This window comes from Accumulibacter sp., from assembly GCF_023806625.1.
Taxonomy (GTDB): domain Bacteria; phylum Pseudomonadota; class Gammaproteobacteria; order Burkholderiales; family Rhodocyclaceae; genus Accumulibacter.
In genome coordinates, this window is sequence record NZ_JAMTDX010000027.1 from 112,049 (window position 1) to 159,646 (window position 47,598).

Genomic DNA, 47,598 nt, shown 5'->3' on the forward strand with positions numbered 1-47,598 from the left:
GGGCTTGCCGTAGTGCGCCACAAACTCCGCCAGCCACGGGTTCGGGCAGGCGGTGTAGTACGGTGGATCGGACATGGCGAGGATGGCCTCAATCGTGCCTTGCGGAAAACCTTCCTGCTGGCGGAAGGCCGGGTCTTGTAGCTTCTCGGCCAGCAGCGCGAGGAAATGCGCACGCCGTGCGTCGTCGCTGGCGAAGGTCTGGCCGAGGCATTCGACGGGGCCGGTGGTGGACGAGGCTGCGCTCGCGGAAAACATGTCAGACATCGAGAGCTTCCTCTTCTGTTTCTTCATCATCCGCTCGGGGTTCGGCGGGCTTCTTCGGTTTGATGGCAATGGCGACTGCCTTGCCCGTTTCCAAGGTTGCCCGGATGACATCCTGAAGCACCTGCGACTGGTTGGGCGTCGTACCAACCCAAGCCTTGGACACCACGGTGGTAAATGAGGTGTTGTCGAAATGACGCTTTGCGTTTTCGTAGGTGATCCGCAGGCCACCTCTCGGCCCTTTGATGCCGGGGTCGTTCTCCAGCAACTTCCAGTAATCCAGCGGCAGGTACATACCGGGCACCAGACTCACGTCGTCCGGGTTGAACACGAGCCGGGGGCAGAGCTTGAGGAAGAACGGGTTTTCAGTCAGCCGGTAGCCACCAATGTCGGTGTTGGGCGCGCATGCCTTCAACACGCCAAGCACGGCATCCATGCGGTCGATTTCTTTCTTCAACTGCGCATCGGGCAACCGATAGACGGCTTCGGCTGGCTCATCACGTCTGTCTTCACGCTCCATTGCCTTGTACTGAACCATGACAAAGCTCTGGTAGGTTTCGTTGAAGTAGATGAGATCGGTGCCGGTTTGCTCTTCGAGCGGAAGGCGGTTGGCAAGGATGACGGTGAGGCGTTCCGACGTTTCCTCGGACTCGAATACCGCCGCGCCATAGGGGTAGGTCTTGATGACATCAAAGCCCGGCAGGTTTTGCAGGTCGTTGACCACCATCGGGTCTTCACGCAGACGAACGCTGGGCAAGCCATCCAGAAAGGACACCGGCGTTTCGTTCGATGGTGCCCATTGCTGAACAGGGTCGCGACTGAGTCCGGCAATCGACAGTGCTGTCAGCACCGCTTCTTTCTGCTGTGCCAGGTTCTCCCTTGCCTTGTCGGGCCATCGCCGGATGCGGTCGGTTCTGGTTTCACTGAACCGATCCAGCAGGGAGCTGGCTTGGGGCGCAAGCTGGCGGATGGTTTCGACGACGGCGAAAAAACCTTTCTCGGTCAACAAACCGCCCGACCGGAACCGCTTGCGGATGGATGCTGCGCTACGCTTCGGCAAGCGGTTGAGCAGCTTCCTCACTGATATTGGCTCCGACAGTTCTTCCGCTTTGTCGATGTTCAGCCGGCTCAGGCCCGTGCCAGCACGCACGCCGCGACGCCCCAGCCCAATGTGCGTCAACTTTCCCGCGCCGATGACAAAACAGACCAAAGGTGCTGTTCGGCTGTGTTGAAAGTCGGCGACAGGTTCGGCAAATGCACGCTCCTCAGCGACACACCCCAGGAATGCGTCCATCCGATCTTTCGTGAGGAGTACGACGAAGCCGCTTGCTCTTGCCATCGAATCAGCTCACTCCACCACGAACCGCAGCTTGCTGGCGTCCTTGCCCTTGCAGCGCTCGTTCAAGAAGGCTTCGAAGCGCTTGCGGATGTCATCCGGCGTCGCGGGTGAGCCGCCTTGCAGCAGCGCCTTCTTGATGTCTTCGCTCGTGACGCCGATCTTCTCCAGGCCAGAGAGTGCTTCCTGCACGGCGCTGACGAAGTCGGGCGGCACGGGGTCCGGCAGCTTCTTCGACGCGACGAACTTCTTGATCAGTTCGTGCGCCGAGGCTTTGAGCAGGTCGAAGTTGGCCTGGATGATCGGGTCGTCCAGGTTGTCCAGCAGCGTCTGCTGCCATCCTTCGAGAAGACGATCCAGCTCATCATCGAGCTGCTTGAGCACGTTCGCCGCCGGCAGGAAGTCGCCCTGTTCGTTGGCCGGACGGAAGTTGCAGTGCGGGCAGTACGGGCTGGCGGCCAGCTCGGACTCCACCAGCGACGCGCAGCTCTTGAGCTTGTCGAGCTTGTCGTCGAAGGCGGTGAGCTGGCTGGTGGGCATCAGTGAGATGCCCGCGAGCGCTCGCATCGCGACCAACCTGGGGTCCTTGCGCAGTGCCGACTTGGTCTTGTCTTCGGCAACGCCCAGGCGCGCTTTGCTGTGCTGGGCGATGTAGGCCGTCAGGTAATCCCTCTTCAACTTCGCCAAAGTCTGCCGGTAGTCGGCGGCATGCTTCGCGCTGCGGTCTGTCGCCAGCTTGTCGAGAATGTCCTTCCGCGCCGCCTGCGCTTGCTTGACCCACGGGTGGTCGCTGGCCAGCACCAGCTCGGCCTGCGACAGGTAGCCCGCCGTGGCCCCGAGCTCACCGACGAGTTCCAGCAGCTTCTCGACCGATGCCAGGACTTCGAGGTTCTTCTTCTGCGCATCGATGTCGTCCGAGCCGACGCGCAGATTCTTCAGCTTGCCGACCGTGTTGTACGGCGTCAGGCCTTCCGTGAAGGTCTTCAGCGCTTCCAGCCGAAGCCGCCAGTCACGAATCTCGTCGTCGGTCAGCAGCGGCTTGCCCCAGAAGCTGAGCTTGCCGTGAAGATCCGTACCAGCGATGAGCACACGGCCGACGAGTTTGGAGACGGCTTCGAGCAGTTGCTTGACCGGTTCTTCCGACCCCTGCGTGGCGAGCTGGGCCAGCCCGGGTGACAGGCCCAGCAGCTCGAACAGGGAGCGCAGCACCGCGACGTTGATCTCCTTCGGGGCTTCGACGTGCTTGAACTGCTTGAGCTCGTCGAGACTGCGCTCGGCCAGCTGGGTGATCTTCCCGGAGTCGATCTTGTCGCCCGTGATGGCCAGGACGATGTCGCCGGCGTAGACGAGCCCGCCCAGTACCGTCACCAGCAGATCGGGTTCCAACCGGAACTTCACCGGGTGGAAGTACTCGACGTCGCTCGGCCCACTTAGCAGCTCGCCACGGTTCAGCACCTGGCCATGGCCCTTGGCCTTGAGACGGCTCAGGACCTCCTGCGCGTAGCGCGAGCGGCCTGGGTCGATGCGGTCGCCGTCGAGCATCTCCAGCGCATCCAGGATGGCATTGGCGTCCTTGGTACGCGTGCCACCCGCCAGCGCCTTGAGCGCGCTGCCGACCAGCTGCTTGCGGTTGGTCTCAGTGACCAGCATCGAGAAGACTGGGTAATCGGGCGCGATGTCGGCGAAGTGCTGCTTGAGTGCCAGCCCGGAGATCACGTTGACAATGTCGCGGAAGTTGGCGCGCTCATCGGCGCCCAGGCGCAGCTTGTCGCGGATCGAGACGCCCTTGGTCCACTCCTGCAGGGTCTTGGTCTTGCCCTGGTAGGTGACCTCGTAGGCGGTCATCTGCTTCTCCTGCAGCCACTTGCTCATGTCGCGCAGGGCGTCCTTCGCCTTGTCCAGGTAGATGGCCTTGGCGCCGCCGCTGGCAGTGGACGCGAGGTCGTGCGCCGCGGCGTAGAAGGACAGGTGCCGCTTGATGGCGTCGTCCAGACCCTTCAGGCGGAAGAACACTTCGTCGGCCTTGCTCTCGTCGCGGAACCGGGGTGGCTCGAAGGGCTGGATGAAGTAAACGTAGAAATCGCGCTCGGGTTGCGCGGTGGGGCGGTCGTTCGGGGCGCCGAAGAACAGGTAGCCATTGCGGTCGACGCGGTGCTCCTGCCACTCGATCTGGTATTGCCAGATCTGGTGGCCCGTGACGTAGGTGCTCTCGTCGGTCCGCTCCATTAATTGCTTGATGGCGCCGTAGTAGGCACGGTCCAGCGCGTCGTCCGACAACGCTTCGGCGCGCTTTTCGATCTGCGCGTCGTAGTCGACGTCCTTCTTCAGGTCGAGGTAGTACTGCTCGGTGTCGGCCGCCTTGGAAATGAACTGTCCGTTGACCGTCTTGACGATCTCGCGCAGCGTGGTCTGCACGGCGGTAAGCAGGTCGTCGGCGGGATCGCCGCCCATGTCCTCGATGCCTGGCTGGTACAGGCACAGGGTGTCGCGCAATTCCGCCGCCGTGGGCCCGACCGGCACGTAGATGTCGCCCCCCGTCGTGAGTCGGTGCACCGAGAGCCCGCTGATGACACGCAGCGCCATCGCCTTGTAGGTCGGCCGGGAGAAGGCCTTCTGCACTCGCTCGGTCAGCACCTCGGACACCTTCAGCACAGGCCCGATGCTCGGGTCGGACCGCAACACCGAGTTGGAGGTCACCGTCTCCCAGAACTTGTCGTAGCCGATCAACCCCGGGCGATCGTCCGGTACGTCGTTGTTGAGGATGGCCTGGATCTGGTCGCGCAACGTGACCAGCGCGCCGCGCTTCTCGGTGAACACCAGACGCTCGAAGGTGCCGATGTACTCCGGATGAACGGGGAACAGGCGCACGTACTCGTCCATGCGCTCGTTCATGGTGCTGTAGAACTTGGCGAACTTGGTCAGGTAGGTGCGAATCCTGTTCTGCTGGTCTGCGGTCTTCTTCAGCAGACGTTCGGCCACGACGAAGCTGACGTCCTGGCGGGCGAGCAGCACCTGCGTGAAGCGGTCCTTCACGCGGCGCAGGCTGTCCGCCACGTGCTGGAACCGGGTGCTGTCGAAGATGGCTTCCTGCACGCCGGCTACGAAGCGGAACCGCAGGTGCTTGGTGACCTCGCCGATCTCCCGCAGGAACGACAAGTCCAGCACCAGGTCGTGGTCCTTGCGGGAGCGCAGGAACTCCAGGAACTCATCGACGACCAGCAGCACGCCGTGGTTGGGGTGAACCTCGGCGAAGGCGGCCATCATTTCCTCGAAGGCTGCCTTGTTGTTGACCACCTTGTCGGCGGGTGGGAACGAGTAGCTGACGCCGTTCTTCTCCAGGAACAACTCGAGCTGCTGCGTGACGATGTCCCGCAGCGACATCTGGCTGGAGATCTCGATGCGGTGCACCTTGAACTTGCCCGCGATGGCCGCCGCTGCCTCCGCGACTCTGGGGTGGCGGATCATCGACTGGTAAGCCGCGTCCTCCGCCACGAGCGAGATGACCGACATCAGGTGCGACTTGCCCGTGCCGTAGTTGCCAACGACCAGCACACCCTTGTGGTCGACCGATTCGTCGAACGAGAGCTGCGGGATCATGTGCTTGGCGATCCGCTCCGCCATGTCGTCCGAGATGACGTAGGTCGCGACGAGTTTCTTCGCCTCGTTCGGACGATTGGCATCGAGCAGCTGGATGACCGATTCGATCGGTTCGAACTGGATGAGATCGCTGTAGCGCATGTGTTCCCCTATTCCCCCTACTGAATCGCGAACGGGACCAGAGCTTCAATGCCATAGTCCTGGTGTTCCGGATGACCCATCTCGGTGTAGATCAGCCGCCCATCCCGCAACTCGCCCGGCCAGACAGCGACAACCCGTCGTGCATGAGCGTGCCGCTTCAGCAAGTCGAGCGGATCAAGCTGGAGCGTGCGGTCGAACAGAAGCTCGATGTTGTCGAGCAGCAGCAAGTCACCCACGGCGTGCTGATCGGCCAATTCACGCAGGATGGTGTTGGTCTGCAGGTGACGCTGCCGCTGGGGGATCGCCGCCAGCCGGCGACCCAGCTCCGCGCCGACGTTGATCGGTTCCGCCGCGACACGCTTGCCAAACGCGATCAGAAGCGCGGTCTTGCCAGCACCCGGAGCGCCCACCAGAAGGATCAGCTTGCAGTGGAGGGCCCCGACGTCGGTGGCCAACCGGTCAAGTTGCTCGAGCACTGCTGGCCTTTTTCTCCGGCCGCGCCGGTGGATTGCGTATCGTTATTCGGCTGCCGTGTCGCCATCAGGACCTCGATGGGACGGCGGTCGAATCTTATGCTTCCAAGGCTCCCTCGACAAGCGAGGCGAAACTCTCGTACCAACTCGCCGCGACTGGTTCGGCGGCCAGCGCCAGCGGCCACCCAGCCAGTACTCCGGCATGGCCAACGAATGGAGCTTTCGGGTGTGCCGAGAAGCGCAGCGCTTTGGCTGAAGCCCTGGGCAAACTGGCAGCTGTGCGGAAGAACGGATTCTTTGCGTCGCGGCCGTCGAACCCTGCCGACGAGACATTCCTGCGGCGTGCGACGCACGGCGATACGGACGACCTCGTCTCGGAGGCTTCCCTGCTGGCAACCGCTCCAGCTGCGCCAAGACGGTCATCGGCAACAGCAAGCGGTTGTGCAGGCAATTGGTGGCGTTGAGCGGGAGCGCAAGACCCCGCTATGGGCTGCGATCGGTTGCGATCGGCACGGGCATTGCGAGAAGCCCCCCGACGACTGGCGTCGGGGTACGGCATGAGCAGGGAACGGATGGTTTCGAGGTCGTCGGACGCGACCCTGCGAACGGCTTTTCTGACACGGCCAGAAGCCCTGACTGACGGTCATAGGCCAGGAGTTTGACGCGACCGTGCGCTGGCGGTCGCGAAAGACGAACAGGGCGCCGTCGAACGGATCCTTGGCCAGTTTCTGAAGCGCTCTCCCCGGCGAGACCGTCAATGCCGCAGCGAAAGTCTCCCGGTTCGGCAGCAACGCAGACTCGTGATCAACACGATTACGCCTGCATCTGCCAGAGGCTGCGGGCAATCCCGGCGATGTTGCTGCTGGCCGCTTGCGGAAGTTCGATCCGCAGCGCGTGCCCGTGTCGGTCAGAAAAGGATGGAGACGCAAGCCGGTGGGGCGAGCGGCAGACCGAAGTCTAGTTCGACGAAATCCGCTGGCTGGGAAGTGCTCCACGCGCTCTCGGCCGGACTGCTGGTCGTGGCGTTCAGCCGGCGCATCAGGCGGGTGTAGTCGAGCTTCAACGCGACCGCCACCCTGCCGATTCCGTATCGCCCGGCGAGGACGCTTGCTTGCACCCACGGGTCGTCCGGAATGCGGACGCTGCTCGGGCGCTTGCTCCGCCACGCGGGAAGAGCGGCGGCCGTTTTGGCCAGCTGCCGGTCGACAAGGGGAAGGGATGAGGGCATCGACGGGGATCCGGACCACGATGACCGAGCCCGACAATCTACCAGACGCCACCTGGAATTCCACGCAGGGTTGCCGAAAGCATACCAGTGGGCGAATCAACGGGACTCGACCGAGCATGATGAACGAGGGGTTGGCGTAAAATGGACGTCGTCCGGCTTGAAGTCTGGCGGCACACCGGTTGACGAGCGAGCTGGCAACGCTCTCGCCCCAGCTGCCTGCTACGCTCGCACGAATCGTGTGAAAGTCGGACCTGAATTGCTTCGGCGAACTTGGGAGCGTGCCTGGTTGAGCATTGGTGCGCCCGGCAGTTTCCCTGAGGACAGCGGGTCAGCAAACCGCGGGAGGATCCTATTTCATGCATCTGGAAGGTGATGCAAGGGCCATGCATTCACCGGTGGACTAGCCGCACAACATGCGTCGTCGAGTTCTGATCTCCTGGATAGCCGTAAACAACGATCCCTACGAGCGTGATCGGGCAGGTGGCGACTTTCGCCTGGTTGATGGTTGCCGGGTTCCTGGTCCATCTCTGACCCTGTTGTTCGACCCTGAGTCCGTTTATGCGGGCAGCATTTCTGACTTCGTTCTGTTTCATGGACGAGCGCGAGACGGGAAGGAAACACGCGAATCTCGATCGGTCAGCCAGACATTGGAGGAACTGAGAGCCAGGGATCCGGATCTGCGCATTCATCAGGAGCCCTGGGACGGCGACGATCCAACGGATCACGGGCAGATATACGAGTTCCTCAGGGAGAGGCTCCCGGCAGTACGGAAGAGGTTTGCCGACCGAGAACTGGTGATCCACGTCAGTCCGGGCACGCCTTCCATGCAAACGGTCCTGATACTGATGGGCGAAACAGGGTTCATCGACTCGCCATTCTCCCTCGTCAAGTCCTATCGCAAGGAGGAGCGGAACGGCCGCCCTGCCGTGGTGCCCGTTCGGCTCGGCATCGACAGCTACTACAAGGCATACCGTGCGGCGCGGCCTACGGAAATTTCCTCGGAAGATGCGGCGATCGTCTGGGATCCTGCGCGGTTTCAGTCGGAGCGCATGCGGCAGATTTTCGACGAGGCCCGCAGATTTGCGCAGTTGAATGTACCCGTTCTCTTGCTCGGTGAGCGAGGCACGGGCAAGACAACTCTGGCTGGCTGGATTCGATCCCACAGTCCGTACCGTGTAGAGGCACGGGATGCTCATTGGCCGGCGGTCGCCTGCGGCCAGTACAACCCCGAAACGATGCGTGCTGAGTTGTTCGGCTATAAGCGCGGTTCCTTCACCGGCGCTCTCAGGGATCATGAGGGCCTGCTCGCAGTGGCCCATAAGGACACGTTGTTTCTCGACGAAGTGGGGGATGTAGGCCGAGACCTCCAGCGCCTCCTGATCAAGGCCGTCGAGGAGAAGAGCTACATGCGCTTGGGGGACGATCGACAACTGACGAGCGACTTCAGACTGATATCGGCGACAAATCTTTCGGACGAAGAGCTGCGCGAGCGACTGGACCCGGACTTTTTCGATCGCATCAGCATGCTCACTCTGCGCCTGCCGCCGTTGCGCGAGGTTCCAGAAGAGATTCCCTGGCTCTGGGAAATGGTCTTCGCTCAGGCCTCGCGTCGAGCCGGCACTGCTCGGATACGGCTCCCGGACAGCGCCCACCGGGCCATCGTGAACGAGCTGTCGCGTCATCCACTTCCCGGGAATCTGAGGGACTTGTTTCGGGTGGCGTACCGCACGATCGCTGCCCGGGCGGATCGGCACTCGCCCCTGTCGGCCGCCGAGGCGTCCCAGTACGGTCTGGCGGGCGTGGACGGATCCCGGACTGACGCCGGAGCGGACTCGCTACCGCAGTCCGTGGCGCGGGCGTTTGCCGAGTCATCGAGCCTGGATGCCCTGATCCCACCCGGCAAGACCATCGAAACGAAAGTCGTCGAGCGAGCGCTCAAGGGGTACCTGGCGGCTGAACTTCGCAGGGTCGCGAAGAAGCGGGGCGTTTCGCCTGACACCCTCTGCGATGTGACGGACCGCGCCTTGAGAGAATGGTCGGCAGCCAGGGAGCGGAAATATTGATCCGGTCTCTGGAAAGTTGCTTCCGAATAGCCACGATTTCCGGTCTCCGCGCGAGTCTGGCGATAACCGCTCAAATGCTATGCAACAGGTTGATATATAGGACGTTGCGTTCCTCTTGGCGCGTCGCTTTGGAGCCGTTGGCACGCTTTTCGCTGGTATGTCTGGTGTGGGGCCCGGGATCGGTCCGGGCCCGTCCAACCCGGGAGAGCCAGCCAGATGAACAAGCAGAGCATCGCACCCAGCAACGCTCCGGCCATCACTCAACACGCGTGGACTCGCATGAGCGGCCGTGGATTGAACTGCCAGACCATCGATACCGTGCTGAGCTTCGGGCGTGTGATTCACGTGCGCGGGGCGGCGATTCACGTCATCGGCCGGAAGGAAGTAGAGAAGCTGGCTCGTTTCGGCGTGGATGTGGGCCACTGCGAAGGGGTCCAGGTCGTCTGCACCCCCGACGGATCCGCAATCCTGACGGTGTACAGGAACAGCGACTTCCGAGGACTGAAGACGGGTGGCGGACGGCGTTGGCACTGATGGCTTGCAGCTCGCTCGGCCAGAACTAAACGGGGCAGACCATGGGATGGGGCAAGTACCACGAAGATAACGTCAGCCGTTATTGGCGGGACGCCAATACAAAGGTGAGGATGGGACACGAACCTCAGGATTGTCCGCCAGGCAAGGCCGGCGGCGGCGATGAACTCGGAGAGCTCAGGCTGCTTCGGCGCCGACTGGCGGAGAACCCGGGCGACCGGCACGCGCAGCTGGCGTTTCACGCGGAGAAGGCGCGTCTCGAAAAGCTTGGTGTTGGCGCTCGCGAAATCTTGGACGTCATTCACGGTAGCGACGAGCGCAAACATGGACCACTGGACATCGCTGATCGTAGTGACGGAACGTCGGCCGTTTACAGGCGACTGCCGAACGAAGTCGAGAGTAGAGCTCGATCGAACGGCAGCAAGGCGCCAGCGGAGGTCCCGTCGAATATGAGAGGAGAAAAACGCATGTCCAAGCTCAAAGATTTCACCGTCTCTACGGCGCGCCCCCTGCCCGTCATCGTCCTCGCCGACGTCAGCGGCAGCATGAGCGCGAACGGCAAGATCGATGCGCTCAACGATGCGGTTCAGTCGATGATCGAGAGCTTCGCGGCCGAGGACCACAGCCGAGCCGAGATCCACGTCGCTGTCGTCGCCTTTGGCAAGGGCGGCGCCAGGCTCCACCAGCCTCTGTTGCCAGCGACGCAAATCAAGTGGGAGCGAGTCGGCGCAGCGGGGAATACGCCCATGGGCGCGGCGTTCGATCTGGTCGTGAAGATGGTCGAGGACCACGCACAGATCCCGAGCCGGGCATACAGACCGACCGTTGTGCTCGTCTCCGACGGCCAGCCCACCGACGAGTGGCGCGAACCCCTGCAGCGCATGCTCGCTTCGGACCGCGCGTCGAAGGCATCACGGTTCGTGCTCGGGATCGGTGATGACGCAGATCCCGCAATGCTGGCCGAGTTCCTGGCCGATCCGGCCGCACGAGTGTACTCGGCGCACGAAGCCCGACAGATCAAGAATTTCTTTCGGTGGGTGACGATGAGTGTGACGCAGCGCACACGCAGCCTGAACCCCAACAGCGTCGTCGTGGTCGACCCGATGGCTTTGGACGACTATGACTTCTAAGGGTTACATGGTACGCAGGAGCCGTGTGGATTGCTTCGGTGCGAGTGTTGCCGGCCCTGCTCACCGGGCGCTACGAAGGCCCAACGAGGACCAATGGCTCGGTGCCTCTGGCGCCTTCGGCAGCCTGGTCGTGGTGAGCGACGGTTTGGGTTCGAAGGACCGTGCCAGGCATGGCGCAACGAAGGCCTGCATCGCAACCTTGCGTGCGGCCAGGGGGTGGCACAAGGACGGGACGGGATCTCTCGACGATCTCGTCGGCCGAATCGAGCCGCTCTGGCTCGAGGAAATCGCCCCGTTCGACCGCTCGGATTGCGCCGCCACGTGCCTGCTGGCGCTCGCGTACCAAGATGGTCGAACCTACGTGGCTGCGCTGGGCGACGGGATGGCAGCCGTGCGCAGGCGCGGTGCCGTCGAGCGGGTCGAGCATCCGCGGGCATCGGACTTTTCTAACGAGACCCAGTCGCTCGGGAGCGGTGGTGTCTGGGCGAAGCGTTGCTTCGACTGCGCGGAGATCGACATCGCCGTGCTGGCATCGGATGGCGTTTCGGACGACCTTCGTCCCGATCGCCTCGCCGACTTCGTCACTTGGCTGAAGGACGAAATCGGGACGTTGCAGCCGGTGCCTCGGTGGCGTTCGCTGCGGCGTGAGCTGAACGAATGGCCCACTCCAAGGCATATCGACGACAAGACCATTGCAGTTCTGGCGTGGCCGAACAGGGGGACGGAATGACATCCGTTATCCGGCAAGTCACCGACCTCAACGGGGCTCGTCATGTGCTGACGCGTCAACTCGGCCGAGGGGGCCAGGGGGCCGTCTTCGAAGTCAAGGGTGGGCGACTGGCCGCGAAGATCATCTTCGACTCATCGCCGTCCCGACGTGAGCAACTCCGGAACCAGCTGACGGCGGTCAAGCGACTGCCGCTGGCGGACCTCGAGATCGCTCGCCCATTGGAAATGCTGCGCGAGCCCGTGCTGGGTTACCTGATGGAACTGCTGACCGGGATGCAGCCGCTGAGTGCGCTCTGCAAGCCGCCGAAGGCGACGACCTCGGTTGCGTCCTGGTACTTTCAGACGGGTGGTCTTCGGAGACGCCTGGCACTGCTGGCACGCACGGCCGATGTCCTGTCCGCTCTTCACGGCAAAGGGCTCGTGTACTCCGATCCATCTCCGCACAACATCTTTGTCTCCGAAGCCAGCGATGCCACAGAAGTCCGCTTCATCGACAGCGACAACATCCGCTACGTGTCCAGCGCGGGGCTGCCCACGGTGTTCACTCCTGGCTATGGTGCACCTGAACTCATCCGCGGCGCTTCCGGAGTGAACTCGCTCACCGATGCGCATGCATTTGCAGTCCTCTGCTTCCAGACCCTATCCCTTGTCCATCCGCTCATCGGAGATGCCGTCTCGAGCGGACCGCCGGAGCGCGAAGAAGAGGCCTTTGGGGGATCGATGCCCTGGGTCGATGATCCGGGCGACAGTTCGAACCGTTGCTCGATCGGGATACCACGGAGCGTCACGCTCTCCGCGAGATTGGCTGAGATCTCGCAACGAGCTTTCCGCGCAGGTCTCAAGCACCCACTTCAGCGGCCCGGCGTCTCGGAGTGGGCGGAGAGACTGCACGCCGCTGCCGACGCGACAGTCCTGTGCCAGGAGTGCCACGGAACGTACTACATGAACGCCGAGCAATGCCCTTGGTGTGACGCGCCGCGCTTGGGTTTCGTCGTCGCGGAATTCCAGCTCTGGGACCCCGCGCTGGGTGAGGGCTCGGAGCTCGTGTCGCGACCCTCCGGCGATCGTCGAAGGCCTGTCATCGTCGCCGCCTTGGCACTGACCGATGGAGAGTCGAGAGTCATCACGCGTCGTCTTGCCACCGGGCAGGCTGGTCGGGACGGGCAGCGTCCGGTGATCGACCTGAAGTTCGAGGGCACGCGCGTCACGCTCCAGTCACTCGACGGGGCAAGCTACCGGCTCACATCGCCCACCGGAGCCAGATCTGCCTCGGTCGGACCGAAACCCTCGTCGATCCTACTGAAGCACGACGAGGCCTCGTGGCGCTTACACCTCGGATCTCCCGACGCACTCCATAGGGTCGTGTCCTTCACCGCGCGTAAGGGGGGCACGAAATGAAGGCGCACGAAGCTGCATTCGGAACGTGCTCGCTGATTGAGCTCGTGCCTGCCGATGCCACGACGTTCGACATGACGGTGGTCGTGAGAAGCGAAGCCGCCCTGCTGTTCTCGGAAGCCACCGGCCAATCGCTGCTTCGTGTCGGCACCGTGGCGGTTAGCGTGCGCGGGCGCGACAAGCAGGGGGAAACCGTTCTCGCGCGATTGCGCGACCGCAATCTGCCTCGACTGGGATGGGTCGTTGCGGTGACGCCAAAGAGCGGCGCCACGGAATGGCTACAGGTCCAGATGCACGAGTTTCCAGTGCAGTACTCCTGGCCGGGCAACATCGACATCGGGGTCGACGAGAAGATCGTCGACGTCATCCGTCAGAAGCTCGGGAAGAGCATCTCTGCAACGGAAGTCATTCAGTGGCTCACGGAGCGCTTCGTCCTGGTCGACCAGGAGTCGGGTTCCAAGGTCTTCATCTCTGGCAGCCCCGCGCCGGAGAGCGATCACCGTCGTCCGTTTCGCATGCACGGCAAGGGGTATGCAATCGATGTCCAGAAGACGCCCGACGACCGGCTTCTCGTGACGCGCCTCGTCGAAGCGCGTCGTGGATCGTCTGCGGAAGAGAGGCGCCCGATCGTTCCTGTTCAAGGCACCGTGCGCTTCTGCGATTCGACCATTGCAGGCGCATTTCGAGGTACGGCCCGCTCCCAGTTGGATCAGCTGGTGGAACAGGCCGGGAGCTACCTGAACGTCTGGCGCGAGTACAACAAGCTGGAGCGGGACAGTGTCTTTCGCCGAGCGCGGACGCTGGGGTGGCTGAGCTACTCGGACGCGAAACGGCAGGCAGACGGACGATGGCGCTTTCGGATCCAGGATGCGAAGCAGATCGACACAGCCCTGAATCTGCTTCGAGGTGCGGAGGATGTCGAACTGGAGGCCGCGTCGCACCCTCCACGCGAATTGCAGGAGTCCTCGGATACTTCGGCAAACGGCTCGTCGACCGAAGGGGACCTCGCCAGGAGTCCGAAGGCATTCGTCGGGTCGTTCGTTGGCGGTACGGCTGCCGGGCGGTACCTGGATGTCCTGCCGACAGGCGATCTGGACGACCGCGAGCCTCCTGTTCCCGGCGTCCTCTTCATGAGCATGAGCGGCGACAGAAAGCGGCTCGAGCGCAGGGAGCGGGCGCAAGCCAGCATCGCTCTGGCCGAATGTCCCATGCCTCAACTGGGGCTGCTGCTCGAAGGAAGCGTGGTACCGGAGAGAAGGCGGAAGGCGGAGGCGCCGCTTTCGGCGGCCGTGAAGGAGATCTTCGGCGACGATCCCACGCCCAGACAGATCGAAGCCATTCGAGTCGCCTTGAACACGCCGGACATCGCCCTGATTCAAGGGCCGCCCGGCACCGGCAAGACAAAGACGATCGCGGCCCTTCAGGCGCGATTGGCCGAGCTGGGCGAAGACGGCGACCTCGCCGGTCAGACGCTGCTCACGAGCTACCAGCACGATGCCGTGGAGAACGCGGCGGCCAAGACGCTGGTCTTCGGTCTGCCGGCCATCAAGGTCGGCAGGAAACACGGACGAAGCGATGACGGGGACGGATTCGACCGATGGCGGCGCGAGCGTGTCGACGCCATCCGAGCCGACCTCGCGAGCTTGCCGGAGAGGGCGGTTAGCGAAGTCCTGAGGAAAGTGCGGGCCATGTCTGCGGCCTACCAAGCTTCGCGGCTCGGCCCCGCGGAGTCCGCGAAGATGGTCCGCGAGATCGAAGACATCGCGCGACCGTATCTGTCGCCGTCGGTACTGGACCGCCTCCTTGCGATTCGACAGGAGCTGTCGGCGCAACACGGATTCATGCCGGACTTCGAGTCAGACGATCGGGAGTTGTTGCTAAAGGCCGTCCGGGCGCTCCGCATCGATCCGGTCAGCTTTGGCGACGACGGTGCTCGAAATGCCGCGCGGGTCATGCAGCGGCTCGAACGTCTCGGGTCCCTGGACGACAACAGTCGGCGGCTGCTCTCCGCTGCGGCCGACTGGGATGCGGATGAGCCCCCCGGATTCCTGGGCGAACTCAAGGCGCTTCAGGAAGTCCTCATCGACCGCTTTGCGGAGCCCGCTGCGGTCGGCGGACCGCGCGGACATGCCGACCTGGAGGAACTGCTCCCTGAGATCGTCAACGAGCTTTTTTCGCGGGCGAGGGAGTCGTCCGGCGGCGAGGACGCGGTCCTGTACGAATACCTGTTCGACCTCGAGAACGACCTCGATGGCGTGAGGTCTGCCGTGCGCGACTACACCGTCGTGCTGGCAGCCACTTGTCAGCAGGCGGTCGGCTTTCAGATGAGCCTCCAGAAGGGGGAGCAGAGCGTCTTCGCGAACGTCATCGTCGACGAGGCGGCGCGGGCCAATCCCCTCGATCTGTTCATTCCGATGGCACTGGCGGAGCGCCGGATCATTCTCGTCGGGGATCACCGCCAGCTCCCACACATCCTGGAGCCGAACGTCGAGGGGCAACTGGAACTCTCGGTCTCCGACGAGACGCGAAAGGCGCTGCGGCGGAGTCTTTTTCAACGCCTCTTCGAATCGATGCGTGAGCGCGAGGCTGCCGACGGCATCAAGAGAACCGTCACGCTCGACGTGCAGTACCGAATGCATCCCGTTCTGGGTACCTTCGTCAGCGATACGTTCTATGCGCCCTACGGGGAAGCCTTTCGATCCGAGAAGCCTGCCGAACAGTTCGAGCATGGCCTGCCTGGCTACCAACCTCACGTCGCCGCTTGGGTCGACGTTCCGCTATCGGCCGGAAAGGAGCAGGGCGGACAGAGCAAGCGCAGACCCGCCGAGGCACGCTGGATCGCGAAGGAGCTCAAGAATCTGGCCACGGCCCGGCCGGATCTGAGCTTCGGGGTGATTTCGTTCTACGCGGGCCAGGTCGACGGAATCCTCGCCGAGTTGGAGGCGCTCGGCATTGCGGAACAACTCCAGGACGGGTCGTTCCGCGTCGCCGACGCATGGCGAGAGACGCGGGGGCTGGACGGACACCTCAAGGAGCGGATCCGGGTCGGCACGGTCGACGCCTTCCAGGGCAAGGAGTTCGATGTCGTCTTCCTGTCGATGACTCGATCGAACGATCTTCCGATTTCCGACGAGCGCTCCCTGAGACGGAAGTTCGGGCACCTGATGCTCGAGAACCGGTTGTGCGTCGCGATGAGCCGCCAGCAGAGGCTACTGATCGTCGTTGGCGATTCGGGAATGCTTCGCGGCGAAGTCGCCGAACGAAGCCTTGCCGGCCTGGTGGCATTCCGAAAACTGTGCGAGGGGCGGCATGGCTGTGTTATTTCAGCTTGATTCGCCTGTTCTGCACTTCGGTCCCCGCCTTCCTGCGGGAGTCCGGTACAGCCAGCGCAAGTTCCTGTTGTGGCCGGCGCTGATGTATCGGGTCGTCGCACCGGAAGTGCGGCCTCGACAGGTCAACATACTGCAGAAGGCAGTGCTCGGAATGTGTCGCGCGGGCATCACGTTCCCCCCGCGAATCGGCGAGAAGCTGAGAATCCATGCGGACCTGGCCACGCTCATCCTGTCCGAGCTTCTGCAGAGGGGGCTCATCAAGCAGGACGGACTGCCAACGCCTGCAGGCAACGAGGTGTTCGAGGCCGAAGCGCTCGACATGAGACCTGCGGTAACCGGGCACGTGTTCCAGGACCCGTGGTCCGGCGATCTCTGGCCACGCTTCGTCCAGCGCCTCGACTACGCGGAACTGGACCGTCGCGAGAACGGCTTTCCGGATCTGATTCTGGGCACCAAAGGTAAGCCGCGACGAGAGCGGGCCTTCATGTGCCGACCGCTCGACCCCTCGGTTCCGCCGGCGCCAGATGTGCGGCAAATACTGCGGGCGACCCGGCGGCACAAGTCGGCCCTGCGCAATTCCGAGTCCTTCGAGTCGGCCGATGAGGACGAGCATCTCGACCTGGACGCAGGTCCGGTGCTCGAGCGAATCTCGCTGGTAGACGACTCACCGACTCCGGTCTTCCTGTCCACCTTCATCTATCTGGTCGAGAACGATCACACCGGAGACTGGCACGCGTGCGATCCCTTCGGGCTGGGCGAGAGCCCGGCCCTCAGACGCGCCGTCGAGCGCGAACTCGCTCACTTTCCAAGGCTTCGCGAAACGGTCGAGGCCCTCTTTGGTTCGTCGTTGAACGAGCAGGCGGAAAAGCAGCGAGGCTGGATTGCCGAAGTGAGGGCGCTGGCCACTTCGAACCTTGAGGGAACGCTCACGGTCGACGTGCGCGACCTGCCAGAGTTCGAACAGCTCGTTGAACTCGAAATGGCGCACGTCGAGGCGGGGCTGCTCGGCGATGCTTGTCCTGAGCAACGTCTGAGGGATCTCCTGGGTGCAGCGAGACGAGTACTCGAATCGTCATTCCGTTCGATAGGCGCGCGCTTTCCGCCGGGCGACGTGTGGCGCAAGGTCTACTTCAAGGACAAGAACGGCATGGATCGCCCGGTCCAGGACCAGGTCTACGTCTCGGCCGTCTATCGGGCACACGCCGCCGAGCTTGGCTTCAAGACTCCGTTGCCTGACGCTATGGCCGGAACTAGGCCAAACCACTTGAAAGCAGCATGCTTTGAATCCGGTTGGCGGCTTCGCGGTGCAATCGTCGCCGCGATGATGACGGCAACCAATCAGCCCCGTCACCCGCTTGTGCGCGCAGCGGAGCGTCGGCCAGAACTCATCGAGGATCTGGACCGGGTCGCAACGATGGCGGGTGATGCCATACACGCTGGTGACAGCATTCTGGAGCTTGCAGCGATGTCTCCAATCATTGAATCGGTGTACAGATCCGTGGCGATCCTCGGCGGAATCGACGTTGGCGCGACACAACTGGTAGGGGGCTAAACGATGTCGAGGAACAGGAACAAGCCTAGGTCATTTCCACAGCAGAACCCGAAGCTGGTGCCGTCAACCGAAGGCGCCGCCGGTAAGTCACCCACCAGCAGGCCGGTGAGCGCTGCGGATATCACGACCCCGGGAACGGCGATCGAGGCGATCAGCAAGGTTCATTCGCAAGCGCTGGAGACGGCCACAGAAGGAGACATCGAGGCCGCGACGAAGACTGCTCCGCCTGGCACCGACGACCTGGATATCGTGAAGGCCGCGCGCGAGCTCTGGGAAGCAAATGAACTCTGCGGGGCGCGATCGGCGCGGATGTTGCGTCTCGAAGAAGGCGAACGGGCTCTCGAGGAAACGCAAGACCTGTTGGCCCAGGAGCAGGCGCAGCTTGCCGCTGACCGGAAAGCGCTCGAAGAGAGGGAATCGTCGCTCAAGATCAACGAGGAGGAGGTTCGGGATAGGGAGGACAAGCTTCGGGTCCGCGAGCTGAACGCTGAGGCCGGGTTTGCAGCGGAGCGCCGCGTCTCCCTTCAACTCCTCGATCAGGAAGCGGCCGTCGTCCGGGAAGAACTGTCTCGGGCGCGCGGTTTGATCTCGGCGGAGCGTGCTGATTGGGACTCGCGCTGGCGGCAGGACGACCAGAGGGTCCGGACGGAACTTGAGCAACTGAGGCGCGAGCAGGCTGAGCAACATGCGGCGTCGGTACGTGGATTGGATGAGCAGAGGCGGCAGTTCGAAACTGAAGCCTCGCAGGCGCGTGCAACCCTGAAGAAGCAACAGGCTCAGCTCGATGTTCGCGAAGACGTGCTGCGGGAGGATCGTGAGGCATTCGATCTTCGAGTAAAGCAGCGTGCAGGTGCCGCGCTCGAAGAGGCCGAGGCGAAGTACCGGGACTTGGAAGCTCGTCTCGCGGCAGCGCGAAAGGAGCGCGACGGTTTGTACGAGAGGTTGCGAGAGCGCGAAGAGGCGGAACGCGCCCTTGGCAACCGACCGCTCGACCAGGTCAAACGGGAGCTCGACGCCCTGATCAAGGAGAACAAGTCCCTGTCCGATCGTCTCGCCAAGCGCCCAAGCGAGGACATGGTGGCAAACCACGAAAAGCTGGAGCGCGAGAAGGAAGAGTGGGAAGCGGACCGTGCGCGACTCTCCCAGGAACTGATGGCCAGCCGCGCCTCGGTCGCCCGATCGGCGATTGCCGTCACCGAGATCGAGTCGCTCAGGGATCAAAAGGCTGCACTGGAGACCGGGAGGGACTTGCTGCAGGCCGCCCTGGAGGAACTCCGGAAGGACGTCGACGAACGCATTCGGCGGTCTGACGGGGTCAGCCCGTTCCCGTCTTGCAGTCAGATGGATGGCGACGACGTCCTTCAGGGCCGCGTGCCGATGTTCGACGAGATTCCGGATCTGGCTGCGTTCTGCAGCGACCTGCAGAACCGAGTCGCCTTCGATCCGACGTCGGGTAAGGAGCTGTACTACTCCCTGTCCGACATTCGCTGCTTTCTCGCCGGCATGGCGATGAGCAGGCTCCATCTGCTTCAGGGCATCAGCGGGACCGGGAAGACGAGCCTGCCTCTGGCCTTTGCTCGCGCACTGGGTGCCGGAGCCGCCCTCATCGAGGTGCAGGCCGGGTGGAGGGATCGCCAGGATCTCATTGGTCACTTCAACGCGTTCGAGCGGCGTTTCTACGAGTCCGAGTTTCTGCAGGCGCTCTACAAAGCGCAGTGCCCGCGCTACGCGGATGGAGTGTTCATCGTCGTTCTGGACGAGATGAATCTCTCGCACCCGGAGCAGTACTTCGCCGACTTGCTGTCCGCGCTGGAGCAAGACCCGCAGTATCAGAAGCTGGATCTCATGACTGCCGCTGTGGAGCCGGCACCAGCCCTGCTTCAGAACGGTCGGACCCTTCCGCTGCCGCAAAACGTCTGGTTCGTTGGCACGGCGAACCACGACGAGACGACCAAAGACTTCGCGGACAAGACCTACGATCGCGCTCACGTGATGGAGCTGCCGCGCCATCGGGAATCCTTCAAGCCCAAGCGAACGAGGGCGCGTGCTCCGGTATCGCTCACGACTTTGCAGGGTGCGTTCGCAGCAGTGCAGGCCACACACCAGAAGCAAGCGGCGGATGCGTATCGATTCGTGGACGCCCAGTTCGCCGAGATCTTGGGGCGCCGATTCCGGGTTGGCTGGGGCAATCGCCTGGAACGACAGATGCTCAACTTCGTTCCCGTCGTGTTGGCCGCTGGCGGCACCATGACCGAGGCCGTTGACCACATCCTGGCCACGAAACTCCTACGCAAGATTCGCGATCGGCACGATACGCGACCGGACGACCTCGAGGCTCTGCGCCTGGCGGTCGAAGAGGCATGGCCCCGTCTCGGCTCGCAGGGCGAGCCGGTGAAGTCGACCAGCATCGTTCGGGCGGAGCTGCGGCGTTTGGGCGCCGATGAAGCTGAATGACGTATAGGTTCATCGACAGGTTGCTCGGACATGCCAGTGATGTCCATGCGGGGGATCTCGTCCTCGGCAGATTTATGGTCGAGCCGCTGGGCGATGACTCCACCTTCTTGAACTCCGTTGCCATAGCCGAGCCCAGCTTCTGCGTCCCCGATCTCCGAGGGCACTGGCAGTTGATGGAACCGGGTCGCGAGCGAGTCGAAGGAGCGATGTCGCGAGCGCAGGTTCTGGACCGGCTGGATGTAACGAGCATTCTGGATGTCGGAAGCAGCGTCAGAGAGGTTCTCTCGTCGGGCGGAACTTGGCTGGATGCGCTCGACGTGTCTCCCCTGGTTCCGGGAATGTCTGAGCGAGCGGAGCTGCAGGAGTTCGAGAAGTTGCTCGCGGACCGTCTCGGCCATCTCGTCGAAGTCTGTCAGCGACCCCGGACCCACCTCAGGGTGGAGGTCGAGAGAACAGCGGTGGCTTGGGCCCGGCGGCTTGCAACGCAGGCCCCCAGCTATCTCGCAGCGCATACCGAGGATTGGGACCGCCCGACTTTGCGTGCCGTCATACCCAAGCGCATCCTCTCGTTGGTCCGCGAGGACCAGTTCGATATCTATGAGAACAGGGTCGCTGTTCGTCTCGTCGATCATCTGGACGCGTACCTGTCGCGCCGCGTGACCGAGGTCTCCAGGCTGCTGCGCCTGTTCAACGAGGTCGGGGACCACAGCTCTACGGCAGGACAGGGGTCCCACTGGCGGCAGAAGCGGGTCTACCAACTCTGGGGCGACTCGCTCGATGCCGGAGAGGCGCGCCGCAAGGCCGAGCGCACTCTCGAGCAACTGAAGTTTCTGAAGTACTCGGTTTCCGGCCTGATGGACTCAGTGCTGTATCGCGAGGTGCCGCGGCGGGCATTAGTGAGCACGACGCTCACGATGACGAACATTCTCGCGAACGACGTCCATTACCGCAGGGTGGCGGAAGTCTGGTTGGCTTGGGCACGCCTTGGGCTCGAGCAATCGCCTAGACCGGATAAGCACTTCGAAGAGATGCAGGAGCTGTGCCGCTGCTTCGGGTCGTTTGCGCTCCTGCTCGTCATCAGAGGGCTGGACCAGCTTGGCATCGAACCCGTGGACCTGTCGCGGGCTCTCGATGGTGACGCGATCGACCTTGAAGGGCGGGGCACACGAGGTCGACTCTCCTGGTCATTGATCGACGGCACATTGCGCCTATCGATCGATGGCGCGAGGCCCTTGCGAATCGTTCCGATCCCCGGGTCGCTCGCGATGTTCGGAGACGAAGACCTGGCCAGATTGATTCGCGATGCCGATGATGCCGCGACCCAAGAGGAGATCACGCTGGTGCTCTATCCGAGCCCTCCGTCTGAAGCGGCTCTTCGACGCTTAGCCCCGGTCTACGCACATCGGTTGAATGCTCTTTCGCACGAGGTCGCTGAGCGGGGGCGAGGACGTGCGGGATTCCTGCCCGTCTCTCCATGGGACTTGTCCAGCGTCGAGCGCGTCGCCCGCGAGCTTCGATGGGTCATCACAGCGCCGCGGTTCCTTGCTTATCCGCCGTTTATAGCCAATCGCCCGATACCCAACATCGCGGACAGCGCAGCATGGCTCGAGGCTACTGGCACCGGCGTGTTCGTCACCCGAGCGCCTGAAGTGCATGAGGATCTCCGGCTTGCAGAGCGGCTTGCCACTCAGCGGAAGAGACTCGAGGCTCTGGAGGACGAGCACGAGGGCGTATCCCAGCAGCTACGACTGGCGGTGCGAGATGGCGGTGCGAGCGGGCCGCTGAACGCTCGCAAGAAGGCGTTGAACGCCTCGATCACCGACCTTCGATCGCAGATCGATTCCCTGGCCGACTTCTCGAAAGCGCTGGAAGCCGCCATCGGGCTCGTGAAATCGCTGCTATCCTGCCCAACGTGCCCGACCATCGCTGACCCGAGGCAGCACTTCACCGGCGGCCGTGGGCACCGGTTTTCCTGCGTGTGCCCCAGTTGCTTCACCAAGTGGGGGACGGAGGCGTGCCCAACCTGCAAGGCATGGATTCCGACCTTGATGCCTAAAGTGGATTCTTGGGCGGCGAACGACTCGGAAGTGGGGTGGCTGGATCGTTTCCTTGGAGCCGATGTCCTCGCAGTGCCTTACCAGATGGAAGACGGCTCGGTTGGCTTCGTGTGCCCATCATGCGGGCGTCGACGCGAGACAGCCATCGTCTTCCCGGAGACTGAGTACCCAGGATGGAATCGCAAGCGATAGAAATTTACAGAAAGCGGACCGCAGAAATCGCGATCAAGTTCGCAAACTGCTCTAAGTCGCGTGGCTGGGCAGTTACCGGTTCGCTTCGGCAAAGCGTTGATCGGCCAAAGGAGGGAGACGCAGGCTTGGTATGAGCTTGGCGTAAGCAAGAATCTGTGGCTTGGGCTGTTGGGTGCCCAGCGCGGACGCCTCGGGGGGAGTCTGGAGGAGATCAAGGCCGGCGTGCGCTCTGCCACGCTCACAACCCAGCTCTTATAGCCGTGGCGTGCAACATCTTGCCGTCGGCTACCGGGGGTTGAAAAGGGAGCAGCTATGCCCTTGGTCATCTGGCAAGCGCCGCAGCGGATGCCCTTCCGTGTACGCCGGCAGTAGATCGCTTCGCCTGCTGGCGCAGTAGCGGACCACATTGCCAGGTCGGCGCATGTACTGGCAGTCGGCGCAGGTCGTCGTTCCGCCCCCCGGACTGTACCCTGAGCGCTGTAAAAAGTAGTCCCGCGCCTTCTCGGCTCGCCGGCAAGCGGTCAGCACTTCGGCAATCGTCGCCGGGTCCGTCTCGCCGATCTGCGCCAGCCAGGCCGAGACAGCCGCTTCCTGATTCCCGGCCAACAGTGTGTCGGGTTGCCGCCGGCCCGCCTCGATCGGTTCCGCCGCTGCCGCGTCCGGGTACGCGTCGAGCACCTCGGCATGGGTCGCCGCTGGCGAGAAGGCCACTTCCAGCGGATCGCGGTCGGAGAAGTGCAGCAGCCACCATCCCGCGTAGAACGGTTGGCCATCCTTATCTTCCGGGGGTACAGGGGATACAGGGGGCACACCCAGCAATGGCAAGGCTTCCGCTGTAACCCCTAGCGCAATCGAAGGGGTTACAGGGGTTACAGCTTCTCGTTGCAGCTTGGCCAGCAGAGCATCAAGCCCCATTCTCGCCCCCCGTCAGCTTGTGGGGGTTGATCGGGTACAGCTTCATGGGCGCGCGCCCTCCAATGCGCATTGACTTCGCGTGCTTACCGCCCGCGCCCGGTTTGGGAAGCGCCCCGCAACTTTCCAATTCGGCAAGCGCCCGGTTGAAGTCGAAGCCCTTCAGGGCGTCGCGCATGCCTTCCGACGTGAAGAGATACAGCCGCCCGTCTTGGCCATCGCGCCACCAGCCCGCCCGGTCGCGCACTTGGCTTTCCCCGGCAGCGTCCGCGCCGGAGAACCGTCCGTCACCGTGCCGTTCAATGAAGCCGGAAACCCGCTCCAGGATTTGCCGCCGCTCGTCGTTGCCGCGCCCGCGCAGGGATCGCCAGGCGTTGAACCCGATCACCGCCGCCTTGACCGCTTCGCCTTCCGGCCAGCCTGTCAGCCCGTACTCGGTCGCCAGCTCGCCGGCCAGCGCGAGCAGCGCAAATCGCCCCGCCGCACGCTTGTCCTGCCCTTCAAAGTCTTGGCGGTTGAAGTCTGGCAGGCCCTTCAGACGTTCGAGCCGTTCCGCGAAATCTCGGTGATCGTGCGTCAGCCGTTCCAGGAATGCCCGGCCTGGTCGCCCGTAGTGTGTAACCGCCGCGCGCTTGATGGCATCCGACAGCGCCGCCCCGCTCGCATGATCGTGCAGCACATCGAAACAACCGTGCAGGCGATCCGTCGGAATGTCGAGTAGGCGAACCGATTGCCCGGCCTTCGATCGGTGCCCGCCTTCGGCCATCGTCGTGGCAATGGTGCGCTCGCCGGTCGAAATGATGAAAGCCTGCCAGCGTGTGACCACCCGCGCCGCGCCGGTTCGCCCCGCCCGTTGCTTGCCGCGCCCGTTGCCCAGCGAATAGACGATGTTGCCGACTTCGTGCGGATCGCACTCGCTAATTTCATCCAGCGCCAGCAGACAATCGTTGAACATGACCGCCGCGCCCTCCATCCCGTTGGCGGTCGCTCGCCAGCTTCGCCGATAGTTCGCTCCACCCCAAACGGATGCAGCCGCTTCAAGAATGGTCGTCTTGCCGGTGCTGGAATCGCCCACGAAGTGCAGCCCGCCGCCCTCGGCGTTGCAGCGCGCGAGCATCGGCCCAGCGAATGCTGCCGACAAGCCCAGGACGAACAGCGGATTGCCGACCGCACGCGCCGCGATTTCGCTACGCCAGCCGTCGAGTGTTCCGCCTTGCCCGTGTTCCTCGTGCCCGCGCTCGCCACTCTGGAATATCACGCCCGCCGCATCTGGCCCGATCACAGCATCCGGCAGGACGAACACCCGGCCGCACCAGCCAACTTGCAGCGCACAACGAACCTTCTTCTTTGGCGGTCGCTCCTGAAGGTAAAGCCCCAGGGTCGCGCGCTCCCTGACGCTGATCTCCAGCCCCATGGCGAGCAGCTCGCCACGCAGTTCCTCGCCCGATCCGCGCAGCAACTCCATGGGCATCGCCCAGGTTCGCCAGCGTCCGGCCGTGTTCTTGAAGCGCAGCAGCCGCCCAAAGTTGTTTGCTGCATCGTCGATAGTCTGCGCCTCGATGTGCAGCGGCCCGCAGATCCAGGTATCCACCGGCACCGGGTCGCGGTCGCCTTTCGGTGCGCTCATGGTGTGATACCACACGCCAGGCCGCAAGCTGCGCCCGGTATCGGTTCCGGTCCAGCCGTCATAGACGCGAAAGCAGGGGCGTTCCTCGACTTCTGGAAGGGAGACAACCTGGCCTTGCTGCGCCTCAACTTCCTCCGGTTCCATCGCTCTCGCGAGCAGATCGGCCACCGTTGTAACCCCTGTATCCCCAGGTTCTACGGTCGGGGTTACGCCAGAACCCCCGCCATTGCTGGGTGTGCCCCCTGTATCCCCTGTATCCTCGGAAATTGGCAAAACGCAAAGTTCATCGCTCATCGCGCCATCCTCTGTAGGTTCGCCAGGTCGTTGAAGTCGGTGCCGCTCACGCCTTCAGGAAACTGCGGTACCGCCAGCCGAGCTCCTACCGCCTTCGCCGCAACGGTCGCCGCCGTCAAACCAGGGTTACCGGGGGTCTTGCGGTCATTGTCCGCGCAGATCATCAGATCAGCCGCAGGCCAGGCCGCGCGCGCCGCCTTCGCTACCGGCAGCAAGTTGCCGGCGTTCATGGCGCACAGGACCGGGTGCCGAAATTCTTCGTACAGCGTCGCGCCGGTTGCCCAGCCTTCGCAGATCAGCAACAGTGTCGGGTTTGTCAGGTCGCCGATTGGCGAATACAGCTCGCGAGCGCGGCCAGGCTCGAACCGCTTGCCGCCATCGGGCATGATCTTCTGGAAGTTCCACAATTGCCCGTGAATGTCGAACAAGGGAACCATCAACCGGTCACCCGATTGGCGCAGACCATGCGCGTGCACGCCCTTGGCACGCAAGTAGGGGTGCTCGGGGTTTGCCGCGCCGGCCCACTCCCAAAGAATGGCGGCCGTGCGTGCATTGCTCTCGTGTTTGGCCCGCTGCTCAGCTTGCGCCTTGATCCGCCCGGCCTGTATCAGGTTGGCGAAGGCTTCGCGTTCAGCATCGTTCAGGCGCTTGCCGTTCGCCACCCAGGTGGAACGAAGTCCAGTTTTCCAGCTTCCGAAGACGCCCGCCGGGCGGCCGTCGGTGTGCAGTACATACCAACCGTTGAGAGTCCCGCTCCGGTCGCCTTCGACGTGGAAACGGTGCAGCAGCCCGTCTGCCTCGATGCGCTCGGGTGCCGGGAGCCCGGCCGAGGTCATTGCCTCGCGGAAGGCTTCGACGGGGTAAAATGGCGGCTCTTGAAGGCCTTCAGTGCCGCGCCCGGCACGCCAGCCCGGTGCGGCTTTCTTTCCTTGCGCGGGCGTCATGGCTCAGGCCGTCGCGCCGGTTTCGCGGGTGCGCTTTTCCAGCCAGGCTTCAAGGTCCGCGCGGCGGTAGCGCACGTTGCGCCCGACCTTGATAAATGGCAGGTTATAACGCCCGGTTGAACGCCAGACTCCAAGCGTTCCCGGGGCAACGGTCAAGAATTTTGCCGCGGTTTGCTCGTCCAGCAGGTCAGCGCCTGCGGCAATCAGCTTACAGAGGGCTTTAGTCGTCATGAGTTCGTTTCCTAAATCCCGGCTCGCCTCAGTGGCTTGCCGTAGGGAAACGAACGGTAGAGAAATTCAAGACAGGCTTGTCCGCGTGCGGATTCGGGAAAACCGCATGCGGTTTTGCTGCGTTATTTCATGCGGGATTCCAGCGCATCGGGAATCTGCGCCAACACGCGCCGCAAGGTGTCCTCTGAAACAGGTGCGCCAAGTTCGTCAGTCAACGCTGCGATCCGACCCGCAGCCCCTCGGTCTCTAGTGTTGATTGAAGCACTGCGACAAAGCGCCGCTATGATGACTAACAAGGTGGTCCTTTCTGTCCCCCCTATCGGCGCTCCTACCTTGTCACGCTTTTTTGTGTGATCCTGAACCCACTTGGCCATCACAAAGGCGTCAATGCAATCGAAATCTGCGCTTTCCTCAAGGAACACTTGCAACTCCGACAGGGTGCATGGGAAGCGCAAAGCAGGCTCCGACAGGTTGCCAGTGGGATGCGCCGACAATGCCGCGGCCTCTGATGCTAACAAGCCCGCAGGCGGTACTTTGACATATACCCCGTCGCCACGCACGGACATCCACGGAACCCATTCCTCTGCGTCATCAACCCCGCACAGAAGCCGAAAATCCGCATACCCAATATTCATGGCGCCCCTTTCACGTCCCCTTGAATGGGTGCCGCGCCAGCCGGGCAAGGGAACCCGCTTTTCTCTCCGTCGAGATAGGCGCGGCAAAACTCAGACTTGCTCAGTTGCCTTCAGGCAGGTAGTCATTCGCCATCGTCTGTTCGACGGTGTACGGCGATTGCTCGGGAAAGGTCGCTTCTTCCATGCCGCTTTCTCTTGCCGCCAGCAGTCGTGCCTTGCGATATGCCTTCTCGAACGCTTGGGGAATCTCCCGAGTCAAGCCCGGCTCGTCGTTGAGCAAGTCGGCAATGTCCATGCGTTGCACGCGGATGGTCAGCGCCCAAGACGCGCCTTGCCCCGATGGTTGAAACTGCCACTTGAGCAGGTGCGTCAGAAGAACCGTCAACCTGTTCGCCAGTTCCCGCCGTTCGCGCGCCCCCATCGCCTCTAATTCCTCGATCAAGTGTTCCGGGTCAAGGGCATCAAAGCGGCGTTCGCGCAGCGCGTCGGCTTGCTCGCGCGCCCAGGTGTAGTAATCAGACTGGTATAGCGTCGGTTGCATCGTTCGCTCCTCATGTCAGATCGCTGTTTTCTTGATTCTCACGTTCTCATGCAGCCCGGTCGCCTTGCTGCGCGCGCATCAGGTCCAGGAGGAAATCGGGCGCGAGGTCCGCGCCGTTTGCCCATGCCGCCGTGTGCATGACCGGATGCTGTCTGGCCGTAGCGAACAGCGCAGGGTCGCGCAGCGGCTCGAACACTTCGCCATCAAGCTCGTTCGCCAGATTCACCTCTCCCGCCGCGCCGGTGTTGAAGCGCAGCAGCAGCCGATAGCCGGCCAAGGGAGAAACTTGTGTGGTGTGCAGGATCACGCCGCCACCGCAAAGCGCCGCACGTCGATTTCCACGCCCGCCGCCGCCGCCTGTTCAGCTTGCTTGAGCAAGGCCGCGGTCACGGTTTCTTCATGGAAGGCTTCGCCGCAGTTCTCGCAGACCAGCGCCGGAACTTCCCGGAAAACAATCGTCATGCCGTCGCGTTCAAGAGGAACGGTCACTGCTCCGGGGCGCGTTTCGCCGTGTCGGCAAATAGGGCATTTCATGGGTTTCTCCTCGTTGCCAAGTCCGCCAGCCACAGGGCGGGATCGGGTTCGTAGACAGTTATGATGATGCGTTCGCCGTCGCTGTGGTTGTCGGCGAAGACCAGATGCAGTGGGCGGTTGCCAGCAAAGCCCAGCCATAGACAGCTTGGGTAAGGCGTATCGGCCGGGTATTCCTCGATCACGCGTCCCGACGCCATCGCCGCATCAATGTCGGCGATGGATATGCTCCGCTCGAACATCCGTCGCACCGCGTGCTGCCGATAGATGAGCTTCACGCCTTACCCTGCTTGGGTAACTGCACCACGTCAGCGCCGGACTTCAGTCCGCCAGCCTCCAGCATGGCAGCCGTCGCGGTATTCACTGCGGCCCGCACCGGGTCAAGGTCCAGCCGGGCATAGATCGCCGTCGCCTGCTGGCTCTTGTGGTTCAGGCTCTTGCCAATGATCGCCAACGATGCGCCGGTCCTTGCCTGCCAGCTTCCCAGGGTACGCCGCAGGTCGTGCAGGGTCACGCCGTCCGCCTCGTTGCGTCCGTAGGGAATGCCGGCCCGCTCCATGATCCGGACAACGCCCTTCTTCGGTTCCACCATGTGCCCCGTTGCGCCGATTCCGGGGAATACGAAGCCGCCAGCAGTCGCTTCTTGGCGCGCCTTCAGGATCTCCATCGCTTCCGGGCTGAGGGTCACTGTCTGCGGGGTGCCGTTCTTCGTCACCGGCAACCGCCAGTTGCCCGCCGCGAGGTCGATTTCCCGCCAGTGCATGGCACAGACGTTCGCGCGCCGCGCACCGGTCAGCAACGCCAGCAGGATGAAGTCGCGCATGGTGTCGTTCGGTTCTTCGGCCAGCGCCGCAAAAAATCGGGGCAGTTCGTCGGGTTGCAGGAATCGGTCACGAGTCACGACTCGCCCGGTCACCTTGACGCCGTGCGCCGGGTTGCTGTCCAGATAACCCCACTCGATCGCCTTGGCGAACAGGCCCGATGCCAGCGCCCGGATCTGCCGCACCGTCGCCGCCGCCTTGCCTGCCTTCTCGGCGTCAGAAACGACTCTGGCAACATCGGCCCGCGTGATCGTCGTCAGTTTCTTGTCGCCCAGTGACTTCTGGAGGTAGTCCCGGAAGCGTTGCTGATCGTCACGCCATGACAGCTTCTTCGCGCCGTGCCGGGTGCCGTACTCGGCGAAGAATTCGGTCAACGTCGGCTCCGCCTTGAAGGCCCGCCGCGCTTCGGCAGGGTTCGCGCCGCTGGCAAACTCGCCCAGGATTCGCTCCGCTTCGGCTTGCGCCTTCTCCACCGTCATTTCAGGGAAGGTGCCCAGTTTCACCCAGGCCATTTCAGTCCCAGCCCGCTTCACGACATAGAAGGTTTTCGATCCCGTCGAAGTCACGCGCAGCGCCAGCTTTGAAACCTTGGTGTCGTAGATCGTCAGCCGCTTGCCGGCAGGGGGGAGCGCAAGCCCTTGAAGGGCGACCTTTCCGAATCTGATAGCCGTCATACTTCCCTCGCACAAATCGGGCTAGCACCGGGCTAGCACGGGCTAGCAAACAACGTCATATTTGGTGCTAGCCCGTTAAGGTCAGTATAGCACTAACAGATTGCTTCGTATGCCTTTGTTAAGGTCGGTAAATCCGTATGTCTCATGGGAAACACGGACTGTTAATCCGCAGGTCCCTGGTTCGAGCCCAGGTCGGGGAGCCAAAGAATCAAGCCCTTAGCCCAGCTCAAAAGGTTGGGCTTTTTGCTTTCCGGGCTTCATGTAGCGACCATGTAGCCAGATCCCGCCAGTCTCGATCAACGCCGCCGAGCCACAACCCATCGCGGTGCCCAACGCCCGACGACTCGTCATCGGCGAATGCTGGGTCCTCGCGTAGTGTAAATTGGCGCGCTATTTGGCACAATTTTGTGCGTTATTTGGCACACCCCATTTACATAAATACGCGCTGGGCATAGCGTGCCGGGCGGTTTAGCGGCACGCGGCCTTGCCCGTTACAGCTACCACGTTACGGAGAGAACGGCGGCCACGGTCGACGCCGCCAGGACGGCCGCCTTCTGCGTCTGCAGGTGCTGAAAGGCGCTCCATCCTTGCGCGCCAAGCGCGGCAGCCAGACCGAGCAGATCGGCGAACGAGAACGGGACTTGCGAGTTGTCCGCCGCTACCCAGTAGAACCCGGTCGGGGTGGCTTTGGCGGAGGTAAACGCGGCAATCATGGCCTGCAGATTGGCGACAGTCTGCGGATCGGACTGGTAGCTCTTGGCCACGCCAGCCTGACTCGTGAAGGTCACCGGTTGCAGGATCGCCGACTGATAGCTGGCAGCCAGCACGCCGATCTGTTGCGCTTTCGCTTCCGCCAGCGTGAGCAGGTCCTGCGGGGAGCAGGCGACCAGCTGCCCGCTCTGCATCCGTAACGCGAACCGGTTTTCCCACTGCGAGTCACTCAGCGCAACGGCGCCAGCAGGGAGCTCGCCGATGGTGTCATCATCGTGGGCGGAGTCGATCCGTCCGCCAGAAAAAAAAGCATATCTCATCAGGCCTCCTTGAAGATCTCGACCACCGAATAAACCTCCGTGCCCTGCGATACGCACGCGCCGAGTCCGGTGTTGCTGTAAACGGAGTCCGTATACATGCGCAGCTCGAAAACCTTGGTCGCGGATAGGGTGAACCTCCCCTCGACCCACGACCTTACCGAGCACGGATCACTACCGCCGCCCTGGCTGCCGTTTTCCGAAGTCCCGCGCACCGTAGCGGTGGAGTCGGTGACGTTCCAGAGCCAGGCTTGCACGAGATTGCAGCCGGACGACGGAGAGTGAGCACGCACCCGGTACGTGCCGGCCGGGAGGGTGATCTGGTTGGAGGACAGCGAGGCGCCGGAAATCGTGTTCGCCGAGACGGTATTCAGGGTACGCGTCTGCACGCCCGCTACCGACGAGCCGCCGTTGGTTCCCGACGACTTCTCGTCGCGGGCCAGGAAGTACGCAGCGGCGATGCCCGTCGCCGGGTTGGCCAGCACCCACTTGTCGAGCGTCTGGTCGTATTGCAGGACGAGCCAGTGACCCGCTCCGGAGACGTCGCCGGCGGTGAGCACGGCGCCCGCGCCTTTGACGATCGCCTTGGCGGCGACCGTGCCGCTGTTCGGGGTGAAGGTCGGCGCGGTGGTGGTGTTGGCCGAGCCCGCCCGGACGTACAGAATCATCCCGTTGGTCAGGGCGGTGATCGCCGGCGTGAACGTCGCGGTGATCGCATCGGCCGTTCCACCGGCGGTGGCGCGGTTGAAATACGCGCCCTGCAGACCGGCCTTGATCAGCGCCTGGACGAGCTGCGTCGGGTCGTTGTCGGCGAGCGTGAGGCCGGCGGCCAGGACCAGGCCGACGAGCTCTTCCTGGACGTTGTTGAACCACTCGTAACCCGGCACCGTGGCCGGGATTCCGCCGCCGGGGTTGGGTTGGGCGAAGTAGCCGGCCGTACCGCCGACCGGCGGACTGGGCAGGACGGCGACGGCGGTGCTGCGTTTGACTCGTTGCATCGGGCCTCCTTACGTATACGCGAACAGGACGAGGGTGTGGGCGGGCTTGTAGCGGGTCAGGAAGGATTCGAGCAGGGCGTTACCCCAGACCGCGGTGGCCATCTCGGTGTCGTCCTCGGTGACCAGGTCGCGCACCGTGTACAGGGCCGCATTGACGATCCAGACGAAGCGGTATTGCTCGTCGCGAACGGGGTATTCGGTGTCGTCCTCGGTGGTCTCCGGGTGACACTCGGTGATGGTGATCGTGTAGCCGAGCGTCGCGGCGAGCGCGAGGTAGAAGGCCACCGACTGACCGCCCTGGAACGTCACTTTGGCGACCAGCGCCGATCGCCGTTCCTGGAAGCTCTGGGAGATTCCCGCGGCGACGAGGACCGGATCGGGCAGGCCGTAGACCCGTTCCCAGTCCGCCAGCAACGCGGCGGTCGTGCGCGGGTCGGATTCCTCGAGCGCCTGCTCGGCGTAGCCCAGCGCGCGGTCGAGGGCGGCGCCGTCGGCGACCAGTTCGGCGCCGATCGACGGGCCGTTCGGATCGACGCTGGCCGGCGGCAGCAGCAGCTTCAGCAGATCGGCGTGGATCATGACCAGGTCGTCGTCCCCAGGGTGGCCAGCTGGGTATGCGTCGAATCGACCAGGGCAGCGGTGTTGCCGGTCGGCGCGGTCATGGTGAAGTCCACCACCCCGGAAGTGTCCGAGACGATCGCCCGAATCCTGCTCAGGTAGGCCGTGTCGCCCGGGCTCAGAGACGCGAAGTAGGCGGTCAGGGCGGCGTCGATCGAAGCCCGGACGGTCGCCGTGACGGCGCCCGCGGCGAGCGTCAGCGACGCGGCGACAGCCACCGGTACGGCCGTCGGAGCGAGCACCAGGAAATCCGCCTGCACCGGGCGCACGAGGTCGATCGCCGCCTGCACCGTGGCGATCAGGCCGGCGCCGGGGATTCCCCCGGAGGTCATGATGACGACGTCGGTGGTTCCCAGGCCGCGCCGGTTGGGGTAGACGTACGCCGCGGTGACCCCGTCACAGGCCATCGCCCAGGTGTAATAATCGTGCGCGGCGCCGCCGCAGGGCGGGTTGCGCAGGACGAACAGCAGGCGGGCGAGCAGCTCGGCATCCGTCTCCAGGTCGGTGCCCCCGCTCATCGTCGCGATCGACGCCGAAGACAGCACGCCTGGTGGCGCGGAGGTCAGCGTCAGGGCGGTGGCCGCCGTCTGGTTGCCGGCGGTTCCGGTCTGCTCGGCCTGGGCGGCGACGGTCACCGTGCCGCCGCCGCCGATCACGTCGGCGGCGGTGGTCACGTAGGCGACCAGCCCCGCCGTCTTCGCCTCGGTGCCGATCGGCACCGCGCTGCCGGCCACGCCGCTGAAGGTGATCGTTCCGCTCGCCGCCGTCGCCGCCTTGCGGGACAGCCCGCGCAGACTCGCGTGACGCTCGAGAAAGTCGGTATCCGCGGTGTCCGGTAGAATTTGCCGGACGATCCATTGCTGGTGCTGGTAGAGGCCCTCGACGGCCGACGCATGCGCGGATGCACGCAGTGCATAATCCGAATCGACGCCGATCGCCGCGGAGGGCAGCTGATTGGCGATGTCGCGCAGGATCGCGTCGCGGATCGCCGGGTAATCTGGCGTTAAAAAGCTCATCGATTGACGGCCCTCAAAGGACTTTGACAGGGTGCCGGAAGGTCAGCCGCTCGCCACTCGCGGCGGTCGCCTCGATCAGCAGATGCATGCGCCCGGTGCCCGGTTGCTCGGTCGTGATCACGATCGACGTCGCCCGGCCGTCCTCGACGATCGGCGCCAGCGCCTGCTCGGCGTACTGACGGGCGAGCTTCGCCACGCGGGACACGTCCTTTTGCCGCTGCAGCAGGTGCAGCTTGCTGCCCAGTGTCGGGTCCGCCCAGTAGCCGCCGAGCGGGGTCATCAGGCGCAGATAGACGGAGTTCGCCAGGCCGCCGGCCGGATCGCGCAGCGCGCCTCCCGATTCGCTCCGGTAGTCGCCGGTCGCCGGATCGATCCATGCCGCGCTCACGGCCCCTCCGGCGGATGGATCGGCAGCGTCACCGAAGACACGCTCGCCCCGGTCTGCCAGGTCTTGTGCTCCCAGGAGCTGCCGCCGTTCGCTGTCCAGCGCTCGCCGAAGCCGGCGACGTCCCAGGACCAGCTATGCGTCGCGTGCATCTCGATGTCCTGCGCCTCCAGCCGCAGCTTCTTGGCCGTCTTCACCGTGACCCCGTTGCGATGGAGGAGCACCTGCTGCCCCTGATCGTCGTAGAGCGCCACCTCGCCGCCGGCCAGCGCGCGCAGCCGGTAGCTCGCGTGCTCGGTGGCGACGATGATGCCGTGCGATGTCCTGCCGCCGATCGGCAGAACGACCGCCATCGTTCCCGCCGGCGGACGGCTGGTGAAGCCGTAGTGCTGGAAGAGCTCGGCGTCTTGGAGCGCTTCGCCAGCCAAACCCTCCGCCTGCGCCAGCTGCACGCCGCCGGCCGGATTCACCGTCGACAGCACCGAGCGGAACGCCTGCCGGATCCCGCCGAGCGCGCGCCGGATCCGCCGGTCGACCAGATCGATCACGGCGCCTGCTCCTTGAAATCGTCCGGCAGCCCGTTCTTGCCCAGGCGATGGCGGCGTTTCGACGGATGCGCGTCGAGCACCCAGGCCCCGTCTTCCTTCAACGTCAGCTCGGTCACCCCGCCGTAGTGCATGCCCAGCGAGAAGCGCCGGCCGATCAGGAAGAAGGTCGCGTCGATCCCGTGCGGCTCGGAAAGCAGCGTCAGCCGCTGGCCGGGCGTCCACAGCAGCCCATCGCCGGGCTTCCCAGGCGCGACGATGCGATGCCCGAGCACCCGCGCGCGGATCGTCCGGCCCTTCAGCCGGCTGTCCGACAAGAGCTTGCGCGCCCGGTCGCGGGCCAGCGCCTGCGTCTCGCACTCGTGGTCGGTGACGATCTTCGGACGGTACTGGATCGCCGCCATCTCCTCGTCGGTCCATGACGCCTTCTCGGCGTTCTTGCCGCTTTCGGTGATCGTCCCGTGCGCCTGGCCGAGCACCGTGACCACCGAATAGCGCTCGGCGATCGAGCGCGTCTCCTCGACGCTGAGCACGTTGTTCTCGGCCCCGTCGAAGCGCAGGATCAGCTCCGCCACCGGCGGCTTCGAGTAGTCCGGTCCGCCGATCACCAGCGTCCCGTCGGGCTCGAACCACGGCCACAGCCCGTTGGCCTCGGACACCCGCGCGAGCACGTCCCAGGCCGAATCGCCGGGCTCCACATTCACCTTCTCGCGTGTGCGCGTCGCGTCCGCGTCGATGCGGATCTTCGTCAGTCCCAGCGGGCGAACCACCTTCGCGACGATCTGTTCGAGCGTCGCCAGCTTGGCCACGAACACCGGCGCCGAACAATCGACCAGCACCGCCGCTCCGTCGCGCCCCGAGAGGGTGAGCGCGTGCTCGCCGCGCGCCACGCGCAGCGACACTTCGTCAATCCGCCCCGAGAGCACCGTATCGTCGCCGATGGCGAGCTCGATCGTCGCCCCGGCGGAGAGCTCCGCAGGAACCGGTCCGCCGAGCGGCAAGCCGACCGACAGCTGCCAGCCGTCGGCCGGGACCAGCAAATCCGAATCGAGTTCGTACGATTCCCAGTCCTCGTGGACCTGGCCGCCGATCAGCAGCCGCACCCGCTCAGCGGGCGAAAGCATGGATCGCCTCCCCGGCCTGCAGCGCATTGGGCAGACGCAGGGTGGGATTCAGCCGCGCCAGCTCGGGCGCGCGCGCGTGGTCCGCGTACCAGTGGTGCGCCTGCAGCCGCAAATTGCCGGTCACCTCCACCGTGCGCAGCAGCAGCGGCGGGCGCGCCTCGATGATCGCCTGCGCCGCCGACTGAACCGCCAGGGCCTGAGTCCGCAACGGCTCGGCGATCGCCCGCGCCGTTTCCAGCGCGAACGTCCGCCGGCAGTCCTCGATGGCCACGTCGAGTGCCGTGCGCGCCGCGTTGGCCACTTCCTCGATCTCCGGCGGCGAGAGCGTCGGCGTTACCGCCTCGGCCTGCAGCAGATCGGATGCGGCCAGCGCCACATGCGTCGCCCCGGTCACCGACCCCGTCGCCGCCACCGCGGCGATTGCCTGCGGCTCGCTCGGCGCAGACCCCGGTAGCCACGTCGTCACCCCCGTCGCCACCTCGGCGGACTCCGCAAATGCATCCCGGAACGTCGTCCACTGACTCTCGATCGACCGCCATCCGGTCATCAGGCTCGAACCGCTCGCCGACAGATCGAAGAAGGCATCGGCGATCGTCGACAGATCCGCCGCCCAGGCGCGCGGCACCGCCAGCACGTCGAGGCCCGAGGTCACCACCCCGCTCACCTGCGAGGCCAGCGAGACCAGGGGCCCGAGCATCGCCTGGCGCAAATCGTCGAGCGGTTTCAACGGATTGAGCGAGCGCAGCGTGTCGACCACCTTGCCCAGCGCCTCGCTCACCGCCGATCGTCCGAGCTCGCCCGGTGCGCCGATCGCTTGCGCCTGCAGGCTCGCCAGCCCGCGCGAGAAGAATGGCTGTCCGGGGATCGCCTCGACGAACTCCACGCGCACCCGCGCCGCGTCGACGTCGTCGGCGTGGTGCTCGATGCTATAGCGCTTGAGTTGCGCGCGCTCGATCGACCCGAAGACCGGGTGGATCAGTTCCCCGGCGCCGGCCTCGTCGAGCACCGCGAGAAAGCCCTGCAGCTGCTCCTCGTAGTCGTCGCCGAAGAAGATCGCCTCGAGCGAGACCGTCCGCGCCCCGGCGCCCAGGTCCTCGACATCCGCCCCGTCGAGGTACGGGTACGCGTGCTCCACCGTCGAGCGCTCGCGCGCGTCGGTCGTCGCCAGCACGTCGAAAACGACGCCCCGGAAGGACGCCTCGAGCAGAGATTGTTCCCAGGCCATGGGAGCATCTTACGCGCGCGCGAAGCCGGCCGGCGAGGCGAAGCCCTTCAGCGCGCGCACCGTATCAATTGCGTTGCGCATCGCGCGCATTCACCCGGTTGACCGAAGCCGCAACGACCGCACCGTCGAGCACCAGCTTGTTCTCGACGACGATCGGCTTGTTCAGCTCGGCCTGCTCCTTGCGGTGCAAGGCGTCGTAGATCCACTCGCCCAGGGTCTGATCCTTGCGGGTGAGCGCCGCGGTCAACGCGTTGATCGCCGAGTTGACCGCCGGCCCCACCATCTCGTAGCCGATCTGCCAACCCGAAGCGGCCGCCCCGATCGCGCCGAGTCCCGTACCGACCGCGCCCGCCGCCCTGGCGAGCTTGCCCTGCGGTCGTTGCGGGCCGTCGTTCGGCCCCATCCCGCCCGGGGGCCCCGGCATCCCTGCCGTCCCCGCCTGGCCACCCATCGCCACCGGCCAGTTGGTGACGAAGACCTGCTGCACCCCGCCGAGGCCTCCCGCTCCGGGCAATCCGCCGGCCGTTCCCTGCTGGGCTATCCGCGCCTGGCGGTTCCTGGCGTAGCGTCCGGCCAGCCACAGCCCGGCCACGCCGGCGCCGGCGGCCATCACCTGGCCGGGATGGTCGGCGAAGGTTTCGGCCATCCGGCCGGCAAAGTCCGCCCCCTGCGTCACCCCCTCGCCGAGCGCGCCCTTCTCGACCTGAATCCGGCCCTTCAGGACGCGCCCGAAATTGCTGCGCCGGATCTCCTCCACGTCCCTGTTCAGCGTCTGGCTCCCTGCCGCTCCGCGAGCCGCGCGCATCTGCTCCTCGATCTCGTCGATCGAGCGCATCATCTGCAGCCAGAAATCCCGCGTGTATTGGTCGCGAAAGCCCGCCTGAGACATCTTGAACGGGTTGTCCAGGCCCTTCGCCTTGAGCGCCTTGGCCAGGTCGAGCATGCCCTGCACGCCGCCTTCGCCGTAGAACCGCCCTTCGGGCATGAACTGCTCGACATCGATGCCGGTCGCCGCCTTGATGTGCTGGACGTACATCTTGTCGGTGATGTGCCCGAGGCCGTGCTTGATCAGCGTCGACACCTCGCCCGGCTGGGTCGCCGGCTTGATCTTCTGCATCACCTGGGTCAGCGCGCCGGCGAAGTTCAGCGCGGTCTCGCCGCCCATGCCGACCCGGGCCATCTCGTTGAGGTACTCCGGGGCGTAGGTCGACAGGCTCTTGGCCTCGAAGCGGCCCTGCTTCGAGTGGTAGTAGAGCATGTCGTGCATCGCCGCCATGCGCGACGGATCGACCTGGAACTTCTGTTGAATGTCGAAGTCCATGTTGGCGATGTCGGAAATCGTCGAGCGGAAGGCCAGCGCCGCGCGCGCCGCCTCCTCGATCGTCCCGGCGATCGCCTCGTACTTCATGCCCGCGTTGGCCAGCGTGCGCATGCCCTCGGCGATATCCGACGGCGTCGCCAGCAGGTCCGTGGCCCGCTCGACCGCCGCCTTGCGCATGGCCATCGCCTGATCCTGCGTCATCTCGGCGAGCTGCTTCATCTCGAGGAGCTTCTTCTCGAATTCCAGATTCGCCTCGATCGCCCGCTTGACCAGCCCGAGCCCGCCGGCCATGGCGAGCAGCCGCGTCGCGGTGGAGAAGCCGTTGAGGTCGCGCCACGCCTGCTTCACGCTGTCGGAGACCTGGCCGAAGCCCTTGCGCGCGCTGTCGGTGAAACGGCGCAGACCGGCGGCCGCCGCGTCGTTGCCGTGCAGCCTCAGCCAGAGCGCGACTTGCAGACTGGCATTCATCGGCTACACTGGAACCATGGAGAGACACTGCGAAACGCTGGCGGAGCTCATTGGCGATCTCTTTTTCGTCTGGCTGCTGTACTGGGTGCTGGCCGGCGTCGGGGTGGTTCTTTGGGCCGTCGCCTCGGCGCTCATCTGGCTGGCCATCTTCGGCGCCCACCTCGCCGCAGCCGTGGCAGTCGGCCTGTGGCGTCTCGGCCGGCGTTACTTCTGCGGCCGGCGCGCCGAAACATAACGCCGCGTCTGGCCGCCGTCAGGTTCCTGCTGCTCGGCCTCGGCGGCGGCCATGCCGAGCATCCACAGCCATTGCCCGTCGGTCAGCTGGCAGGCGGGGAGGCCAAAGCAGTGATGAGCCTTTTCAGCGTATCGGTACTTGAAACGCTCGAAAGCGTCGTCCCGGGACTTTTTTTTACCTCCTCGAGCAGCGCGAGAAACGCCGCTTCGTCGAGCGTGCGCGGCGAGGGCGAATACTGCTGCTCGTGCTCGACGTACGCCTCGATCAGGAAGGTCTGCTCGGCGCGCGTCAGAGCCGCACGCAGCTTGGCCGCCGAGGTAGCCACCGGGTTGCCGGTGTCCGGATCGACCAGCGCGCGGGTCAGCAGCTGGCTGGCCTTTTCCGCTTCGTAAGCCTCCGACGACCCGACCGACAGGTCCAGCCCGATCGCCTGCATCGTCTGCAGCGTGGCGATCTGGGCTTCCAGATAATCCTGCTCGGTGAGAATGCGCAGGCCCAGGTCGACCTCGCCGAGGCGTACCCGGGCAATCGCCTCGCGCCCCGCCTTGAGCCTGGCCAGCAAGTTGCCGCCGGCCAACGGCGCGCCCATCACTCGACCACCTCGCGCAGCGCGACCATCGACAGATCCTGCTTCGCCTCGTTATCGACCGAGTATTTCTTGCCCACATCGACGGTGAAGCAGTCCAGGTACGAGGTGCGCTTGCCCCCCGACTGCATGGGGTAGATGGTGATCTTCGCCCCCTGGATGTCCGACCACTTGACGTCGCCGGTCACCGGGATGACCGCCGTGACCTTGAGGTCGTACTCGCCGACGCCTTTTGCGAAGCCCTTCGCGCGGCCCGTCCGGTTCATCGTCTTGACCAGCTTGCGCCCGGTCTTGAAGGTCACGTCGAGGCTCTCGATTTCCACCTCCTGGCCGTCGATCTCCATCACGATCGCGCCCAGGTATTCAGTCAGTGCCATGATGTTCTCCGGTCAGGGTTCAGAGGAGCAGATCGATCCGCCCGGCGAACACGTGCAGCCCGTTCACCACGTCGCAGGGGATTTTCGCGTCGAGCCGGTTCGGATCCTGCAAATCGCGTTCGACGAGCACCCCGGCCGCGTTGTCGGCCACCGCCTCGACGATCTCCAGTTCCTCGAGCTTGTAAAGCACGTCGAGGATCTCCGAGCGCACCTTGTCGGCCGTCCGGCTGGAGAGCTTCTCGCGCGGGAAGCGCAGGGTGATCCGCTCGCGCACCGCCTTGCGCACGTAGTCGAGCGTGCGGATGGTCGTCAGATCGAGCAGCGAGATGTCCGGCACGCTGTTCGCGTCGAGCGTGTAGGTGGTCACCGCGCGGACGATCTGCACCTTGTCTCCGGGACCGATCTCGCTCGGCGTCACCCCGTTGTACAGCGCGCTCTCCTGCTCCGTCCGGGAAAGCCGGTTGGCCAGCGGGTTGGCCAGGATCCCGGTCAGCGCCAGCGTGTTCAGCGGCCGCGCCGGGTCTTCCTCGCTGGCGATCACCGCGCCGTACGCGGCGGCCACCTCGTAGACCGATTCGTAGGCCGTGGGCAGCAGGATGCCGGTGATCCGCCCACTATTGACGCCAGACGCCACCGTCGTCGCATTGGCCAGCGTGCCGACGTGCGCATAGACGCCGATCGCGCCGCGCTGTTCGAGCGGCCCGCTGACGGCGTCCAGATGGGTGCGCAGCGCGGTGAGGTTCGTGGTGTCGTTCCACGGCACGATCACGATGTGATGCCCGGAGGCGAAGACGACGGCCAGCGCCGTGGCCAGCGTCGGATCGGTCGCCCCGGAAGCCGGGTTGGTGTTGGCCACCGTCACCCCGGCCGCGGTCGTGCTGCTCGAGACGCGCAGCCCGTTGCCCAGCGTGCCCTTGTTCTTGGCGGTCATGGTCACCACGTTGGTCGCCACCGACGCGGTCACCGGCAGGTCCGGCTGCTTGTCGAACTGCGCCTTGAGTGCGGTGGCGATGGCGTTCTGCGCGTCGGTGGCGGCGATCGCGATGGTCACCGTCTGGTCGCCGACGTTGACCGTCAGCACGCCGGAGGCGGTCGCCGTACCGGTCACCGTCACCGTGTTCGTCGCCGCGACGCCGGCGGCGTCGTCCATCGCGATCACCGAGAGCGTCAGGTAGGGATTCGCCTGCAGCGCCGCGCGGACCATCAGATGGGCGATCGAACCGCGCCCGAAGTAGGTCGCCGCGTCGGCATCCGAGAAGACGTCGACGACGGTATTGGCAGCGACCGTGCCGGTCGACAGGCGCTGCCCGACGATCAGCGTCTTCTGCAGATTGTTGGGCAGCGTGCGCACCGCCAAGGCGGTGTTGAACTCGAAGTAACGCCCCGGCTTGCGGATGCTCGCCGGGATGTTCGAGAAAGAGATGTTCGGCGAGGCCATCAGCGACTCCTACGCGGCTTGTGGTCGGGCGACTGCCCGGTTTGCAGGGACCCTTCGCCAGGGTCCTTGCCTTCTTCCGGCGACGGCTCGGCAGCGGCGACCTCGAACAGATCGCCGTCGCTGATCCGCCGACGGGTGTACGCCGTATCCGGGACCTCGAAACCGAGGGATCCCGCGGGCGGCGTGTCGAGAACGTAGTCCCGCGGGCTGTTCTCGCGGGGGACCTTGAGTCCCGGTGCGGCAAGGACGAGCATCTTCACCCCTTCGACGGCGGTGGCCGGACTCCCCCGGCCAGGGTTTTCGTGATCGGCACGGGTCACTGGACGGCGCGCCTGGCCGGCAGCCATTGCGTTCCGTCCCACTGGCGCAGCAGCTTCCCGTCGGCCGTGCTGATGCCCTGGCCGACCAGCGCCTTGACGATTGCGCGCAGTTCCCGGTTGCGCTCGGCGAGCTTGAAGGCCGAGTCCAGCGCCAGCTGACTGCGCGGCTGCCTCGCCCACCCGAGAGGGTCAGACGGCCCGGCCATCAGCTCAGGGTCACCAGGTCGGATGCATCGGCGAGCGCATCGCCCGGCAGCAGGTAGTAGTTCAGGCCGACGCGCAGCCAGTCCACCTCGCTCGCCTCGTCCGGCAGCGTGAATACGTACTCGGTCAGGAACTCGATCGAGAAGACGCTCAGCGCCTCGGCCCCGATCCGCGTGTTGTAGAGCGTCTTCACCGGGCCCGGCGACAGCGGCTTGATCGGCAGATCGAAATCCATCCCTGAGAGCAGCAGGCGCACGTCGTCGAGGATCTGATAGCTGCCCGGGCTGCTCACCGTGCCGTGCCGCGTTTGCCGCTCGCTGCGCACATTGCGCGTGCCGACGAGCACCATCAGCGTCGGCGAGCACAGATACTTTCGCTCGGTCAGCCGTTTCACCTTCTCGCCGGCCACCGTCACCCACGCCGCCGGAAAGCGGCGCACCTGCGTCCAGAACGTCTCGTCGTCGAATTCGCCGCCGTAGCTGGCCACCTCGGCCAGCGCGTAGCCCAGCGCGCCACTCGTCGCCGACGCGGTCAGGCGGTCGATCACCGCATCTTCGAGCTGGGCGTAGATGAGCATCGGCTCAGCCGATGAAATCGGCCAGCGTGTCGGCGGTGAACACCCGATCGGAGCCGGTGGCCACGATGCGCGCGCCCTCGCCGGCCGCCGTGTGCGCCGTCGCCTCGGCGCCGAGTACCGTCTTGCCGTCGCGCACCGATTCGAGGTAGCGGATGGCGTCCTTGTAACGCGCACGCACGACTTCGACTTCCGCGACGCCGGCTCCGGAGAGCAGGTAGCGGGCCAGGTCGCCGGCGATCATCCGCAGCACGGGATAGACTCCGCTGAGCGGCAGGCTGTAGCGGGCGACGAGGTAGGAATCGATCAGCGCGTCGGCGTCGGCGAGCGCCCGGGCGAGCACCGCCGGATCGATCACCCCGACCGAGTCGCGATCGGTGAGCGCGATCAGCTCGCGTTCGCCGAACTGATCGACCAGATTCTGCTGCGTCGCGTAGGGCATTGCCTATCGAGTCTTCCGCTTGCCGGCGGATATCGGCACCACCGCCGCGCCGTCCGGATCGAGACCGTCGACCGGGCCTTCGACGGCGCCGGCGACGAGCAGCACCGCGCCGACCTCCGCATCGACGGCGATTTCGCTGCCGACCGCGTGAGGCACCCCGTCGTGCTCGACGGGGCTGAGCGCCCGATACGTCGGCATCAGGCTACCGCGTTCTGGTAGAAGTACGCCGCGTCGTTGGCCGAGATCACCTCGAGCACCGACTCGCCGACGCGCACCACTTGCCCGCCGCGCAGCCCCTTGTTGGGCATCGGGATCGATCCGGCGATCCGCTGCCCGAACTGGGCGGTGAAGCCGAAGGTCGGCTGATCGGCGTTGGCCATGTCTTCCGACACGTAGAGCAGCGCGCAGTGCTTGCCCCAGACGCGCGAGAAGGTCGGCGTCTGGCCGCGCGTCGCGGTGTTCACGAACCCGGCGCCGATCAGCACGTTCGGCACCTCGAGGAGGTCGGCGAGCTGCTGCCGGGTGATCGCGCCGCCCGTCTGGGCGCTGGCGTTCGCCGCCTGGATCATCCGCGGATGCTGGCGGAGCTGCGTCCACACCGCCTGCCCCATGACGATCGTGTTGGGCCGGAAGATCGGCACGTCGAGAGCGGTGAGCAGCGCATTGAGCGGGTTGGAGTTGGTGAAGTCGCTCCACTGCGAGGTGCCGGAGAGCGTCGCGCGGTTCGCCGACGGGTAGGTGCCGAGCGTGGTCACCAGGTTGGCGACGCGAATCTCGCGGTCGAGCAGCACCAGGCCGGTGAGCACGGAGACCGATTTGGCCAGCGGGTTCGGCAGGGATGCCGGTTTGGGCATCGCGTCGAACGCTTCGACCTCGTCGTTCGGCACCAGGTCGTCGAGACCCCAGTCGACGCATTCGGCGTTGATCAGCGTGCCGCCGAAATCAACCATCGTCGGGTCGCTCTTGCGGCCGACGCGCGTCGGCGGGACGGTGTAGGCGTCACCCTGCGTGTACTTGGTGTACGCGAACTTCTTGGCCGTCTGCACCCTCGGCAGGACCTGATCGGCGATCAGGTCGATGTCGCGGTTCTTGTAGCCGATGGCGATCGCCGACAGTTCGGGATTGACCGGGAAGGAAGTGGTGGACATGCAGTGCTCCTGAAAAGGTTACCGGGAATCAGCCCTGGTACGAACCGACGTCAACCAGCACGCGGATCTGGTCTCCGGAAGCGCCCGCGGCATCGAGGGCCACGCCGAGGATCCGGTTGTTGGTGCCCGCCGACGGCGCCGAAGCCACGCCGCGGCCGTTGGCGTCGGCAGTGACGAACGCGCCCAGGCTGATCGCCGCGCCGGCTTCGACCCAGGCGATGCCCTGCATCACCACGTCCTGGCGCTCGCCCGAGGCCGCGCCCACGTCGTTGGCCACGCCGATGATCGAATCGGTGGCCGCAGTCGCCTGGATCACCGTCTCGGCCGCGGAAAACTTGACCAGGCGATACGCGCTGATCGCCGCGCCGGCCGAGAAACTCTTGAGGAGGGTATGACTCATCGCGCTTCCTTACTGGTGGAGAACATGGGCCACCGCTTGCGCGATGGAGACGTTGCGGCCGCTGGCTCTTTCCGACTCCTGGAAGTCCTGCGCCGCGCGGGCGATCGCTTGCGGATCGTCGAGCTCCGGGGAAGCGCGCCGCCCGGCCACCCGGCCGAACTCGACTTGCTTCGGCAGGCTCGACAGGAGGGTGCGGACCGCGGTCGCCAGCGGCTGCTTCTCGTCGCCCTCGCCGAACTCGACCGGCGAATCCTGCAGCGCCAGGTGATCGAGCGCCGCGACGACCACGGCGGATTGCGCCGGCAACAGCTTGCCGGAACCGATCAGCGTCTCGGCGAATGCCGCGTTCGCTTCATGGACGCGCTGCGTGCGCAGTTCGCGGAGCGCCTGGTCGGCTTGCTCCAGGCGGGTTTTCAGCTGGGCGTTCTCGGCCTCCAGTGCGGCCTTCTCTGCTTCGGTCACCTTCGATTCGTCCTCTTCGGGTGGGTCGGAAATGGGGAGAGCCTGCGGGTCTGCCGCGGCGCCCGTCTCGGCGAACGACGGCAAAGGGCTCGCCGCCTCGTCGGCGGCTTCCTGCCGGGCTTCGTCGTCGAGGGTGGTCAGGACCTGTTCGGGGATCGTCTGCTCGGCTTCGTCGATTCCGAAGCGGGCGATGATCCATTCGCGCAGGCGGCGCCACAATCCGGCGCTGGCCAGGTCGGACCAGTCGGCGAATTCGACGACAAGCCCCGGCTCGGAATCGGCGAACGCGGCCGGGCGCAGGCCCTTGATGGCCGGCGGCTGCGCGCCGAGAAAGCCGACGTGGCGCAGGTAGAACACCCCGGGCACCGGGTTGCCGGGCGCCTCGGGCAGGTAGAACGACGCGGAGATTTTCTTGAAGCGGCCGGCCTCGACGAGTTCGGCGAACGCCGGGTCGATCTGGCGGGGCAGCGCTTCGAGACTGCCGCCGGCGAAGTCCAGCCGTTCGATCCAGCCGAAAGCCGGGTCGTCGGTCTGCGGATGGCCAACGACGATCGGCGCTTCGTGCTTCGCCGGGTCGTAGGCCGCGGCGCAGGCGCGCAGGTCGGCATCGGAAAACGACAGCACGGCGCCGCTCATCGCGGTATGCCGGCCGGCCTTGAAGATCTGCAAGGATGGCTTCTGGGAAGGGGAGGTCGTCATTTCGGCGAGGATACGGAGAGCGGGCCGGCCGACGATCAGGAAGCGCTTCAGCAATGGGGGAACGGGGGCCGACTCGCGCGCGCGGGGACAGTGGGGTATGCCGCCGAGTCTCGAACGCCGCAACCACGGCCGACTCGCGCGCGCGGGGACAGTGGTCAACTCCGGGTTGATGACTGCCGCTCGGGGGTCCGTTTCGCGCGCGGGGACAGCAGCTATTTCCATTTTGGAAACAGGTGCCTCCCGACGGCCCGAGTGGCGCTCGATGACTGCGGCGAACCGTTAAGCAATCCTTATCAGTTGCCCGGATGTTCTGTGCGCTGGGCCGATCAGAGCAGCTTCAGCTGCTTCGCTGCCGATCGGTGATCGAGGTCGCCGACTCTCGCTGCTCTCTCCTCTTCCCTATCTCCCAGATTTCCGCCCGTCATGGCGAGGCTGATCTATGATCGAAGGGCCGGCACGCGGGAATGATCGAGATCCCGGCGACGAGCCACAGGAGGACCGCGTGGAACATTTGAAAAATCTGTTGGCGGGGGCGCGTCAGGTACTGGTCCTCAACCCGGCGGACGCCTACATCCGGCCGCGCGGCGGGTTTGCGCAGGACGCAGAGGCGCTTCGCGGCGACTCGCGGCGTGTCGCCGCGGATTTGAACCGGGCGACGAAGACGCATGGCCAGCCGGTCGACCACCGCAAGGCTTAGCCGCCGCGATGGCGGCGAGGTGACGGTTGCGCAGCACGATACCGACAGCCCGATCATCCCTGTCGCGCAGCTCGAGCGGCTGCACCGGTTCAAGCCCGAGGCGGTGGATTGGGTCATCCAGCAGACACAGATCGAAGCCGAGCATCGGCGCCGTGAGGATCGGCGAATCAACTCGTTCATTTTTGTCGAGCGCTTCGTCGGACAGTTCTTTGCCTTTGTGATTGGCATCGGGGGCGTCGGAGCCGGCTCGTGGGTGGCGCTCCACGAGCAGCCCTGGGCTGGGGCGAGCATCGCGAGCGTGGCGCTGACGGGCCTGGCCGTCGTCTTCTTGACTGGTCGATCCAGAAGGCCGCCGCCGGCGCCTTAGCGGCGCCGCCACGCGGTCGGCGCACGTTCCTGCAGCCCCCGCCGTGCGCATCGCCGCTCAACGGGATCCACGGCACACCCGCCAATGCCTCCAGGACGAAATTTAACGCCGGTCTAACGCGGGTGTTTTTCGCGCCGAATACCTTGACCTACCCGGAAGAGTTCAACGCCTTGTAGCGCGATTCTGGGGCTCGTCCATTCGGGCAGGAGAGAGGAAAGAGAAAAGAGAAAAGAGGAAGGCTGCCGAAGCGGAGGCGGTGCTCTCATTTCTCACTTCTCGTTTCTCACTTCTCATTTCTCACTTCTCGTTTCTCTTTTCTCCCCCTCGGTCCGTCATGCCTGGCTCCCGCCCACCGCCCGGGCGAGGTAGTCGGAGATCTTGCTGACGATCTTCTGCTCGTCGGCGTCGGTGAGGCTCAGGAAGGGGCGGGCCGGGATCAGCGATCCCGGGTGATTGACCGAGCGCACCGGATGGCGGATGCCCGGCCAGGCCAGCGCCTTCTTGTTCCGCGGCTTGATGACGTGGGGCGCGGTCCGGCCGCCGAACTGGTGGATCGCCGCATAGACGACGTCCGTCCCGACCACCGCCGAGTTCTGATCGGATCGGGAAGTGATCGACGAATAGAGGCTCTGCCCGCCGCCACGCCGGATCAGCGGCTTGTCGCCGTAGCCGAGCTTCCTCTTCTGGGCCAGGGTGGCGGGCTTCAGGGGAACCCAGGCCGGGCGCCCGCCCTGGTCGAAGTTCTCCATCACCGCATCGTGCATCACGCCGGCGATGGCGCGCATGACCGGCGAGGTGTCGGCTGCGGACCTGGCCAGGCGCTCGAGCGCCTGCGTCACCGCGGTAGTGTCTGCCTTGATTTCGATCATCGCTCGTCTATACTGGACAGAGATGGGGAACGAACGGAAATTCGGCGTCCGTTCAACCGTATGGCTTAGGCCACACGGGGATGGCGGGACTGCCGGCCGCCTCCCCATCATTCCTCGATGGGTTCATAGCGCGTCCTGTCCTCGAGTGCCTGTACGTTGATCTTGTAGCCGGCGCGCGCGACGTTCAGCGCCCTCTTCGGGTGACCAGTCAAGAAATCTACCTGCACCGCGATCTTGACCGAGCGGTCGGCATCCAGCGATGGCAGCACATAGATCATCTTCTTTTCCAGCTTGTCGAAATAGCTCCGGCGTTCATTGATGAAGTCCGTAAACTGCTGTAAATCGGGTGGCTTGGCAGCCACCGCTTCGGT

The 47,598-nt window shown here is 64.8% G+C and carries 49 protein-coding genes and 1 tRNA gene (1 of these 50 running past the window's edge); 13 read left to right on the plus strand and 37 right to left on the minus strand.

Features of this window, described 5'->3' with window-relative positions; translation table 11 throughout:
• From NFW05_RS05880 to NFW05_RS05900, 5 genes are all read right to left on the minus strand, one after another.
• On the minus strand, positions 1–264 hold the beginning of the coding sequence (locus NFW05_RS05880) for a DNA methyltransferase (protein WP_295303536.1). It extends 2,523 nt beyond the left edge of the window; 264 of the gene's 2,787 nt are visible here — the first part of the coding sequence; its start codon is at positions 262–264; the stop codon falls past the left edge of the window.
• The gene (locus tag NFW05_RS05885; RefSeq protein ID WP_295303539.1) at positions 257–1,555 is read right to left on the minus strand and encodes a hypothetical protein; all 1,299 of its coding nucleotides are present in this window, start codon (positions 1,553–1,555) and stop codon (positions 257–259) included. Before NFW05_RS05885 ends, NFW05_RS05880 begins: the two co-directional genes overlap by 8 nt.
• A 54-nt stretch (positions 1,556–1,609) precedes the next feature.
• A complete protein-coding gene (locus tag NFW05_RS05890) occupies positions 1,610–5,335 on the minus strand; it encodes a DUF6079 family protein (RefSeq protein ID WP_295303542.1) in 3,726 nt (1,241 codons plus the stop codon).
• A gap of 17 nt (positions 5,336–5,352) precedes the next feature.
• A complete protein-coding gene (gene brxF / locus NFW05_RS05895; RefSeq protein WP_295303545.1) occupies positions 5,353–5,811 on the minus strand; it encodes a BREX-3 system P-loop-containing protein BrxF in 459 nt (152 codons plus the stop codon).
• A 904-nt stretch (positions 5,812–6,715) separates the two neighbouring features.
• Positions 6,716–7,036 (minus strand): hypothetical protein, encoded by a 321-nt coding sequence (locus tag NFW05_RS05900; protein WP_295303547.1) that lies wholly within the window; start codon positions 7,034–7,036, stop codon positions 6,716–6,718.
• Between the two features lie 413 nt (positions 7,037–7,449).
• On the opposite strand from NFW05_RS05900, the gene NFW05_RS05905 reads away from it, so the two are divergent.
• The 9 genes from NFW05_RS05905 (at position 7,450) to NFW05_RS05945 (ending at position 22,471) form a co-directional block, all read left to right on the plus strand.
• Entirely contained in the window at positions 7,450–9,099 is a 1,650-nt protein-coding gene (locus NFW05_RS05905) for a sigma 54-interacting transcriptional regulator (RefSeq protein WP_295303550.1), read from the plus strand.
• 216 nt (positions 9,100–9,315) lie between these two features.
• Complete coding sequence (locus NFW05_RS05910; protein WP_295303553.1) at positions 9,316–9,633, plus strand: DUF4258 domain-containing protein; 318 nt, start codon at positions 9,316–9,318, stop codon at positions 9,631–9,633.
• Positions 9,634–9,674: 41 nt separating this feature from the next.
• A complete protein-coding gene (locus NFW05_RS18540; protein ID WP_366918263.1) occupies positions 9,675–10,760 on the plus strand; it encodes a VWA domain-containing protein in 1,086 nt (361 codons plus the stop codon).
• 7 nt (positions 10,761–10,767) lie between these two features.
• Positions 10,768–11,490: a protein phosphatase 2C domain-containing protein gene (locus NFW05_RS05920; protein ID WP_295303556.1), complete on the plus strand. Its 723-nt coding sequence runs from the start codon at positions 10,768–10,770 to the stop codon at positions 11,488–11,490.
• Positions 11,466–12,887: a serine/threonine protein kinase gene (locus NFW05_RS05925; RefSeq protein WP_295303559.1), complete on the plus strand. Its 1,422-nt coding sequence runs from the start codon at positions 11,466–11,468 to the stop codon at positions 12,885–12,887. The genes NFW05_RS05920 and NFW05_RS05925 overlap by 25 nt, the downstream gene beginning before the upstream one ends.
• A 71-nt stretch (positions 12,888–12,958) precedes the next feature.
• Positions 12,959–16,216 (plus strand): AAA domain-containing protein, encoded by a 3,258-nt coding sequence (locus tag NFW05_RS05930; protein WP_295303563.1) that lies wholly within the window; start codon positions 12,959–12,961, stop codon positions 16,214–16,216.
• Positions 16,194–17,768, plus strand: coding sequence for a hypothetical protein (locus NFW05_RS05935; RefSeq protein WP_295303565.1), 1,575 nt, complete (start codon positions 16,194–16,196; stop codon positions 17,766–17,768). Before NFW05_RS05930 ends, NFW05_RS05935 begins: the two co-directional genes overlap by 23 nt.
• Positions 17,769–17,873: 105 nt before the next feature.
• On the plus strand, positions 17,874–20,222 hold the full coding sequence (locus NFW05_RS05940; protein WP_295303568.1) for an AAA family ATPase: 2,349 nt from the start codon (positions 17,874–17,876) through the stop codon (positions 20,220–20,222).
• Complete coding sequence (locus NFW05_RS05945; protein WP_295303571.1) at positions 20,219–22,471, plus strand: hypothetical protein; 2,253 nt, start codon at positions 20,219–20,221, stop codon at positions 22,469–22,471. Before NFW05_RS05940 ends, NFW05_RS05945 begins: the two co-directional genes overlap by 4 nt.
• 285 nt (positions 22,472–22,756) lie before the next feature.
• On the opposite strand, the gene NFW05_RS05950 is transcribed toward NFW05_RS05945, so the two are convergent.
• The 10 genes from NFW05_RS05950 to NFW05_RS05995 all read right to left on the minus strand — a co-directional run bounded on the left by NFW05_RS05950 (position 22,757) and on the right by NFW05_RS05995 (position 29,681).
• Complete coding sequence (locus NFW05_RS05950) at positions 22,757–23,386, minus strand: hypothetical protein (protein WP_295303574.1); 630 nt, start codon at positions 23,384–23,386, stop codon at positions 22,757–22,759.
• The gene (locus NFW05_RS05955) at positions 23,376–25,178 is read right to left on the minus strand and encodes a DUF927 domain-containing protein (protein ID WP_295303577.1); all 1,803 of its coding nucleotides are present in this window, start codon (positions 25,176–25,178) and stop codon (positions 23,376–23,378) included. The genes NFW05_RS05950 and NFW05_RS05955 overlap by 11 nt, the downstream gene beginning before the upstream one ends.
• A gap of 122 nt (positions 25,179–25,300) precedes the next feature.
• Entirely contained in the window at positions 25,301–26,248 is a 948-nt protein-coding gene (locus NFW05_RS05960; RefSeq protein ID WP_295303580.1) for a toprim domain-containing protein, read from the minus strand.
• Positions 26,249–26,251: 3 nt separating this feature from the next.
• On the minus strand, positions 26,252–26,479 hold the full coding sequence (locus NFW05_RS05965; RefSeq protein ID WP_295303583.1) for a helix-turn-helix domain-containing protein: 228 nt from the start codon (positions 26,477–26,479) through the stop codon (positions 26,252–26,254).
• A gap of 122 nt (positions 26,480–26,601) precedes the next feature.
• Positions 26,602–27,114, minus strand: coding sequence for a hypothetical protein (locus tag NFW05_RS05970; protein ID WP_295303585.1), 513 nt, complete (start codon positions 27,112–27,114; stop codon positions 26,602–26,604).
• A gap of 100 nt (positions 27,115–27,214) precedes the next feature.
• Positions 27,215–27,655, minus strand: coding sequence for a DUF29 domain-containing protein (locus NFW05_RS05975; RefSeq protein WP_295303588.1), 441 nt, complete (start codon positions 27,653–27,655; stop codon positions 27,215–27,217).
• Between the two features lie 46 nt (positions 27,656–27,701).
• On the minus strand, positions 27,702–27,962 hold the full coding sequence (locus NFW05_RS05980) for a DUF2442 domain-containing protein (protein WP_295303591.1): 261 nt from the start codon (positions 27,960–27,962) through the stop codon (positions 27,702–27,704).
• Complete coding sequence (locus tag NFW05_RS05985) at positions 27,959–28,189, minus strand: type II toxin-antitoxin system MqsA family antitoxin (RefSeq protein WP_295303594.1); 231 nt, start codon at positions 28,187–28,189, stop codon at positions 27,959–27,961. The genes NFW05_RS05980 and NFW05_RS05985 overlap by 4 nt, the downstream gene beginning before the upstream one ends.
• Positions 28,186–28,464: a DUF4258 domain-containing protein gene (locus tag NFW05_RS05990; RefSeq protein WP_295303596.1), complete on the minus strand. Its 279-nt coding sequence runs from the start codon at positions 28,462–28,464 to the stop codon at positions 28,186–28,188. Before NFW05_RS05990 ends, NFW05_RS05985 begins: the two co-directional genes overlap by 4 nt.
• Positions 28,461–29,681, minus strand: coding sequence for a site-specific integrase (locus tag NFW05_RS05995; protein WP_295303599.1), 1,221 nt, complete (start codon positions 29,679–29,681; stop codon positions 28,461–28,463). Before NFW05_RS05995 ends, NFW05_RS05990 begins: the two co-directional genes overlap by 4 nt.
• A gap of 132 nt (positions 29,682–29,813) precedes the next feature.
• Between NFW05_RS05995 and NFW05_RS06000 the strand changes: the two genes are divergently transcribed.
• Positions 29,814–29,884, plus strand: a tRNA-Asn gene (locus NFW05_RS06000).
• A gap of 294 nt (positions 29,885–30,178) precedes the next feature.
• Here NFW05_RS06000 and NFW05_RS06005 read toward each other — a convergent pair.
• The 9 genes from NFW05_RS06005 to NFW05_RS06045 all read right to left on the minus strand — a co-directional run bounded on the left by NFW05_RS06005 (position 30,179) and on the right by NFW05_RS06045 (position 38,409).
• Positions 30,179–30,712: a DUF4376 domain-containing protein gene (locus NFW05_RS06005; RefSeq protein WP_295303602.1), complete on the minus strand. Its 534-nt coding sequence runs from the start codon at positions 30,710–30,712 to the stop codon at positions 30,179–30,181.
• Entirely contained in the window at positions 30,712–31,707 is a 996-nt protein-coding gene (locus NFW05_RS06010; protein WP_295303605.1) for a hypothetical protein, read from the minus strand. Before NFW05_RS06010 ends, NFW05_RS06005 begins: the two co-directional genes overlap by 1 nt.
• Before the next feature lie 9 nt (positions 31,708–31,716).
• Positions 31,717–32,286 carry a putative phage tail protein gene (locus tag NFW05_RS06015; RefSeq protein WP_295303608.1) on the minus strand — a complete coding sequence of 190 codons (570 nt, stop codon included), beginning with the start codon at positions 32,284–32,286 and terminating at the stop codon, positions 31,717–31,719.
• Positions 32,283–33,341, minus strand: coding sequence for a baseplate J/gp47 family protein (locus NFW05_RS06020; RefSeq protein WP_295303611.1), 1,059 nt, complete (start codon positions 33,339–33,341; stop codon positions 32,283–32,285). Before NFW05_RS06020 ends, NFW05_RS06015 begins: the two co-directional genes overlap by 4 nt.
• 13 nt (positions 33,342–33,354) lie before the next feature.
• Positions 33,355–33,669 (minus strand): phage GP46 family protein, encoded by a 315-nt coding sequence (locus tag NFW05_RS06025; RefSeq protein WP_295303697.1) that lies wholly within the window; start codon positions 33,667–33,669, stop codon positions 33,355–33,357.
• A gap of 56 nt (positions 33,670–33,725) precedes the next feature.
• On the minus strand, positions 33,726–34,274 hold the full coding sequence (locus NFW05_RS06030) for a phage baseplate assembly protein V (RefSeq protein ID WP_295303614.1): 549 nt from the start codon (positions 34,272–34,274) through the stop codon (positions 33,726–33,728).
• Positions 34,271–35,395, minus strand: coding sequence for a phage baseplate assembly protein (locus tag NFW05_RS06035; RefSeq protein ID WP_295303617.1), 1,125 nt, complete (start codon positions 35,393–35,395; stop codon positions 34,271–34,273). The genes NFW05_RS06030 and NFW05_RS06035 overlap by 4 nt, the downstream gene beginning before the upstream one ends.
• The gene (locus NFW05_RS06040) at positions 35,379–36,620 is read right to left on the minus strand and encodes a DNA circularization N-terminal domain-containing protein (protein ID WP_295303620.1); all 1,242 of its coding nucleotides are present in this window, start codon (positions 36,618–36,620) and stop codon (positions 35,379–35,381) included. Before NFW05_RS06040 ends, NFW05_RS06035 begins: the two co-directional genes overlap by 17 nt.
• A gap of 64 nt (positions 36,621–36,684) precedes the next feature.
• On the minus strand, positions 36,685–38,409 hold the full coding sequence (locus NFW05_RS06045) for a phage tail tape measure protein (protein ID WP_295303623.1): 1,725 nt from the start codon (positions 38,407–38,409) through the stop codon (positions 36,685–36,687).
• Positions 38,410–38,425: 16 nt separating this feature from the next.
• On the opposite strand from NFW05_RS06045, the gene NFW05_RS06050 reads away from it, so the two are divergent.
• On the plus strand, positions 38,426–38,644 hold the full coding sequence (locus tag NFW05_RS06050) for a hypothetical protein (RefSeq protein WP_295303626.1): 219 nt from the start codon (positions 38,426–38,428) through the stop codon (positions 38,642–38,644).
• Between the two features lie 82 nt (positions 38,645–38,726).
• On the opposite strand, the gene NFW05_RS06055 is transcribed toward NFW05_RS06050, so the two are convergent.
• The 11 genes from NFW05_RS06055 to NFW05_RS06105 are packed head-to-tail and all read right to left on the minus strand — an operon-like array spanning position 38,727 to position 45,264.
• A complete protein-coding gene (locus NFW05_RS06055; protein WP_295303629.1) occupies positions 38,727–39,233 on the minus strand; it encodes a hypothetical protein in 507 nt (168 codons plus the stop codon).
• Positions 39,233–39,607, minus strand: coding sequence for a phage tail protein (locus NFW05_RS06060; protein WP_295303632.1), 375 nt, complete (start codon positions 39,605–39,607; stop codon positions 39,233–39,235). Before NFW05_RS06060 ends, NFW05_RS06055 begins: the two co-directional genes overlap by 1 nt.
• Positions 39,608–39,626: 19 nt before the next feature.
• On the minus strand, positions 39,627–41,045 hold the full coding sequence (locus NFW05_RS06065) for a phage tail sheath subtilisin-like domain-containing protein (RefSeq protein WP_295303634.1): 1,419 nt from the start codon (positions 41,043–41,045) through the stop codon (positions 39,627–39,629).
• Positions 41,045–41,365 carry a hypothetical protein gene (locus NFW05_RS06070; protein ID WP_295303636.1) on the minus strand — a complete coding sequence of 107 codons (321 nt, stop codon included), beginning with the start codon at positions 41,363–41,365 and terminating at the stop codon, positions 41,045–41,047. The genes NFW05_RS06065 and NFW05_RS06070 overlap by 1 nt, the downstream gene beginning before the upstream one ends.
• Entirely contained in the window at positions 41,362–41,571 is a 210-nt protein-coding gene (locus tag NFW05_RS06075) for a hypothetical protein (protein ID WP_295303639.1), read from the minus strand. Before NFW05_RS06075 ends, NFW05_RS06070 begins: the two co-directional genes overlap by 4 nt.
• Positions 41,571–42,146 carry a phage protein Gp37 gene (locus tag NFW05_RS06080; RefSeq protein ID WP_295303642.1) on the minus strand — a complete coding sequence of 192 codons (576 nt, stop codon included), beginning with the start codon at positions 42,144–42,146 and terminating at the stop codon, positions 41,571–41,573. The genes NFW05_RS06075 and NFW05_RS06080 overlap by 1 nt, the downstream gene beginning before the upstream one ends.
• Before the next feature lie 4 nt (positions 42,147–42,150).
• Positions 42,151–42,585 (minus strand): DUF1320 domain-containing protein, encoded by a 435-nt coding sequence (locus NFW05_RS06085; RefSeq protein WP_295303644.1) that lies wholly within the window; start codon positions 42,583–42,585, stop codon positions 42,151–42,153.
• A gap of 3 nt (positions 42,586–42,588) precedes the next feature.
• On the minus strand, positions 42,589–42,783 hold the full coding sequence (locus tag NFW05_RS06090) for a hypothetical protein (protein WP_295303648.1): 195 nt from the start codon (positions 42,781–42,783) through the stop codon (positions 42,589–42,591).
• Positions 42,783–43,733 carry a capsid protein gene (locus NFW05_RS06095; protein WP_295303650.1) on the minus strand — a complete coding sequence of 317 codons (951 nt, stop codon included), beginning with the start codon at positions 43,731–43,733 and terminating at the stop codon, positions 42,783–42,785. The genes NFW05_RS06090 and NFW05_RS06095 overlap by 1 nt, the downstream gene beginning before the upstream one ends.
• Positions 43,734–43,761: 28 nt before the next feature.
• Entirely contained in the window at positions 43,762–44,133 is a 372-nt protein-coding gene (locus tag NFW05_RS06100; RefSeq protein WP_295303653.1) for a DUF2190 family protein, read from the minus strand.
• Positions 44,134–44,142: 9 nt separating this feature from the next.
• The gene (locus NFW05_RS06105) at positions 44,143–45,264 is read right to left on the minus strand and encodes a peptidase (RefSeq protein ID WP_295303656.1); all 1,122 of its coding nucleotides are present in this window, start codon (positions 45,262–45,264) and stop codon (positions 44,143–44,145) included.
• Positions 45,265–45,796: 532 nt separating this feature from the next.
• Here NFW05_RS06105 and NFW05_RS06110 point away from each other — a divergent pair.
• Together NFW05_RS06110 and NFW05_RS06115 are read left to right on the plus strand one after the other, a co-directional pair.
• The gene (locus NFW05_RS06110) at positions 45,797–45,991 is read left to right on the plus strand and encodes a hypothetical protein (protein WP_295303659.1); all 195 of its coding nucleotides are present in this window, start codon (positions 45,797–45,799) and stop codon (positions 45,989–45,991) included.
• Positions 45,960–46,358, plus strand: coding sequence for a hypothetical protein (locus tag NFW05_RS06115; protein WP_295303662.1), 399 nt, complete (start codon positions 45,960–45,962; stop codon positions 46,356–46,358). Before NFW05_RS06110 ends, NFW05_RS06115 begins: the two co-directional genes overlap by 32 nt.
• Before the next feature lie 332 nt (positions 46,359–46,690).
• On the opposite strand, the gene NFW05_RS06120 is transcribed toward NFW05_RS06115, so the two are convergent.
• Together NFW05_RS06120 and NFW05_RS06125 are read right to left on the minus strand one after the other, a co-directional pair.
• Positions 46,691–47,227 carry a phage virion morphogenesis protein gene (locus NFW05_RS06120; protein WP_295303665.1) on the minus strand — a complete coding sequence of 179 codons (537 nt, stop codon included), beginning with the start codon at positions 47,225–47,227 and terminating at the stop codon, positions 46,691–46,693.
• A gap of 107 nt (positions 47,228–47,334) precedes the next feature.
• On the minus strand, positions 47,335–47,598 hold a 264-nt coding region (locus NFW05_RS06125; protein WP_295303669.1), incomplete at its 5' end, for a hypothetical protein.

Bases quoted from the DNA above. Each gene is read 5' to 3' on its own strand.
- NFW05_RS05885 (WP_295303539.1), bottom strand. From the start codon at position 1,555: ATGGACGCATTCCTGGGGTGTGTCGCTGAGGAGCGTGCATTTGCCGAA.
- NFW05_RS05890 (WP_295303542.1), bottom strand. From the start codon at position 5,335: ATGCGCTACAGCGATCTCATCCAGTTCGAACCGATCGAATCGGTCATC.
- NFW05_RS05900 (WP_295303547.1), bottom strand. From the start codon at position 7,036: ATGCCCTCATCCCTTCCCCTTGTCGACCGGCAGCTGGCCAAAACGGCC.
- NFW05_RS05905 (WP_295303550.1), top strand. From the start codon at position 7,450: ATGCGTCGTCGAGTTCTGATCTCCTGGATAGCCGTAAACAACGATCCC.
- NFW05_RS05910 (WP_295303553.1), top strand. From the start codon at position 9,316: ATGAACAAGCAGAGCATCGCACCCAGCAACGCTCCGGCCATCACTCAA.
- NFW05_RS18540 (WP_366918263.1), top strand. From the start codon at position 9,675: ATGGGATGGGGCAAGTACCACGAAGATAACGTCAGCCGTTATTGGCGG.
- NFW05_RS05920 (WP_295303556.1), top strand. From the start codon at position 10,768: ATGGTACGCAGGAGCCGTGTGGATTGCTTCGGTGCGAGTGTTGCCGGC.
- NFW05_RS05930 (WP_295303563.1), top strand. From the start codon at position 12,959: ATGACGGTGGTCGTGAGAAGCGAAGCCGCCCTGCTGTTCTCGGAAGCC.
- NFW05_RS05935 (WP_295303565.1), top strand. From the start codon at position 16,194: ATGGCTGTGTTATTTCAGCTTGATTCGCCTGTTCTGCACTTCGGTCCC.
- NFW05_RS05945 (WP_295303571.1), top strand. From the start codon at position 20,219: ATGACGTATAGGTTCATCGACAGGTTGCTCGGACATGCCAGTGATGTC.
- NFW05_RS05950 (WP_295303574.1), bottom strand. From the start codon at position 23,386: ATGGGGCTTGATGCTCTGCTGGCCAAGCTGCAACGAGAAGCTGTAACC.
- NFW05_RS05960 (WP_295303580.1), bottom strand. From the start codon at position 26,248: ATGACGCCCGCGCAAGGAAAGAAAGCCGCACCGGGCTGGCGTGCCGGG.
- NFW05_RS05965 (WP_295303583.1), bottom strand. From the start codon at position 26,479: ATGACGACTAAAGCCCTCTGTAAGCTGATTGCCGCAGGCGCTGACCTG.
- NFW05_RS05970 (WP_295303585.1), bottom strand. From the start codon at position 27,114: ATGAATATTGGGTATGCGGATTTTCGGCTTCTGTGCGGGGTTGATGAC.
- NFW05_RS05975 (WP_295303588.1), bottom strand. From the start codon at position 27,655: ATGCAACCGACGCTATACCAGTCTGATTACTACACCTGGGCGCGCGAG.
- NFW05_RS05985 (WP_295303594.1), bottom strand. From the start codon at position 28,189: ATGAAATGCCCTATTTGCCGACACGGCGAAACGCGCCCCGGAGCAGTG.
- NFW05_RS05995 (WP_295303599.1), bottom strand. From the start codon at position 29,681: ATGACGGCTATCAGATTCGGAAAGGTCGCCCTTCAAGGGCTTGCGCTC.
- NFW05_RS06005 (WP_295303602.1), bottom strand. From the start codon at position 30,712: ATGAGATATGCTTTTTTTTCTGGCGGACGGATCGACTCCGCCCACGAT.
- NFW05_RS06010 (WP_295303605.1), bottom strand. From the start codon at position 31,707: ATGCAACGAGTCAAACGCAGCACCGCCGTCGCCGTCCTGCCCAGTCCG.
- NFW05_RS06015 (WP_295303608.1), bottom strand. From the start codon at position 32,286: ATGATCCACGCCGATCTGCTGAAGCTGCTGCTGCCGCCGGCCAGCGTC.
- NFW05_RS06020 (WP_295303611.1), bottom strand. From the start codon at position 33,341: ATGAGCTTTTTAACGCCAGATTACCCGGCGATCCGCGACGCGATCCTG.
- NFW05_RS06035 (WP_295303617.1), bottom strand. From the start codon at position 35,395: ATGCTTTCGCCCGCTGAGCGGGTGCGGCTGCTGATCGGCGGCCAGGTC.
- NFW05_RS06040 (WP_295303620.1), bottom strand. From the start codon at position 36,620: ATGGCCTGGGAACAATCTCTGCTCGAGGCGTCCTTCCGGGGCGTCGTT.
- NFW05_RS06045 (WP_295303623.1), bottom strand. From the start codon at position 38,409: ATGAATGCCAGTCTGCAAGTCGCGCTCTGGCTGAGGCTGCACGGCAAC.
- NFW05_RS06050 (WP_295303626.1), top strand. From the start codon at position 38,426: ATGGAGAGACACTGCGAAACGCTGGCGGAGCTCATTGGCGATCTCTTT.
- NFW05_RS06055 (WP_295303629.1), bottom strand. From the start codon at position 39,233: ATGGGCGCGCCGTTGGCCGGCGGCAACTTGCTGGCCAGGCTCAAGGCG.
- NFW05_RS06060 (WP_295303632.1), bottom strand. From the start codon at position 39,607: ATGGCACTGACTGAATACCTGGGCGCGATCGTGATGGAGATCGACGGC.
- NFW05_RS06065 (WP_295303634.1), bottom strand. From the start codon at position 41,045: ATGGCCTCGCCGAACATCTCTTTCTCGAACATCCCGGCGAGCATCCGC.
- NFW05_RS06075 (WP_295303639.1), bottom strand. From the start codon at position 41,571: ATGGCCGGGCCGTCTGACCCTCTCGGGTGGGCGAGGCAGCCGCGCAGT.
- NFW05_RS06080 (WP_295303642.1), bottom strand. From the start codon at position 42,146: ATGCTCATCTACGCCCAGCTCGAAGATGCGGTGATCGACCGCCTGACC.
- NFW05_RS06085 (WP_295303644.1), bottom strand. From the start codon at position 42,585: ATGCCCTACGCGACGCAGCAGAATCTGGTCGATCAGTTCGGCGAACGC.
- NFW05_RS06090 (WP_295303648.1), bottom strand. From the start codon at position 42,783: ATGCCGACGTATCGGGCGCTCAGCCCCGTCGAGCACGACGGGGTGCCT.
- NFW05_RS06095 (WP_295303650.1), bottom strand. From the start codon at position 43,733: ATGTCCACCACTTCCTTCCCGGTCAATCCCGAACTGTCGGCGATCGCC.
- NFW05_RS06100 (WP_295303653.1), bottom strand. From the start codon at position 44,133: ATGAGTCATACCCTCCTCAAGAGTTTCTCGGCCGGCGCGGCGATCAGC.
- NFW05_RS06115 (WP_295303662.1), top strand. From the start codon at position 45,960: ATGGCCAGCCGGTCGACCACCGCAAGGCTTAGCCGCCGCGATGGCGGC.
- NFW05_RS06120 (WP_295303665.1), bottom strand. From the start codon at position 47,227: ATGATCGAAATCAAGGCAGACACTACCGCGGTGACGCAGGCGCTCGAG.